The 57,671-nt window shown below is 38.1% G+C and carries 48 protein-coding genes (1 of these 48 running past the window's edge); 24 read left to right on the top strand and 24 right to left on the bottom strand.

Annotated features, from left to right (window positions below; translation table 11 throughout):
* From LEP1GSC195_RS19300 to LEP1GSC195_RS19290, 3 genes are all read right to left on the bottom strand, one after another.
* Positions 1 to 1,057: the beginning of a UvrD-helicase domain-containing protein gene (locus LEP1GSC195_RS19300; RefSeq protein ID WP_015683137.1), read on the bottom strand. It extends 2,555 nt beyond the left edge of the window; only the first 1,057 of its 3,612 coding nucleotides appear in the window; the start codon lies at positions 1,055 to 1,057; the stop codon falls past the left edge of the window.
* Entirely contained in the window at positions 1,058 to 4,363 is a 3,306-nt protein-coding gene (locus tag LEP1GSC195_RS19295; RefSeq protein WP_015683172.1) for an exodeoxyribonuclease V subunit gamma, read from the bottom strand.
* Between the two features lie 335 nt (positions 4,364 to 4,698).
* Positions 4,699 to 6,417 (bottom strand): CocE/NonD family hydrolase, encoded by a 1,719-nt coding sequence (locus LEP1GSC195_RS19290; RefSeq protein ID WP_015683174.1) that lies wholly within the window; start codon positions 6,415 to 6,417, stop codon positions 4,699 to 4,701.
* 169 nt (positions 6,418 to 6,586) lie between these two features.
* Between LEP1GSC195_RS19290 and LEP1GSC195_RS19285 the strand changes: the two genes are divergently transcribed.
* Positions 6,587 to 7,681: a helix-turn-helix domain-containing protein gene (locus tag LEP1GSC195_RS19285; protein WP_015683163.1), complete on the top strand. Its 1,095-nt coding sequence runs from the start codon at positions 6,587 to 6,589 to the stop codon at positions 7,679 to 7,681.
* A 54-nt stretch (positions 7,682 to 7,735) separates the two neighbouring features.
* On the opposite strand, the gene LEP1GSC195_RS19280 is transcribed toward LEP1GSC195_RS19285, so the two are convergent.
* The 6 genes from LEP1GSC195_RS19280 to LEP1GSC195_RS19255 form a co-directional block, all read right to left on the bottom strand.
* Positions 7,736 to 11,110: a hypothetical protein gene (locus LEP1GSC195_RS19280; protein ID WP_015683129.1), complete on the bottom strand. Its 3,375-nt coding sequence runs from the start codon at positions 11,108 to 11,110 to the stop codon at positions 7,736 to 7,738.
* A complete protein-coding gene (locus tag LEP1GSC195_RS19275; protein ID WP_015683147.1) occupies positions 11,107 to 12,075 on the bottom strand; it encodes a hypothetical protein in 969 nt (322 codons plus the stop codon). Before LEP1GSC195_RS19275 ends, LEP1GSC195_RS19280 begins: the two co-directional genes overlap by 4 nt.
* Positions 12,076 to 12,499: 424 nt before the next feature.
* A complete protein-coding gene (locus tag LEP1GSC195_RS19270; protein WP_015683145.1) occupies positions 12,500 to 13,825 on the bottom strand; it encodes a type II toxin-antitoxin system HipA family toxin in 1,326 nt (441 codons plus the stop codon).
* The gene (locus LEP1GSC195_RS19265) at positions 13,818 to 14,177 is read right to left on the bottom strand and encodes a helix-turn-helix domain-containing protein (protein WP_269571422.1); all 360 of its coding nucleotides are present in this window, start codon (positions 14,175 to 14,177) and stop codon (positions 13,818 to 13,820) included. Before LEP1GSC195_RS19265 ends, LEP1GSC195_RS19270 begins: the two co-directional genes overlap by 8 nt.
* A 177-nt stretch (positions 14,178 to 14,354) precedes the next feature.
* The gene (gene amt / locus LEP1GSC195_RS19260; protein WP_015683168.1) at positions 14,355 to 16,445 is read right to left on the bottom strand and encodes an ammonium transporter; all 2,091 of its coding nucleotides are present in this window, start codon (positions 16,443 to 16,445) and stop codon (positions 14,355 to 14,357) included.
* A 328-nt stretch (positions 16,446 to 16,773) separates the two neighbouring features.
* A complete protein-coding gene (locus tag LEP1GSC195_RS19255; RefSeq protein WP_015683156.1) occupies positions 16,774 to 17,442 on the bottom strand; it encodes a hypothetical protein in 669 nt (222 codons plus the stop codon).
* A 49-nt stretch (positions 17,443 to 17,491) separates the two neighbouring features.
* Between LEP1GSC195_RS19255 and LEP1GSC195_RS19250 the strand changes: the two genes are divergently transcribed.
* From LEP1GSC195_RS19250 to LEP1GSC195_RS19235, 4 genes are all read left to right on the top strand, one after another.
* On the top strand, positions 17,492 to 17,719 hold the full coding sequence (locus tag LEP1GSC195_RS19250) for a DUF167 domain-containing protein (protein WP_015683142.1): 228 nt from the start codon (positions 17,492 to 17,494) through the stop codon (positions 17,717 to 17,719).
* Between the two features lie 113 nt (positions 17,720 to 17,832).
* Positions 17,833 to 18,546, top strand: coding sequence for an ABC transporter ATP-binding protein (locus LEP1GSC195_RS19245; protein ID WP_015683167.1), 714 nt, complete (start codon positions 17,833 to 17,835; stop codon positions 18,544 to 18,546).
* 44 nt (positions 18,547 to 18,590) lie between these two features.
* A complete protein-coding gene (locus tag LEP1GSC195_RS19240) occupies positions 18,591 to 20,891 on the top strand; it encodes an ABC transporter permease (RefSeq protein WP_198012821.1) in 2,301 nt (766 codons plus the stop codon).
* 1 nt (position 20,892) lies between these two features.
* Positions 20,893 to 21,768, top strand: a complete 876-nt coding sequence (locus LEP1GSC195_RS19235; RefSeq protein WP_015683166.1) for an efflux RND transporter periplasmic adaptor subunit — start codon at positions 20,893 to 20,895, stop codon at positions 21,766 to 21,768.
* On the opposite strand, the gene LEP1GSC195_RS19230 is transcribed toward LEP1GSC195_RS19235, so the two are convergent.
* Positions 21,755 to 23,497 (bottom strand): PAS domain-containing sensor histidine kinase, encoded by a 1,743-nt coding sequence (locus LEP1GSC195_RS19230; RefSeq protein WP_015683154.1) that lies wholly within the window; start codon positions 23,495 to 23,497, stop codon positions 21,755 to 21,757. The two genes, LEP1GSC195_RS19235 and LEP1GSC195_RS19230, sit on opposite strands and share 14 nt — an antisense overlap.
* A 258-nt stretch (positions 23,498 to 23,755) precedes the next feature.
* On the bottom strand, positions 23,756 to 24,292 hold the full coding sequence (locus LEP1GSC195_RS19225; RefSeq protein WP_015683162.1) for a TetR/AcrR family transcriptional regulator: 537 nt from the start codon (positions 24,290 to 24,292) through the stop codon (positions 23,756 to 23,758).
* Between the two features lie 63 nt (positions 24,293 to 24,355).
* On the opposite strand from LEP1GSC195_RS19225, the gene LEP1GSC195_RS19220 reads away from it, so the two are divergent.
* Entirely contained in the window at positions 24,356 to 24,889 is a 534-nt protein-coding gene (locus LEP1GSC195_RS19220; RefSeq protein WP_015683134.1) for a dihydrofolate reductase family protein, read from the top strand.
* A 146-nt stretch (positions 24,890 to 25,035) separates the two neighbouring features.
* On the top strand, positions 25,036 to 25,824 hold the full coding sequence (locus LEP1GSC195_RS19215) for a TrmH family RNA methyltransferase (RefSeq protein ID WP_015683165.1): 789 nt from the start codon (positions 25,036 to 25,038) through the stop codon (positions 25,822 to 25,824).
* 5 nt (positions 25,825 to 25,829) lie between these two features.
* Here LEP1GSC195_RS19215 and LEP1GSC195_RS19210 read toward each other — a convergent pair whose 3' ends face one another.
* The 4 genes from LEP1GSC195_RS19210 to LEP1GSC195_RS19195 are packed head-to-tail and all read right to left on the bottom strand — an operon-like array spanning position 25,830 to position 31,066.
* Positions 25,830 to 26,876 (bottom strand): serine/threonine protein kinase, encoded by a 1,047-nt coding sequence (locus LEP1GSC195_RS19210; protein WP_040507284.1) that lies wholly within the window; start codon positions 26,874 to 26,876, stop codon positions 25,830 to 25,832.
* Between the two features lie 9 nt (positions 26,877 to 26,885).
* Complete coding sequence (gene dgcR / locus LEP1GSC195_RS19205) at positions 26,886 to 27,782, bottom strand: diguanylate cyclase DgcR (protein WP_015683139.1); 897 nt, start codon at positions 27,780 to 27,782, stop codon at positions 26,886 to 26,888.
* 12 nt (positions 27,783 to 27,794) lie between these two features.
* Positions 27,795 to 29,588, bottom strand: a complete 1,794-nt coding sequence (locus LEP1GSC195_RS19200; protein ID WP_040507283.1) for a hypothetical protein — start codon at positions 29,586 to 29,588, stop codon at positions 27,795 to 27,797.
* Positions 29,585 to 31,066 (bottom strand): hypothetical protein, encoded by a 1,482-nt coding sequence (locus tag LEP1GSC195_RS19195; protein ID WP_015683150.1) that lies wholly within the window; start codon positions 31,064 to 31,066, stop codon positions 29,585 to 29,587. Before LEP1GSC195_RS19195 ends, LEP1GSC195_RS19200 begins: the two co-directional genes overlap by 4 nt.
* Positions 31,067 to 31,208: 142 nt before the next feature.
* On the opposite strand from LEP1GSC195_RS19195, the gene LEP1GSC195_RS19190 reads away from it, so the two are divergent.
* Genes LEP1GSC195_RS19190 through mdoH form a run of 3 tightly spaced genes read left to right on the top strand, consistent with a single transcriptional unit; the run spans position 31,209 to position 35,234 of the window.
* Positions 31,209 to 32,783 (top strand): glucan biosynthesis protein, encoded by a 1,575-nt coding sequence (locus tag LEP1GSC195_RS19190; protein WP_015683158.1) that lies wholly within the window; start codon positions 31,209 to 31,211, stop codon positions 32,781 to 32,783.
* A complete protein-coding gene (locus LEP1GSC195_RS19185; protein ID WP_015683171.1) occupies positions 32,767 to 33,156 on the top strand; it encodes a hypothetical protein in 390 nt (129 codons plus the stop codon). The genes LEP1GSC195_RS19190 and LEP1GSC195_RS19185 overlap by 17 nt, the downstream gene beginning before the upstream one ends.
* The gene (gene mdoH, locus LEP1GSC195_RS19180; RefSeq protein WP_015683130.1) at positions 33,153 to 35,234 is read left to right on the top strand and encodes a glucans biosynthesis glucosyltransferase MdoH; all 2,082 of its coding nucleotides are present in this window, start codon (positions 33,153 to 33,155) and stop codon (positions 35,232 to 35,234) included. Before LEP1GSC195_RS19185 ends, mdoH begins: the two co-directional genes overlap by 4 nt.
* Here mdoH and LEP1GSC195_RS19175 read toward each other — a convergent pair.
* Positions 35,173 to 36,138 (bottom strand): YheT family hydrolase, encoded by a 966-nt coding sequence (locus tag LEP1GSC195_RS19175; protein WP_040507282.1) that lies wholly within the window; start codon positions 36,136 to 36,138, stop codon positions 35,173 to 35,175. The genes mdoH and LEP1GSC195_RS19175 overlap by 62 nt on opposite strands.
* Positions 36,139 to 36,251: 113 nt before the next feature.
* Between LEP1GSC195_RS19175 and LEP1GSC195_RS19170 the strand changes: the two genes are divergently transcribed.
* Positions 36,252 to 36,698 (top strand): hypothetical protein, encoded by a 447-nt coding sequence (locus LEP1GSC195_RS19170; RefSeq protein ID WP_015683140.1) that lies wholly within the window; start codon positions 36,252 to 36,254, stop codon positions 36,696 to 36,698.
* A gap of 61 nt (positions 36,699 to 36,759) precedes the next feature.
* Here the strand turns inward: LEP1GSC195_RS19170 and LEP1GSC195_RS19165 are convergent, their stop codons facing one another.
* Positions 36,760 to 37,341, bottom strand: a complete 582-nt coding sequence (locus tag LEP1GSC195_RS19165; protein ID WP_040507281.1) for a helix-turn-helix domain-containing protein — start codon at positions 37,339 to 37,341, stop codon at positions 36,760 to 36,762.
* 779 nt (positions 37,342 to 38,120) lie between these two features.
* On the opposite strand from LEP1GSC195_RS19165, the gene LEP1GSC195_RS19160 reads away from it, so the two are divergent.
* From LEP1GSC195_RS19160 to LEP1GSC195_RS19140, 5 genes are all read left to right on the top strand, one after another.
* Positions 38,121 to 38,852, top strand: coding sequence for a ParA family protein (locus LEP1GSC195_RS19160; RefSeq protein ID WP_040507288.1), 732 nt, complete (start codon positions 38,121 to 38,123; stop codon positions 38,850 to 38,852).
* Positions 38,853 to 38,879: 27 nt separating this feature from the next.
* The gene (locus LEP1GSC195_RS19155; RefSeq protein WP_015683151.1) at positions 38,880 to 39,758 is read left to right on the top strand and encodes a ParB/RepB/Spo0J family partition protein; all 879 of its coding nucleotides are present in this window, start codon (positions 38,880 to 38,882) and stop codon (positions 39,756 to 39,758) included.
* A 537-nt stretch (positions 39,759 to 40,295) separates the two neighbouring features.
* A complete protein-coding gene (locus LEP1GSC195_RS19150; RefSeq protein WP_040507287.1) occupies positions 40,296 to 40,922 on the top strand; it encodes a helix-turn-helix domain-containing protein in 627 nt (208 codons plus the stop codon).
* 31 nt (positions 40,923 to 40,953) lie between these two features.
* Entirely contained in the window at positions 40,954 to 41,139 is a 186-nt protein-coding gene (locus LEP1GSC195_RS19145) for a DUF1653 domain-containing protein (protein WP_040507280.1), read from the top strand.
* 43 nt (positions 41,140 to 41,182) lie between these two features.
* Positions 41,183 to 41,656: a PaaI family thioesterase gene (locus LEP1GSC195_RS19140; protein ID WP_015683136.1), complete on the top strand. Its 474-nt coding sequence runs from the start codon at positions 41,183 to 41,185 to the stop codon at positions 41,654 to 41,656.
* Between the two features lie 8 nt (positions 41,657 to 41,664).
* Here the strand turns inward: LEP1GSC195_RS19140 and LEP1GSC195_RS19135 are convergent, their stop codons facing one another.
* Entirely contained in the window at positions 41,665 to 42,270 is a 606-nt protein-coding gene (locus LEP1GSC195_RS19135; protein WP_015683143.1) for a TetR/AcrR family transcriptional regulator, read from the bottom strand.
* 115 nt (positions 42,271 to 42,385) lie between these two features.
* Between LEP1GSC195_RS19135 and ppnP the strand changes: the two genes are divergently transcribed.
* A complete protein-coding gene (gene ppnP, locus LEP1GSC195_RS19130) occupies positions 42,386 to 42,697 on the top strand; it encodes a pyrimidine/purine nucleoside phosphorylase (protein ID WP_015683175.1) in 312 nt (103 codons plus the stop codon).
* Here ppnP and LEP1GSC195_RS19125 read toward each other — a convergent pair.
* Positions 42,688 to 42,867, bottom strand: a complete 180-nt coding sequence (locus LEP1GSC195_RS19125) for a YegP family protein (protein ID WP_015683155.1) — start codon at positions 42,865 to 42,867, stop codon at positions 42,688 to 42,690. The genes ppnP and LEP1GSC195_RS19125 overlap by 10 nt on opposite strands.
* 134 nt (positions 42,868 to 43,001) lie before the next feature.
* On the opposite strand from LEP1GSC195_RS19125, the gene LEP1GSC195_RS19120 reads away from it, so the two are divergent.
* Positions 43,002 to 44,873 carry a 7TM diverse intracellular signaling domain-containing protein gene (locus LEP1GSC195_RS19120; RefSeq protein ID WP_040507279.1) on the top strand — a complete coding sequence of 624 codons (1,872 nt, stop codon included), beginning with the start codon at positions 43,002 to 43,004 and terminating at the stop codon, positions 44,871 to 44,873.
* A gap of 86 nt (positions 44,874 to 44,959) precedes the next feature.
* A complete protein-coding gene (locus tag LEP1GSC195_RS19115; protein WP_015683160.1) occupies positions 44,960 to 46,492 on the top strand; it encodes an MASE3 domain-containing protein in 1,533 nt (510 codons plus the stop codon).
* Here LEP1GSC195_RS19115 and LEP1GSC195_RS19110 read toward each other — a convergent pair.
* From LEP1GSC195_RS19110 to LEP1GSC195_RS19095, 4 genes are read right to left on the bottom strand one after another with little or no spacing between them, the layout of a single operon-like run.
* The gene (locus LEP1GSC195_RS19110) at positions 46,472 to 47,524 is read right to left on the bottom strand and encodes a hemin-degrading factor (protein WP_015683164.1); all 1,053 of its coding nucleotides are present in this window, start codon (positions 47,522 to 47,524) and stop codon (positions 46,472 to 46,474) included. The genes LEP1GSC195_RS19115 and LEP1GSC195_RS19110 overlap by 21 nt on opposite strands.
* Positions 47,521 to 48,300 carry a heme ABC transporter ATP-binding protein gene (locus LEP1GSC195_RS19105; RefSeq protein WP_015683169.1) on the bottom strand — a complete coding sequence of 260 codons (780 nt, stop codon included), beginning with the start codon at positions 48,298 to 48,300 and terminating at the stop codon, positions 47,521 to 47,523. The genes LEP1GSC195_RS19110 and LEP1GSC195_RS19105 overlap by 4 nt, the downstream gene beginning before the upstream one ends.
* On the bottom strand, positions 48,297 to 49,283 hold the full coding sequence (locus LEP1GSC195_RS19100) for a FecCD family ABC transporter permease (RefSeq protein ID WP_015683152.1): 987 nt from the start codon (positions 49,281 to 49,283) through the stop codon (positions 48,297 to 48,299). The genes LEP1GSC195_RS19105 and LEP1GSC195_RS19100 overlap by 4 nt, the downstream gene beginning before the upstream one ends.
* A complete protein-coding gene (locus LEP1GSC195_RS19095) occupies positions 49,280 to 50,128 on the bottom strand; it encodes a heme/hemin ABC transporter substrate-binding protein (protein WP_015683176.1) in 849 nt (282 codons plus the stop codon). Before LEP1GSC195_RS19095 ends, LEP1GSC195_RS19100 begins: the two co-directional genes overlap by 4 nt.
* Before the next feature lie 400 nt (positions 50,129 to 50,528).
* Between LEP1GSC195_RS19095 and LEP1GSC195_RS19085 the strand changes: the two genes are divergently transcribed.
* The 5 genes from LEP1GSC195_RS19085 (at position 50,529) to LEP1GSC195_RS19065 (ending at position 55,981) form a co-directional block, all read left to right on the top strand.
* Positions 50,529 to 51,359: a hypothetical protein gene (locus LEP1GSC195_RS19085; protein ID WP_015683159.1), complete on the top strand. Its 831-nt coding sequence runs from the start codon at positions 50,529 to 50,531 to the stop codon at positions 51,357 to 51,359.
* 105 nt (positions 51,360 to 51,464) lie between these two features.
* Positions 51,465 to 52,271: a hypothetical protein gene (locus tag LEP1GSC195_RS19080; protein WP_015683173.1), complete on the top strand. Its 807-nt coding sequence runs from the start codon at positions 51,465 to 51,467 to the stop codon at positions 52,269 to 52,271.
* A 13-nt stretch (positions 52,272 to 52,284) separates the two neighbouring features.
* Positions 52,285 to 52,908 carry an HmuY family protein gene (locus tag LEP1GSC195_RS19075; RefSeq protein ID WP_015683131.1) on the top strand — a complete coding sequence of 208 codons (624 nt, stop codon included), beginning with the start codon at positions 52,285 to 52,287 and terminating at the stop codon, positions 52,906 to 52,908.
* Positions 52,909 to 52,930: 22 nt separating this feature from the next.
* Complete coding sequence (locus LEP1GSC195_RS19070; RefSeq protein ID WP_015683157.1) at positions 52,931 to 55,417, top strand: TonB-dependent receptor plug domain-containing protein; 2,487 nt, start codon at positions 52,931 to 52,933, stop codon at positions 55,415 to 55,417.
* A gap of 42 nt (positions 55,418 to 55,459) precedes the next feature.
* Complete coding sequence (locus tag LEP1GSC195_RS19065) at positions 55,460 to 55,981, top strand: nucleoside 2-deoxyribosyltransferase (protein WP_015683153.1); 522 nt, start codon at positions 55,460 to 55,462, stop codon at positions 55,979 to 55,981.
* On the opposite strand, the gene recD is transcribed toward LEP1GSC195_RS19065, so the two are convergent.
* Positions 55,964 to 57,643 carry an exodeoxyribonuclease V subunit alpha gene (recD, locus tag LEP1GSC195_RS19060; protein WP_015683178.1) on the bottom strand — a complete coding sequence of 560 codons (1,680 nt, stop codon included), beginning with the start codon at positions 57,641 to 57,643 and terminating at the stop codon, positions 55,964 to 55,966. The two genes, LEP1GSC195_RS19065 and recD, sit on opposite strands and share 18 nt — an antisense overlap.
* Between the last annotated feature and the right edge of the window lie 28 nt (positions 57,644 to 57,671).

Below are 57,671 nucleotides of genomic sequence, written 5' to 3'. Positions count from 1 at the left end.
CTTCATGTATTTTGAGGATCATTTGATCGTAAGTTAATGAATCCCCGGTTTTCAATTGTAATTTTGTATCTTCTGCAAGTTTAAGTGCCGTTTCCTGTAAAAACCATTCCCCATCCAAGTCTATTCTATCTTTTGGAAATGTGTCTTCGAGTAAGGATACGAGTGCTTTTATAGATGATTGTACATCAATAGCTTCTTTAGTTAGATTTTTTGTGATTGTTTTTCCGGTTAACAGAAAGTATGTGAAGTATTGGTAAGAAACTTTGTCGGCTGTCCTTTGTAAATTCTCGATCCTTTGTAATTCAGTTCTGAGGGTATCTATGTCTTTCGCAAGAATGGCTGTCAAAAACGTATCCATGGACAACCAACTCTCCATCCATTTCTGAATGGTCCTTTTATCGCCTTGTTCAAAAATAGAGTCGCCAATTGGACCCTTAAGGAATTGGATCACTTGAGTTAGAGAAGAAACGATCTTCTCTATGTTAGGTGACAGGATTGCTTTTTCTAAAGTCAAGATCTCTGGGAAATGGTAGTTCTTGGTGTTGGATAGAAGTTTGGATACAGAAAAGGTAATAGAAGATTCTTTTTCTAAAGTTTTCGACTCAATTAAATCCTTTGCTAAATCATCAAAGTTTCTTCCTCCCCAATGGTTTCGTTTTAATAGATAGAAACTTTTTTTAATAATTTCATCTGTGCTTGTTAATCGAACGTTTGGGTTGTTTTGGGTTTCAATTGGATATTCTTTCAATACCATATTACAAAACCCGTGGATAGTAGATATCGTGACTTGGTCTAAATCGCGCAAATAACGATAAAAACCAGGTTTGGTTCCATTTTCCGAAAGCTCCAATATTTTTGTTTTAAGTCGTCCCTTTAGTTCCCCCGCAGCTTTTTCGGTAAAGGTGAGAATTAGCGTATTTAGAATTCTGTTTTCGGGAATATTATTTTGAACATCATTTTTCATGATATCGCCTAACATTTCCATGATGAGGTGGGTTTTTCCCGTACCTGCTGAGGCTTCGATGAACTTAGGTTTGTGGAGTAGGGGATGGTCCATCTATCGAAACCTTTTTTTTAGAAGTGGCAAAAATATCTCTAAAACAGAATTAATGGAAAAATTTTCTAATAAAACTTTTGTATAAGGTGAAAGTTTCATCAGTTTACTTTCAAATTGTAAAATGGTATCGGATTCTTCCAATAAAAACTCATTCCATAAGAGATCAACATTCTCTAAATTCCCTTCAATTTCTACTAGAGAATGTTTGGCAAAGAAAAGATTCAAACCTGCATTGGGAATGTATTTTGGATTTTTTTCTGTTACCAATTGAAATATGGAATTTAAATAGGATTGGCAATCCTCTACCAAGAGACTAGACATGTCTAGCCAACTTTCGTTTTTAAAATCCTTTGCGTTGGCAGGAATGATGATTAAACGATGTCCCGTGATTCGAAACAAACAGGCGCTAATCATTACATAAGCCATCTTCCCGAGATAATCCTTTAAATAGTCATTGGGTTTTGTTGGTTTATCATACAAACTACCTGCGTAAAACCAGTAGTATATCCCATCTTTTTCAATTAGGTTTTCCCATTCTCCTGTAAGTGCGTATGTATCTGTTATAAGGTAAGGTTCCATTTTTTTGCAATCTCGAAGCCCTGTATCTCCAATCGATACAGCTTTAAAAAAGGACAAACTACTTTCTGGATGGAAGAGCGATTCTTTTAAGATTCGAAATCGTTCAGATACGGTTTCTAATTCTTTCAATAAAACTTCAGAAGATACTATGTGAAAGGCGCCATAAGGGAACTCTGCATTTTGTTCTGCTTTGAGTGTTAATTCTTTTAGATGTGTTTGAATTCTATCTCGATTCCAATTCCATTCTTTGTCGACAACCAATGATTCTGTAAAAATAGGAATAAAAATGGATTTAATGGTATAGATTTCTAATCGGTTGAGTTGAAAGGGCTCTTCCGCTTCGCTTTCTTCATCCTCCCAAATCTTTCCCAGGTTTTCTGATAAAGGTCCTAACATGGGGTTTTTTAGTCCGTTAGTTAGTTGTTGAACGGTGATTTCATCGGTCCTTTTATCAAAAACATCTATTGATGCCAATTGATTCGGATCAGTAAAATTTGGATTTGGTAATAAAGTGTCTGTATTTAGAAACCTTTCTAAATTGCGAACATAATCAAAGGATGGGAATGAATTTTTATCAAAAAAACGACTATACGATGTTAGTGGTAATTCGACTGCTTCTCTTAAGCCCATTGTTGTCATTACTTCAAATAGAGTGGAACATGGTTCAAATTCTTTATCTTCTAATGTGTTTTTGCCAACATAAGAAAAAGTAATGCTATCTTCTGCAGAAAGAATGGACTCCCAAAATAATGACTCTTGAATCTCTCTTCGGTTGAGATCCCAAGGTTTAGAATCATGTCTTCGTAAATTAAATCTTGATCTATCTACAGAGCCTGGAAATTTTCCTTCGCCAAGTCCAGCAATGTAAACATGTAAAAAAGGAATGGGTCGCATAGGTTGTAAAAGAGAAACCGTTACACCTTCGGTTAAATAGTTACCTCGATGCATTGGTATGTCAGAGAAAACTTCTTCCGTGATCAAAGAAATCATTTCCAAAAAGTCTTTTGTTTTGTTCCAATCAGAGTCGCACCAAGATCTTACGGAGCGAAGCCATTGGTTAAAATATACTCGTTCTCTTTCCCATTCTCCTTCAAAAGAGAATAAATTTTGAAATAAATTTTCAAGAAGGGAATACCTTTCTTCCTTTGGAGTCTTTAGAATTTTTTCTTTTAATCCCTGTTGGATCTTTTTGATCCGATTCCAAATTTCTACAAATTGAATGATGGTTTTGTCAGAAGAAATTGGTTTTGTAACAATTTGTAATTCTTCCCATGCGGCTTCTTCTTCAACCACCATAGATACAACAGCTCGTTTGAGTCCGAAGGAAATAGTATAAGGGTTGTATTCTTTTTCTTCTTCATAAATGGAACCTAATGAATCAATTAAATCTAAAACTTGGAGTTGTGTTTCCTCATCGCCTTCATTTATATTTGCAATGAGAGGATTTTTGAACAAACTATGGATGTCTTCTTTTTCAAAGCGATCGTTTTTTATACAACGAAACAAAGTAGACAGTGCCAAATACAACTGTGATGTGTCTTTAGCCACTAAATCCGTGATAGAGTAGGGTATCCTTAGTAACTTGGGTAAGTTTTCTTTCGTTTGTGTTGAGTAAATTCCGCCATCAAACACCCATTCTATGGCAGAGCGATACTCATTCATGTTGGGCACTAAAATAGCGAAATCTAATAAATTGAGTTTCCCTTTGCTGACACTTATCTTATGTAATATATCGTGGGTTATCGACTCTACTTCGCGATAAACTGAAGGCGCGTTCCAAACACGCACAGTCTGATCCTCTAGATAATTTTCTGCTTTTGGAGACTCTTCTAATAAAAAAGCTTTTAACTTGGAAAGCATACCACCACTTACAAACTTCGACTTTTGTTTGTTATACTGATCTTTCGCAAACTCTTTTGCTAAATAGGATTGTGGTTTGGAAAACTTGGATAAGTAGTTTTTTGTTTTCTCTGAATTTTTACCAATGATTTTTCCGTTGTGAAACTGGTAGATATGCACAGTTAGTTTAGAATCTTCGGGAAGAGCTGTTTGTTTTAAAAAATCAATATAGGTTCCAGAAAGATTGGACAAACAAAACAAGTGCAGGTCGCCACTTAAAGGCAACTGTTTCCCTTCTTCCAAATAGCGGAATAGATTTTTCGGTTTTACTTTGTCTTTATAAATTTCGGTATAAATTTGTTTTTCTAATTCCCAATAAGGGTCTTTTTTAAGTTCGCTCGGGATGGTTTTTGCTTCCAAACCAAGCCAATCTTTAATCCAATCTTCTCGGTTAAGTTCATAGTCTTTGAAATATTTTGTAAGTACATCGGAGAGATAGTATAACTTTGGAATCTCTTCCAAATATTTTTCCATCTCAGGAAAATTTTTCAACAATGTATTTTGTTTTTGGTAAAGTAGAGCGAAACAATCTCGTTTTAATGTTTCGTATTGATACAGTGCCGTCTGTTCTTCGTAGTTTGGTATATTCAAAGATTGGAATATAATTTTTAAAATTGCTTTTTCTAAAAATGTAAACTCTATGTTTAAGGAAAGATGGGAAGAATCAAATTTTGGTAAGTTTAGTCGTAACCATGGGATAAGATTTTGATTGGGAACCACAACGATAGGTCGTTTAAGAGGACTCTCTCTTTGGTCTTCGGTGATTTGTTTTCCAAGTTCGGTGGTGATCTCACCTAGATGAAGGCCAGCGTAATAATGTATCGGCAACGGGGTTCCCTTTATTTATGAATCGTACAAAGTCTGACGCTTTAACTAACTAAGTCCATTCTAATCTGAATTCACATTAGGAAAAACAAGTAAGGTGGGGCGCCATTTCCGGCTATCCGCTTCAATCTTTCGCATCTGCGAAAGGATTTCCGCTACTATCCGGGGCGCTCGTATTTGGTTATTTTTTGGAAAATAAGGGGAGAGGGGAACCCTCTCCCGATGAGTAATCTAACTTGTTATAGGTGAGAATTGACCCAGTTGGATGTGGTCACTTAAGTGTAAACGTTTCATTCTCTGGTTCAATTCTTTATTCCTTTTATACTTCCTTGTTTCTCTTATTCGCTTTCAAAACGCAAAGTAGACGCCGTGGATGTGGTATGTTTAAAAGCAGTTGTATACAGTGAGATAGGTTTCGGTACTGCATACATGGGATCAATGTTATCGATGGCAAGAGCCAGGCGGCTTCCGACTGGGAAATCGTGTGCGACTGCTTGTAAATCGACATTTAGGTCCGTATCTTTTCCTTTCACACCGAAGAGTGTTGCCGTTCCATGAGAGATTAGTTTTCCTGTTCCCCAAACATCCACTTCGTACAAATACACCACAACATGAGGAGCATTGTCTGAACTGTTGATACGACCTTTATAGAAAGTTTTCCCTCTTAGTTTTAATGGGCTCGTCAATTTGTCTGAGATATAAACCATAGCGTTTGTACGATCAATCAAATTGACATTGGTTGTAACGGGTACAGATACAGCTCCATCTAAGATTTCGGAAAGAAGAGGAACGCCTGTAGTGGCACTCGTTCCACCAGAAAGGATAGTGTCGGTTCCGTTTGTTGTATTCGCTGTTGGTGTGATTTTTCCAGGACTGAGTAATCCCATTGGTCTTAAGTGGTAAGTGCGTTCCACTTTGTTTGGATTGGGCCAAGCAGAGTAGGTTACTCTCGCATCAGAAAATCTTCTTTGGATAGAAACTTTTGGTTTCGACATGATCCCATTTTGGACTCCTTTCAACCAATAATCAAACCAGTCATAAGCATTGGTCCAAACATAGTTATCAATTCCTAGGATCCCTCCGATTTCTGCCGTGGCATGAATTCCATTGTTTAAATCTAATTTTTTAGGAACTGTCAGTTGTTCAAAGTAAGGAAGAATTTGGTTTGGTTGGAAAAGATTGTCTTGGGAGTTGTTTGAAATATAAACAGGTTTGCCCGAAGCATTGAGAGCAGCAACAGCACTGTTAGGTGATCGTTCACTCGCCCAAGCCAAAACTGCAGCAACATCCCTTGTATCCAAAAGTTTTTGAAAGTTTTCGGCAATGATAGGATCCATTCTACCTGTTATATAACCCGCAGTGACAAGAAGTAGTCCCCATACGAGTCTTGGTGTTTGGTTTCCATAAAGTGAATCTGGTAAACTCCCCCATCCACTCATAGCCACAGCTGTTGTAATTCTTGGTTCTTTGCTGAGTCCAAGTAAAGCAATTCCGGCTCCATAAGAAATACCAGAGAGTGCAATTTTGGAGTTGATTGGTGCATTTGCTTGTAAGTAGTCTACAATCGCAGAAAGGTCTTGTATGTCTTTCGGACCTGCGACATTGATGAGTCCTTCTGATGCTCCGAAGCCTCTTGTGCTATAACTAAAAACAACGTATCCTTTTTTTGCTAACTTAGCGGCAGGAACAATGTATTCGTATTCGTTGAGTGCCCAACTATTGACGAAGATAACTGCAGGGAAGGGGCCTGTTCCCGATTTGGGAACAAATAAGTTTCCTGCAATTTTGGTCCCATCATTTGATGTCACAACAATGCTGTCATCAAAGCTGAAACTTCCATCGTTTTCTTTTGCAAACGCAGATTGGATGTCCCGGGATAGGTTTGCGTTAGTTTGTCGTAGTGCTTCCGGTGACGCGGATGCGTCGGAATTTGTTCCGCTTAACACACCGAGTACGGCTGCGCTGTTGTTTGAGTTTTGGTTTCCATTTTGTCCGCAAGCCACAATCAGGAAGACCCCAAGTGGCAAGAACAGACGGTAGATTTTTTGCATTTTCATAATTCGCCTCTGAATTGACTCAAATTTACCATGAATGCGTCCATCTGGCGTCTAAGATGGCGATTTTGGACGTATTTTTAGGTCTAATATCATGATTTTGTACTAATTCTTCTTACGAGTGGCCTCCAAAGGGTTGACGTAAACGTGCATTTCGTCCGAATTTTGAATCATGTTCGAATTCGTCGGCTCATGGCTCCAATTTGGGGCTTGGTTTCATTTTGTTTTAGGCATTGGAATTCTTGTCAAAGAGAGAGGTTCCAAAGGATTTCCCTTTGCTATGATTGCTGCCTTTTCTGGTGGGACCTTGGTTTTATACGCTTATCGTTTATATGCTGGTCTGGAATTTGAAACTTCTCTTTGGAACCAGGGGTATGTTCCTATTATCTATTTGATTCCCGGAAGTATGCAATACACAATCGAACAGTTTCTGAGTCTGGAACCTGTACCTATGGGAAAACTCTACCGATTGTATCCCACTTTCGCTGTGATTTTACTTATACTAATATTACAATGGATGGCACCAAATACACTTTCCCAAACTATGAATCAAAGTTTTACGGGAGCATCCATTTCTATTCCCGAACTTACTTCAATCTTGGGATGTCTCTATTGGATGGGTACTTTTGTTTGGATGATCTATCAGTATAGAAGTATACTTTATAACAACCCAAATAAAGAAGCAAAGTTAGGTGTTCAGGTACTCGGAATGATTTTAAAAGGGAACATTACCTTTGCTGGTTTCATTTTACTTAGCACAATTTTACGATGGCATTCGGGAATTTATTTTACCGCAGGGCTTGCGACGATGATGGCAGTGGTTGCTTTTATCAGCACACAAATTAAGGATGAACTTTTTAAAGACATCCTTCCGGGTCTCCGTCAATCCTACCGTACATCTCGAATCCTTAACTTAGATTTAGAAAAACTTCAAAAAGAACTCGACTACCTGATGAAAGTAGAATGTATCTATCGCGAAGAAGATTTGAGTTTGGCATCTCTTTCCGAACGACTAGGAATTAAAGACTACCAACTCAGTGAATACATTAACGCCTATCTGGGTATCAACTTCAATCGTTTGGTAAACGAATCTCGTATAGCTGAAGTTTGCCGATTGATAGAAAAAGAACCAAAGGCAAATTTATTGTCTCTTGCGTATCAAGTTGGGTTTAACTCCAAAGCAAACTTCAATTTAGCCTTTAAGTCATTAAAAAAAATGTCCCCCAGTGAGTATGCAAAGTCTGTTGGGAAGGGCCATTCGGCTTAACCAACCCGTTGCCCTTTCGAAAAAGTGTAACGAGTTGGCCAAACATACGAACTGTTACTTCTTTTCTTTCGGTTTTTTCTTCGAAACCGTATAACCCAAAATATGCGCTATCTTCCAAATAGTATCGAGATTCTCCTTAGTCGCAGGCATACTTGATTCCGTTTTGGAATCTGGTAACACAGATTGTGCATGGAATTCACTCGTTCCAAACCGAATGGTTCCCGGAGTCAAATGGATCCAAGTATGCCAACCGTATTCTCTTTGTTCGGGATAGAAGGTGAGTAAAATCCCCGGATCCTTGATTTCTGGCATATCCGGAATTTTGTCGTCTAACTTTCGTCTGGCTGCCATATCAAGCATCGTATAAGTTTCTGAATCCTTTTTTGCTTTTTTCCAATGGGACTGGATGGCAGCATCCCCTTTTTTACCAAACCATCTCCAAAGGAGTGGCAACCTTAATCCCAATGCCTCTTCATAAATACTGGAGTCATAAGCATCTTGGTTTGTGATCTCCAGTCGTCTCTCGATCACTTGGGAGATTAGATCAAAAGAAGAATCTCCTTCCAATAAATACAATCGAGATGCTATTAAATCAGTCCATACATACCAATCAGGAGTTGGATTTTGTAAAAGTGTTTTGATTTCGCTAACATCCATCGTAAGAACCTTCTTCCATTTTAAAGATTCGGGTTCCATCACTCGCATAAATTGTAACAGATATGCCTTCCAAGAAGGTGCTGCATAAGGGAGTTGGAAAATTTCCAAAAAGTATGGAAACACTCCTGATCCTTGGAAAAACAAGGCCTTGATGGCTTCCCACCGATCATAAGATCCTGAATATTTGTATTCATCCAAGGAATAGCGTAAGGATTCCACAAGCCAAGGCCCTCCATACCGAATCACATCTTCATGTTTGTATTTGGTTTCTCGAATTTTTTCAAATACATGTTGGATGCTATACTTTTCTGGATGGAGGATTGCCTCGGGTAACAAAGAATTGTTTTTAGAAAGAGAGGTTGCATACTTATCGGAAGAATCATATTCAGGAGCATCTTCTTTTGTCAGTGCGAACCAAGCTCTCCTTGCCTCTACTTCGATATAACTCCAAGAATAATCCACCATAGGATCCGGATCCGCATAGATATGATACCAAAGATAGTCTTTAAATTGTTGTAATTCTTGTTTTCCAATACAACGGATAATTCCATAAACGCGAACTTGGTCTCCACGATTTCCCAAAATTCGTTCCGCAAAATTTGTGTATTCTAGATTGTCAGGTTCTAATCGTAATAACCCTGCTACATAACAAGCTTTCAAATCAATGGCAATTCCCGGATAAGCAGAATTAGCAATTTTTGAAAAGAATTCATTTAACTCTAATTTGGCTTTTTCTGGCTCCAGTTTAGCCCATGCGAGTGATGCTTCCGATAAATTGATGATGGAACTTAGCTCCAGATAGGCGCCTCTGTCTCTTCCTTTGAATTGAAAGCTTTTCCTTACATAGTTTGCAATTGTCTCTGTATGTTCGTTTAAATCCAAATGAGCACAGACAGCAAAGGCATTTCCTACACTGATGCCAAAATATCCAAAGTGGTCTTTGTAACTTAAAAGTTTTTGAATCAGTTTTACAGATACTTCATCTAAGGTTAATATTCTTTCTTGTAAGGCTTCATTCAAGTGCGTATACACAGTGAACATATTGTTTAAGGTCGGGCCTTCTTTTTGCACTTTTTCTTTAGTCTCTTTGATGCTGTCGAGGGTCTCAAAAGTGCGCCAAGCGGCATCAGCCAAAATGGATCTGGATTCGGTATGGTCGCTATTGATTAATGCCTCCACCACATATTCCATCCTGGGGTCATCCTGTTTGAGTTTATGAACTGCTTCCCTAAGAGAAACCATCGCCCTATCATCATCTAACATCCCAACTGTTTTTGTTATTCCACAATAAGCTTTTTTGTTTTCAGAGTCATACTTCAAACCTTGTCGAAAAGCAGCATTGATGGCAACGGAGAGCCTTTTGTCTAACTTTTCTGGATTGTATGGCCAAGTATTGTAAGCGCTGTCAGTTCGCTCTCTGAAATAATCTTCAATGAGTTTTTTCAGGGCAGCATCTTTTTTGCTAATCTCTTTGAGAATCGTATCATGGGCATTTACATCATCCGGAAATTCTTCCATCAGTTGAAAAAGATTTTCTTCTTTTTTTAGCCTTGTTTCTAATTCTTTTTTGGAAATGGTGTTGAGATTGGAGAGTCCTAAACTATCATTATATAGTTTAATATTTTTTGGTTCAATCTGTTTTGGATCAGCATTGCTAAATGTTTGGGTTCGAATTTTCTCTACTTTCTCTGATGGCAGATGGAACAGTGACTTAGACTTCCCATCCAAATAAGCAAGTATATGTTCACTGATTGTAGATATAATTTTTCCTTTGGATTTGCTAGCGAGTTTGATTGTCTCTCTACAGGCGTCTTCATTTTTTAAATAGAAGTGGTGAAGGATCCAATAAGCTGCTAAGTTAGGATAATTTTTAATCTCTACTTTCTCATCTTCCCAGATGGTATAGGACGGAGCATCAGCAAGTTTTTCTGTAAATGCATAGGCAGGGTCGCCATAACTATGTCCAAGTAACCATGCAGATCTTTCAAACATATCTAATGAATTGTTATAAATAGGTTTTTTTTCGTAAAATTTAGTCGCTTCTTTTTCGAATGCCTTAATTGTACTTTCTTTGATTTGAGATGCTAGGATGGGCTCCTTCTCTTTTTTGTCTGGTTTTTCCTCTTCAAATTCTTCATCCTCTTCATCTTCATAACCTTCATTAGAGTCGTTGTTCCAATTGTCGGCGATGAAATGAGAGATAGAAAAGTACGGAAGATTTTCTAATTCTCCTATTTCATGGTTGTAGTGATTTACTTCGATGGATTCATTTTCATTAGGTAAAAGATTGATCCAACATGTATCACCACCTCCATCTGAGGCGAAGGCATAGGAACCATTAAACAAAAACATAAGTCCACTGTAAGTACCAACTAACCAGTCGAGTATCTCTTCCGGTTTTTTGATTTTTATGAGTCTTTCTGTGGAAGAAATGGCATAATCAAATCCACCATCTTCATCTTCTTCCATTTCCTCTTCTTCTGCGGAGTGATGATCAATCATATTCCAAATATCGGCTACTTCGTACATGATAGATTTATATGCCTTTTTTATGTTCTCCCATTCCAAGATTTCCTTTCCGGGTTTAAATCCATACATGGACTCAAATTCCTTTAGAAAACTTTGATCAAATTTTGTTTTATTTTTTGTCAGTGCATTTTGGAACTTATCTTTTTGCGATTGGAATACTAACATTCGATCAATGATGATTTCTTTTAGATTTCCATAATAAAAGTCTGACTTTTGTAAATTTAGTTTTGTTGTTTGTTTCATGTTGTTAGTTCTGTATTAAATGTTAGAAAAGATTCCGAGTAATGGTTGCCGTAAATTTTGAACCAATAATCCCCAGAATTATCTTTCTCGAATCGAAGTAAGTTCAAATCGGTCGTTAATTTATCGGACAAAGGGTGGGGAGTTAGAGTTAGTGTATCTAAATTGAAATTTAATAAATATTTTTTTGAAGGTTTTTTATTTCTCTCTTTCAAAAGCAAAACTAGATTGGATTCATCTTCAATTGCTAAATCGACGAATTCTAAATAAGAACCAAAGTAAGATTTCATTGTTTCCTCGTATAAATCGAGGAGGTTCTTTAACTCGCCATCTACGTTTCGTAATTCTAATTTTGAATCAGAATATAGGAACACCTTTTTCGAATTTACTTTAACCTTCATCGGTGCTCCACTTGTCGCAAATTCTGAGACAAACTTCCCATCCAGATCAAGGATATAAGCAATTTCTGAATTGTTCTCTGTAACTAAAATTCTATTCTTGTTTACCTGTCTTAAGTTACCAATGTTTTGAAATTCCAAATTGCAATTTAATGTCTCCCAGTTGGTTCCATCCCATCTATGAATTTGTTTTCGTCCGCTAGTGTTAGCAAAGACCACATAAGTGTATTGAGCAATATTTAGAATTTGGTATGGCGCAGGGTCTGCCAACTTGGGAGAAGGTACGCTGTAAAATTTATCATCTCTAAAGAACATTAAAGAATTCGAAGATCCAAATAAAACACTGTCTGGATTAGAATCGAATGGATTGTCGCTCGCAAGGTAATAACTTATTGGAAATTCATAACGTGTAATTTGATTCCCATCGTTTTTATAAAGGATAGGACTTCGACTCCAAGAACCAATCCAGATATTCCCGGTATGATCCCTTTCGAATAATATTCTTTCGAATCCTGTGATGATTGAGTCTTTTTTTATGTCGTAGGTTATATTGGTTTTTATTTCTTGCATTTTAATTTCTAAAAAACTTTGAATGCAAAATGAAAACTATCTTTGATTAGGCAATTTATTTTTTATTTTAGTGTTTTTGAATATGAATGCCATGAATATCACTACAAGCAAACATATTCGTCTTGAAATTCGTATCTTGGATACTATGTATATCGAAACTACCATGTATCATAGAATTCTTTGAGACAGATTATTGAATTTAAAATAGTATTTGGTGAGAAATTAAACAGCAGCAGTTGTTATGACCTTCGTTGTGAATTATTTGATTTGTAAAGTATGTACCAGGACAAAACTGTAAAGGATGTACGAGTACACTCAATCGCCTATCGCATGTTATGCGACATAATATACATTCTCGGAAGCTAGGAATTGAGCTAAAATACAAAATAACTTCTGTATTTCTTTGTGACTACTATCCTTTGAATTAAATTGGTATGTTTAAATTCTTTTGAATTTCTTTTCGCAATAAGGAAGGCACATTCGTTTGGTTTGCATAATTTCCCCATCGGGAGACTATATCTTTTATTTGTCCAACAATGGATTTGATTTGAATCGTTTTTAGATCCGCTTTTTTCCCGAGTTCTATAAAATCATCCATTCCCAATTTTTCTCGTTTCCCGTTGATACTCATCTGATGGCGATTGGTCCATTGCCCATTGGGATTAAAACTGTAAGTCATGTCAAAAGCAGGAGATAAACTCCATTTGCCATTTTGATCCATAAGAAAGGCAATGTTTTTAGTATGATCATCTTGGTTACGAGAAACTACATTGAATACAGCCCTGCGAAATTGTTGTTCTAGGGCAGGTTTAGTATTTTCTAAAATGATTTTGCGAATGACGTCTAGTGTTTGTTCATAACTATAAGCACCTGCCATATTAAAATCATAATGAGCTAGTGCACAAAGTGATTGCATGTGTTTTTTTTCACCGCCATTAGTTCGATCAAAACGTTTGGTCATAAAATGTTGCCTTCCATTTTCTTCGAGTAGTTTTGATTCCATCATCTGAATTCCACAATCTAAAGCCATACGGTAGTAAACATATTCGATACAACCAAATCCTTTCGGATCATTTAGTTCTTTGTCTTTATTATTTCGAATCCCATCTAATTTCAGAATCCAATAAGTAAAATCTTCCGTCGTTTTGACTTGTCCAGAACGAACTTCTCCTGTTTTTTCATTATAAGCAATGATACATTTTGCTCTAGCACCACCCGCCGAAGTACCGATCGTGAGTAAACTTGACAGTGATTCATTTAACTTCTTTTGATTTGTTAATTCTAATTTTGTTGAAAATTTTTTACGATTACTTAGAATTTCTGAGGCTAACTCTACCATCTCCGTAATTTCAATAGACACGTTTTTAGTTCTTAATCTGTAGGTTGCCGGTTTAAATTCCAAGGCACCCATCCCACGTTCGCCAATATAACATAATCTTTCTACTGGATTAAATGATTTGGGATCCCTTCCTATTTTTGAAAGCCAAACATCGATTAAGGCATTCCCAAATTTATCAGGTAGGGAATCGGCAAGCATTCCAGGAAGTCCTTTGAAGGTATCTACATTGAGATTGCGAAAAAAATAGAGTGTTCGACTTTTTGGCATCAAAAGAGGTGAAGGTTCAACAGGAGCATTTAAAAACTCGTTGTCATACTCAAAGGATGCAAACCTACCTTCTTCATTCCAAGAAACATAACCAACGAGGCTACCCCAAAGATATACTTTGGCCAATGTTATGGGATCACTCATTCTGTTTGCCCCAGATCCATTCCTTGTTTTCGTTAGGTGATATTTTTTTCTGTTTTCTTACTCTTTGTCTCGGCTTTTTTGTTTTTGATTTTGCAAGGAGTGCAAGAGAAAGATTGGGGTCTCGAAAGATGAGTTGTAATTCGTTGAGTAGATCCAATTCTTTTAAAAGAGAAAGTAAATTGAGTAGAGAAATATTTCCCTTTCCCGTTTCTAACCGAGCAATGGAAGAAGGCGACACACCACTCTTCACCGATAAGTCCTCTTGAGAAAGCCCCATTTGGACACGCCTTCCTTTTAAGGAGGTCCCTATTTTTTCGAGAATTGTATATAAATTTTCATCTGACCAATTCATCTTAAATAGTAGTATATGATAGATAAAATAATCTTCAAGAGTTATTTTGTCATATAAGATGTATTATTTAATATTAATTAACTGGTCATAAATGATTGTTTATTGCTATATTTTCAATAATTTGTATTATATGACTGTTTATTGCCACTAGTCCGACTTCCCTTCTTTCTATGTTTCTTATGTTGCAAACTGGAAGTATGGTAAACTATCTTCTGGTTCGCGTATTCTTTGTTTGACGAGGAAGGTTTTGATTTTTCCTTTCCCTTTGATTTCGATTTCGCCTCTTGACTCTAATTCAAAATCAGACTGAATCAACTTGGCTGTAGATTCTGTGATCTGAATTTCATTGGGTAATCCATGAGACTCCATCCGTGATGCAAGATTCACTGCATCTCCCCAAATATCGTAAATAAATTTTTTGGTTCCAATTACACCTGCTACCACTGGACCCGTGTTGATTCCAATGCGCATACTGAGTTTAGTTCCACTCTTTCCAAGTTTCAACCGAGAAAGCAAAGACTTCATATCCCAGGCCATATGAGTTGCAAGTAATGAATGATACTGGTCAGGCGCCGGTAATCCAGCCACAGCCATATAGGCATCCCCAATCGTTTTGATTTTTTCTAGTCTGTATTTTTCAGCTAACACATCGAAGTAAGAAAAAATTTCATTTAAGATCCGAACGACGGCTTCGGGTTTCATCCCAGAGGAAATTTGCGTAAACCCAACAATGTCTGCAAATAATACGGAAACTTCTGGGTAACTATTTGCAATTAACCCTTGTTTTTCTTTCAATTCCTCGGCAATCGCTTTAGGAAGAACATTTAACAATAGTTTTTCTGCCCTTTCTTGTTCATTTCTTACCTTTTCATACGCATTGGCAATTTCAACCCTAGAGTCTTCGTTTTCTTTTAATGTAGAGCGAACCTTACCTAATACTAAGTTGTATCTTTCTGCAATTTGCCCCACTTCCGTAAAGGGTTCCACTGGTACATCGAGAGTTAAGTCTCCCGTTTTGTGTTGGTAGTCCATAGATAAAAATAAATCAATGAGCTCTGTTGTAGCTTTGTGTTCAGATATATTGAGACCCATCCGTTCTTCTGTTTCATCAACTCGGAGATGGTAGATACGATTGATACCTTTAAAAATAATATAGGATACACCAAAGGCAAATAAACCGACAACGGCAGAACCTAAAAGTTGAATGAGGATAAAGTCCCATCTTCCGTTAGTTGCACCCAACCCTTCAATCTCTCCAAAAATTCCAACCGCAAGTGTCCCCCAGAGGCCACCTACTAAATGAACAGGGACTGCACCCACAGCATCGTCAATTTTCAATTTTTCTAGTAATTTTTCTGCCGGGATCGTAAGTCCTCCCGCAATCATACCAATAATGGCAGCTTGTGCCGGTTCGACACAATCAGCACTGGCAGTAATGGCAACAAGGCCCGCCAAAGATCCGTTCAGCGGAGAGATCGCCTCTGGATACCCCTTAACAAACCAAGTTAAAAACAGTGCGACCAACATGGAAAAACCCGAGGCAATAATAGTATTCAAAATGACGATAGGAACTGATCCATTAAATGCTAAAGTACTTCCGCCATTAAAACCCATCCAGCCAAACCAAAGGATTATACCACCTAACATTGCAAGTGGAAGGTTACTGCCTGTGACTGATTTGGAAGGTTCTCCTTCTTTGAATCTACCAAGTCTTGGGCCTACGACCAAAAGAAGTGCCAAAGAGACCCAACCACCAACACTATGTACTTGAGTGGATCCTGCAAAGTCATGAAATCCCAATTGTTCTAACCAACCGCGTGGGGATTCAATAAAAGTTCCTCCCCAAACCCAATGGCCTACAACGGGATAAATGATACCAGAGATAAGAGCTGTTGCTAAAAGATAAGATGGAAATTTTAAACGTTCTGCAACGGCACCAGATACAATGGTAGATGCAGTTCCACAAAACATCAATTGGAACAAAAAGAAAGTAGGAGGCCAGGCATTGTCTTTAGGAAAGGCAGGTAAAAATAAGTCCGTCCCAACAAGTCCATGAAAGGAAAATCCAAACATGATTCCAAATCCAAACAGATAAAATAAAAGTGTGGCCACTCCGAAATCTGCGATGTTTTTAATCGCTACATTGATCGAATTTTTTGCACGAGTCAAACCAGACTCTAATACCAAAAAACCTCCCTGCATCATTAACACAAGACCCGAACAAACAAGTACCCATAAAATATCTAACAGATTTTTTTGAACCGACATCCCCTACCCTCAAAATCGAATTCTATCTAGGTGGAATTACCTAAACGGCTTTGATCTTAAGTGATCATTTCAGTTTATTTTAGATCAGCAAGTCGAATTCTAAGCATTTTCACCTAACAATCATTTTAAAGAACAGACGACTTGTATCCAAGTCAGATGAATTGTTTATTATATAGGCAACTTGCTTGTTCTTTATCCCTGCGCCACCGGGCGCAGCGAAAATCCTTTCGCAACGCGAAAGATTGGAGCGTAGAACGGGATCGTTGATGCAATAAAATCCCGATCACCAAACAGATTCGAGGCGCCCAAGTGCAAAGAAAAAAGTCGATTACTTGCCTTTCATTTTTCTCCGCATTCGAATCCATTCTTTCCAAAGAATATAACTGAGTCCTAATGAGATCAGAGCAAATGCGAAGGCACCACTTAAGGCAGTCAGAACGTTAGCAGTTTCTTTTGCACAAAGATCTGAAGGAGAACCGGCATAAACGCCACTTGCTTGGATTCCATTTTTATCTGTTATGGATTGTGATTTATTATACACAACTGTTATTGTATCACCTTTTTTTGCTCCCAGTAATCGGAGTTGGGCTTCAGAGGGTTTATGATGTTTTTTGAATGTTCTTTCTTTGTTCTCAAAGTTATGATTGGCAAGTCCCGATTCATTATAAACTAACACTTCTGTTTTATTATCTAACTCTAAGAAAAAACTGCCAACGGACACTTGGTATAAATTCCAATGATTACGTTTGGTTTGGTATTCAACATTATAAACTACAAAACCAGACACTGGATCAGGTATACTACTTGGAGAGATAATGCCAGATATAAGCTGGGAGTCTTTTGCATTTCGATTGGATTCATCACAAAAGAAACGACGATATTCCCAATCTTCAGTAGAATTGATGACAAGAAGAGTAGACAAGGTTGTAGTAAATACAACCATTAGAAAAAGAAAAAAATAAGTAGCAAAAGATAGGGATGATTTAGAGGATTTCATCGATGTTATTTCCGTTTACATTAGTCAGGAAACTAAATACTAAAAATTTATGAAATTAACTGTAAAGGTAAAACCAAATAACAAACAACCTGGACTAGAATTTATATCAGAAACAGATTGTATCGCGCGTTTAAAATCGCCACCAATTGATGGGAAGGCGAATGAAGAGCTGATCTCACTACTTTCAAAACACTTCCACGTACCAAAAAACAATATTACGATCCTATCTGGACTTTCATCCAAATCCAAAATCGTTTCCGTTCTTCCAAGGACTTGAGAAACATCAGCTAAATCATCCAAGAATTCTTTGAATTTTCAGTTCACAGATTCTAACCAAAATAATACATTTGTAAAAATAAGAGTTCTTTTTGCACTCGCGGTATTTTTAAAATGAAGAAACCCAATACCCTTTTGGAAACAAAAAACCTTGGAAAAACCTACCAAGTCGGTGAAGTTCCCCTAGTTGCCCTTCATTCAGTAAACCTAAAATTCAAAGAGGGTGAATTAACGGTAATGTTAGGTGCTTCCGGCTCAGGTAAGTCCACTCTTCTCAACATCTTAGGCGGACTAGATACAGCAACAACAGGCGAAGTTTTATTCCACGAGAAAACATTGGCTTTAGAAAATGATGAGGGGCTCACAAGGTATCGAAGGAACCATGTAGGTTTTGTATTCCAATTTTATAATTTAATCCCAAGCCTTACAGCAGAGGAAAACGTACGTTTGGTGACTGATCTTTCTGATAAGTCCATGACACCTCTGGAAGCATTGGCATTAGTAAAGTTAGATGATAGAAAGAACCACTTCCCTGCCCAACTTTCTGGTGGAGAACAACAACGAGTTGCGATAGCAAGAGCCATAGCCAAAAGGCCCGAGTTACTTCTCTGCGATGAACCTACAGGAGCACTTGATTTTAAAACGGGAAGGATTGTTTTAGAAGCCATCACGGGGATCAACCAAGACTTAGGTACGACCACTGTGGTCATCACTCACAATGAGTCCATTGCACAAATTGCCGATCGAATTATTCTTGTTAAAGATGGCACCATCGTTTCAGACTCCGTGAATCATCATAAAAAACCTGTATCTGAGGTTAGTTGGTGATAGGAAGGACTCTCAATCTAAAACTAATCAGAGACTTAAAGTCTATGACCATGCAGGGATTGACCGTGGGGCTTGTGATTGCAGCGGGGATCAGTTATTTTTCTGCCTCTTGGGCTGCCTACTTTTCCTTAATGGATGCACAATCAAATTTTTACAGCAAACAAAACCTATGCGAAGGATTTGTTTATTTAAACCGTGCACCTTCTTTTCTCGAATCAAAAATAGCTGCCCTCCCCGGTATATCCGATTTTGAAACAAGGATCTCTAAAGAAATTGTTTTAGATTTTCCTGGCGAAGTATATCCGTCTGCTGCTCAGTTGATATCTTTACCAGAACATACGAACACTCTGTATTTAAAAAAAGGTTTTTTACCAAAACAAAACCAGGACGTAATCATCAGTGAAAATTTCGCCAACGCCAATCATCTAGAACCTGGATCTGTTCTATCATCCATTATAGGTGGGAAACGTGTGTTTCTTCATGTAACAGGCATTGGACTATCCCCTGAATTTGTATATGTTTTCCGACCTGGGAATCCAATGCCAGATGATAAACATTATGGCATCATTTGGATGAAACGAGAGGCGATGGAAGCAAACTTCAACTTTGAAGGTGCATTCAACCAAGTCATTTTTCATTTCGCTTCGGAAGGGGAAGATAGATTACGTACAATGCGTGATCTGGATGCATTACTTGATGAGTTTGGAGGTTTAGGTGCAAAAGAAAGAAAACTATTGCCTTCTGATTCTTTTTTGAGTGATGAATTTAGACAACTCAGAACTACGGCTGTTTTTTTACCTGGAATTTTTTTGGCAATCGCCGCTTTCCTTTTGCACATTATCTCCAATCGACTCATTTCGAAGGAACGAGAACAAATTGCAACCTTACGAGCGCTTGGTTATACTTCTAGAGATGTAGTTGTTCATTATTTAAAGCTAATTACTTTTATCACTGCCATAAGCAGCATACTTGGCGTAACTGTTGGATATTTTTTAGGCAATGGAATGACGGGTTTGTACGGGCGATTTTATAAATTCCCACAACTGATTCCTATCTTTCCACCTCTACTTGCTTTATTTAGTGTAAGCTTTGGAATTTTAATCGGCGGACTTGGAACTATCATTTCTTTGCGAAGCATCATTCAGTTAGATCCGGCACAAGCTATGCGCCCTGCTCCACCCGGAACATATACAATTTCTTTTTGGGAAGCTTGGATCACAAACCTTAGAACTATACAAAGAATGGTTTTGAGAAATCTTTTCAAACGTCCCACAAGAACCATACTCACCATCTTGGGTTTGTCTACATCCATTATGATTATGATCATTGGAAACTTTATACAGGATACAGTTGGAACCTTGTTAGATTTACAATTCAATACGATCCAAAAGGAAACACTTACATTGGTATTCAGAATTCCAGTAGAAGATTCCATATTGTTTGAACTTAAAGAGAGAAAAGGAGTTTTTTTGGCAGAAGGACAACGTTCTATCCCCATTAAAATAACTAAGAACAGGAAATCAAAAGATACCGTTTTAACAGGAATATCGGAAGGTTCCGACTTACGAAGAATTCTAAACCATAATTTACAGCCGATTGATATCCCGGTTTATGGAATCATGATGAATACCGATCTTGCAAATAAAATGGGGATTCGGAAAGGAGAGACCATTGTCATTGAAACGCTTGATGGGGAAAAAAGAAAAATTACTGTTACCGTTTCCGCATTTGCCAATGAAATTTTAGGTCAAGGTGTTTTTATCAATAGAAACAATCTCAATCGAATGTTAGATGAGGGCAGTTTAATCAATCTCGCTCTCTTGAAAACTGATCCATTAGAAGATAAAAATTTAATCGAAGAATTTAAGGACAATCCGCTTGTAATTGGCCTATTTTCAAAGTCAGCAATCCTTACAGCTTTTAAAGCAGTGATGCAAAGATCTCTTCAATCAACCTCTATTGTAATTTTGATATTTACAATTATCATTTCTATCGGGGTTATATATAATACAGCGATGATTACTTTATCCGAACGTATTTACGAATTAGGAAGTTTGCGTATCTTAGGATTCAGTTTAAAAGAAGTATTCGAAATTATAGCCTGGGAGTTGACGTGGCAGATATTTGTAGCTATCCCCATCGGGTGTTTTTTCGGGAACAAGTTAGCAAATCTAATTTTAAATAGTAACGAAACGGAAGGATTTAAAATTCCTGTTGTCATATTTCCTTCCACTTATTACTATTCAATACTTCTAGCACTCACCACCGCTGGAATCAGTTTTATAATTGTATATAGAAAATTAAAAACCATGGACTTATTAAGTGTACTCAAGGTGAGAGAATGATATGACAAAAGAAAGTATCTTAGAATTGATGAGAACAAAAAATGCAAAAATTGCAGTTGGTGTAATTTTGTTTTTAGGTTTTACTTTTTTAATTTTAAAAAAGGATCCAAAACCAGTAGAAGTATCCGTCGTCACCCAAGGTGTTTACAGACAGATCCTATCTGTTCAAGGAAAAACAAAAATCAAAGAACTCTATACAGCATATTCTCCTGTAAATGGTGTTATGCGCCGAGTGGAGTTGCATGCCGGGGACAAAGTTTCGAAAGGTATGACTCTACTCTCAGTCGACTGGGATATGCTTAAAATAGTTAAGGCAAGTGCCAATGGCCAAATTCTTAAAGTATACCGTGAAAGTGCAGGGCCAGTGGCCATGGGTGAACGAATTTTGGACTATGGAGATATTTCAAAAATTGATGTATCCGCATTTATTTTATCAGAAGATATGCCTGACCTCGATCTCAAAGACAAAGTGCTTTTGACAGGATTCGGTGAGAACGTTTTGGAAGGATCTGTTTCTATTATCGAACCTTCAGCGGTTACAAAAATTTCATCCTTAGGTGTAGAAGAACAACGTGTTCCTATTTTCATTGAGTTCGATCCGCCACCTGGAATTGGTGATGGTTACGAATTAGAATGTAAAATCATTTTATTTGAAAAACCAAGTGCGATTGTTATACCTACATCTGCTTTATTCCGTGAGGATGAAAAATGGGCTGTATTTACCATTGAAAAGAAAAGAGCAAAATTACGTTTTGTTGAAGTAGAACATCAAAGTGAAGGTGTAAGTATGATTAAAAGTGGCCTTTCTGTGGGAGAATCTGTTATACTATATCCTGGTGATACAGTTGTAAATGGAACGAAAGTTATACCCGAATAAGTACGCTCGATTCTTTAGGTAAGGTGAAATAAAATTTAGATCCCTTACCTACTTCACTTTCAACTCGGATAGAGCCTCCATGTTTTTCCACAAATTCTTTACATAAGATCAAACCCAAAGCAGTACCTCTTTCTCCAATGGTACCTGGCATGCTAGTTTGTTTTGCGTCGATACGGAACAGCTTATTCTGAATTTCTGCTGTAATGCCAGTTCCAAAGTCTGAGATACAAATTTCAAAATCATCCCCTATAGATTCAGAAGAAATTTGGATGTCCCCGCCTGGATGAGAATACTTCACAGCATTCGATATTAAATTTCTAAGGATGGTCTCTATCATTTTCTCGTCTGCATAGACCATAGAATTAGGATCTACAGAATTCTTTACCACAATTGATTTATTTTGAATCGAAAACGAAACTGAAGCAATAGCGGATTCGATGGAACGAAACAATGATATTTCTTCTGGGAAAAAAGCAATCTCGCCTGTTTGAGACCGTGCCCAAGTTAAAAGATTTTCTAGTAAAACATATATTTCACCAGAAGACTGAAAAAGAATGCTCAAATCATTCTTTGTACGTTTTAATGGTCTCGTATCCAAATCCTCTAAAATCATCCCTGCAAAAGTATTCATCCCGCCAATTGGACCCTTCAAATCATGTGCGATGATAGAGAAAAATCTGTCCTTTGTATGATTTAACAGTTGCAATTCGGAATAAAACTTATCTTTTTCGACTTCTGCTCTTTTCCTTTTATCAATGTTCCTTGATACTCCCAATATATTGATAGAACCATTCGGGTTCCATTGGAATACAGTGTTTGCTTCAATCCAAATTGTAGATCCATCCTTACAATACTGCTCGACTTCATCACTAAATGGTTTTCTTTCACCGGTTTCTTTGAATTCTTGGATCCGTATTTGTAATGTATCTAATATTTTTTTTGTTGAGGTTGGAGTAAGAGTGTCTTCTAACGAATGTTTGATAGCTTCTTCCGATGTGTATCCAGTGATGTTAACAACCGATGGACTAACATAGAGATATTTTTTTTCATCGAAGTTTAAAACCCATATAACATCTGTAGTATTTTCTGCAAGTAATTTATATTTTTGTTCACTCTCTTCTTGGCTTTTGATGAATATATCAATACACATCATCAGGAAACCAAATGTCATCATTACCGAAGTTACATAAAAAAACAGATAAGTTATATCTTGAATGGGTCCCTTCCCGAATGCAATTTGCGAAACGGAAACATCAGCGAACGTATAATACAAAAAACGAAGGAATAAAAAAATACCACAAGCCAGGTAGAAAACTGCCGTAAACCAACTTGACAAGCGAGCCTTTTGGTTTGCACCTAAAATTGTTTTGCCTGAAATTAATAGTTGTAAACTGGCAGCAAATGAGATCAAAGAAATTCTATACTTAGGTGGAATGTCCGAAAAATGATGAAAAACTAATAATATAAAAACTAGAGCCACAGAAAAGATACCGGACTTCCACATTTGTCTCCGATTGAACATTAAAAGTATTATATTATTCGAATATACTAATGATAAAAGAATAAGGGAGTTCCCCGCACTAATGGAGACCCAATCGGGTATTACACCTCTTAGAGCACCCATGACAACCCATCCCAAGGCTTGTAACAAAGTAGCAACGGACCAATCCTTTACAAACCGAAGCTTTTGGAAATACCCCCTAGCGGCAAACCAAAGTCCACCCGACATTAACAAACATCCAATTATGTTAATAAAAACGACTGTGCGGGGATCAATATTCATTTTGGTTGGGGAAAATCCGAGATTTCAAATAAATAGTTTTTTCCTATGTAATTTTATCAACTACAAATGTTAATTTGTTAAGGAAATTCACTAAAATAAGAAGGAAAGAACCTCAAAACCAGAATTAGGTGGTGTTGGTCCGAAACTTACAATGACCCCAAACATTGCTTTATAATATGATAGCTATACTTTGAAGCCGATCTGTTAGATTTTTGAGAATTGATTTAGCAGATATACCAAAGCAGTTTCAAATTCCTTCCGATTCGCTAGTAATGTTACTTCTTTTATTTTCCCTTTGGAAAACGAGGTGAAGGCTAGGGCATTACCATGAATAAAATCGATCAGAATGTTTAAAATTTTCTCTGTCTCCGCCACTGGGTAGGATTTTTGGAGCAACTGTTTCAGCTTTTGATTGAGTGATAAAACAGAAGGGAAATCTTCATGAGAATTTTTGATTAAGTATAAAGACATTCCTGGGTAATCAATAAATAGATTCCAATAAGTTATAAGAATTTTCTTAATACTGCTATTAGAATTTTTTTCAAAAAATAGAGCCTCTTCTTGGAACCGATTGAATATCTGTTCTACCATTGCCTTCGTAAGTTCTTCCTTATTATCAAAATAATGGTAGATTGCCATTGGGTCCAATTCCAATTTTGTAGCCAATTTTCGCATACTAAAGGATTCATATCCCTCTTTTTCGCAAATTTTTAAAGCAGCTTGTATAATTTTTTGTTTCATTTTAATTTGATTAATTCTACGGTGTAGAAACAAAAGCTCTACGACGTAGAATTAATATTGAATATGGTAAATTATAAAGCATTTATTGCAAGCAGTTTAGACGGATTTATAGCAAGATCCGATGGTTCACTCGACTGGTTAACATCCAATGAATATACGTTAGAAGACAATGATTTAGGATATTCTTCTTTTATGCAGAGTATCGATTGTATTGTTATGGGTAGAATTACTTTTGAGACAGTATTGCACTTTGAGCCATATCCATTTGCAACTGTTCCGGTTTATGTATTAACTCGGAATCCTGGTTACAAGTTTGAATCTCACCACCCAGTTTCTATATTCAATGGAAAACTCGAAGAGTTGACTTCAATTTTAGAAAAAAAACAAGTTAAATCCGCCTATGTAGATGGAGGGCAATTGATTCAATCCTTTATCACTGAACAGATATTAGATGAAATTACCATCACAAGAATCCCTGTTTTACTAGGTTCAGGATTGCCCCTGTTTGGTTATTTGGATCAAGAGCAGAAACTAAAACACATCCAAACTCTGACTTATGCAAATGGCTTTGTTCAATCGAAGTACCATCTGATATAACATGAACTTTCTGAAAGAATATTGCCGAAAATGTATTCTTTAGTTGAAGGAAAGAGGGAACTGTGTTAGAGGTTTTAGGACAAACCCACAAGCCCACCTCCACCACCCTATTCAGGGCGGGGGCTTTCTAGGAGTAATGAGACATAATGCTGACCATTGACTCTCCACAAGACCCTAGGCTTGCCGCCTACCAACTCCTCAAAGCAAAGGAGGATCCTTCCGATCGGTTTATTGCAGACCATGAAAAAACAGCAATCCGCCTTCTCAATTCCACTCTCCGGGTAGAGTCGGTGTTCTGCACACCAAAGTATTGGGAAAAACATAAAGACCTCATCCAATCCAAATTGTCAGACACTAACCAGTGTTTTGTTGCCGATAAATCACTATTTGAAAAAACCATAGGATTTTCTGTCCACCAAGGATTTATGGCAGTAGGTTATCAAAGATGGAATTCCTTATCAGAAATTGAATCTCCCATACTATTAGTAAACTCCATCGTTGATAGCGAAAACATTGGATCTATTCTACGTACAGCAGCAGCATTTGGAATCCAATCTGTTCTTTTTGATTCGAAATCAGCCTCACCTTATTTGCGTCGAAGTGTCAGAGTTTCCATGGGGTCACTATTCCAAATCCGATTGGTTCGCATTCCCGACCCAAGAGAAACAATAATCTCTTTGAAAGCATCAGGAAATCTAATTTTATCTCTTAGTCTACCGAGAGAAGGAACGGATTTAACATCTAAAACAAAGTCTGTTTATGAAGTGGGTAAACAAAACAAATTTGTACTGGTCGTTGGTAATGAAGCGGAAGGGATAGAGTCGGAGGTTCTCAGTTTATCGGACCAATTAATTTACATACCGATGAAAAACCAAATTGACTCCTTAAATGTATCACACGCACTCGCAGTTGCTTTATCGCATCTGCTTGGTTAGTTACATTAGTTTTCCCAATCCCAAAAAAAATCTTTATTTGTCATTTCAGGCTCTGTATCTGCCGGGTTTGTGATTCCGTCAATTGACTGTTCTTCCAAGTCTTTTTTTGCAGACTCCAAATCTAAGGTTTCTTTCAGCCAATACTCTTCTGTACCGAAATGAGGAAACAATGATGGAAAAGAAGGATCTTCCCATCGCTTCGCAATCCATGCAGCATAATGAATGTATCTGACAATACGAAGAGGTTCTACCAATTGCAGCCAGTTTTCATCAAACTCAGCAAACATTGTATAACCTTGCAGGAACTGGAACAAATCATTTTTTCGGTCTGATTCACCTAACGGGAGTAACATCCAAAAATCTTGAACAATGGGCCCTGTTAAAAAATCATCAAAATCTAAAATACTATACCCTTCTGGCGAAACGAGCAAATTTCCTTTGTGGCAATCACCATGAATTCGTTGGAATGGAATTTGGTATTCTTTCACTAAAGACTCAAAAATTTCAAAAGATCTTAACGCCGTTGCCTTATACCTTTCCGCCAAAGCATTGTTTGGTATCAGATTTTTGTTTAGTATAAAGTTTAATGATTCCAAGCCGTATGTAGGAATATCTAAAGTAGGACGATGGATTGAACTTGATCGTTTTCCAACGGCATGAATCCTTCCGAGAAGTGCACCTACTCTTTCCAAATCTCCGCCGGCGATTTCTTCCACAATCCGACCATTCCGAAGTGGCCAAATTGCAAAATAAATTCCAGACCATTCAAATAGAGTTTTCTCCTCAATGGCAATCGGAGTTAGAACGGGAATTTCTTCCAAAGCGAGCTCTTGTAAAAAAGTATGTTCTTCCAAAATTTCATCGTAGGACCACTTTCCTGGTCTATAAAACTTTACAACGATTCTTCCCGCATTTGATGTTTCAATATCGTACACACGATTTTCAACACTATTTAAAGGATAGAACCGTCCCGTAGGTTCATAACCTAATGATTCTAGAGCGTTTAGTATGGTATCGGGTGTTAGCTGGTAGAACGAGTGATTGATATCCAATTTGATAATTTAACTTACGATCCGATTTCGACCAGAAGACTTTGCTTCATACAAAAGTTTATCGGCAGTCCTGAGTAGTTCCATTGGATTTTCTATAGGTGTGATGTCTCCGCCTGCCACCCCGCCACTAAAGGAAATTTTAAATTTTTGTCCAGTCTCCGATTGTAATTCAATATCAGAAACCATCTCGCGAATTTTATCCAATACTCTTGCAGCGTCGACAACCGCCGTTTCTGGAAAAACAATCACAAATTCTTCACCACCAAATCGAGAAATGATATCTGACTTCCGGAGAGATGATTTTAATTCTGAAGCAATTCGTTTTAACACAATGTCTCCCGTTTCATGACCATAGGTATCATTGACTTTTTTAAAAAAATCAATATCGATCATCGCTAAAGAAAGATTGTGTTTGTGTCTTTTACACCTTTGGAACTCTTGATCAATCCTCTCTTCCATATAACGACGGTTATATAGCCCAGTCATTACGTCACGGATCGCAGTTTCTCGCAACTGATCATGTAAAGATTTCATTCTTAAAGCGCTGAAGATTCTAGCTAAAAGTTCAATCTCTTTGGCAGGTTTAGTAATATAATCAGTAGCACCTGCCTCAATTGCTAGTTTAAGATTCTCAGGTTCCGTATGGCCAGTAACCATAATGATAGGAAGCCAACCCACTGGAGAGGAAGAGAATATTTCTGAGATAAGTTCAATCCCAGATCCATCAGGTAATTCCCAATCGAGGAGGACCACATCAATTTGGTCTTTGATAATGATCGCCCTGGCATCAGAAAGAGACACTGCTTCAATGGGAACGTATCCATGATTCGAAATCCATCGGTTGAGAAGTTTTCTTTGTAATTCAGAATCTTCTATGATGAGAATTTTTTTTCCTTCTTTCTCCATTCACCAAGGATTTCATTTTTTCTTTTTTTTACCTAGTATTTTTTCAACTTCTCCCTCTTCTAAAGGAACTTTTACTACAGTTCCTCCTTCTTTACGGATCTGGTCCATATCAACTACAGCTCCCGTCAAGAGACGAGATGCTCTTTTCGAACCATCTTTTACACCATAAACGACCCACTTACCCCCTTCAAGGGATAACACTAAGTATGTACAATCGGCGACTGCAAGTACCGAATGCGCTGATATATGGGATACAAATTCATAACTGAGTACAATCCCTGATCCAATCATTACGCCTGAAGGGACACCAACTGCTTTTGTTAATTGATACACGCCGTAGGTAGTTCCTGTCCCAAAGGAGGCAGCCGTCCCCACTACTCCGACAGTTCCCGCAACTACTTTCGAGGAAGTATATGTGACTGTTTGTGCTGTTGCCGAAGCTCCTGCAAACGTTGCTCCAGTCACCGTTCCAGATACAGCAAGGCCTCCACCGAGAACCGTTTGTCCAGTAGTAACACCCACAAGGCTCATCGGAGCCAAAATATATTTACCGGAAGATTCAGTAACAACAGCAGCAGTTTTTACGGAATAAGCAGTTGTTTTTCTAGCAACAGCAGAAGTTACCTTCGCACCTTTTTCCATAGACTGAACAGATTCGTTTAATACAACTTCCGTACTATTCAATAATGCACCTAACGCAAGTTCTATACTTGGAGCCGTAATGTATACCACTCCCTTTCCTGCTAATGCAAAAGTTTCCACTAAACAATAAAGACCTGTACCCGCAGAATTAGTAACAACAGCAGCAGGATAAATGATTCCATTCCAAGTAATATACCCAACAGACAATAATGTCATTTTCCCAATAGGTTTGATTATACTATCGTAAAACAATGCCTTGGTGGTTCTTGAAAATGCTTTGAGTAAAGCCAAGGGAACTCCCTCCCCATCAGCAATGGATTCCAAATCAGCTTTGGCCCGACCCAACTCTTGCGAAGTATCTTGTCCAAAAGTAAAGATGGTTTCTTTCCAACTCCCAAATATTTTCTCAGAAACAGAAGAACGAAGATCTTCAATCTCCGAAAATCTTCGTTTCCAACTCCCAGACTTCAAATCATCATAAGTATCATTATAAGTAGATTTAAGTACCTCGTCTAAATCAACATATCCATAGACGGTTGACTCATATACCTTTTGGAATTCTTCCTTATACTCATTGAATCTTTTTTTCGCCGAGGGCGAACGGTCCACTGCTTCTTTATGGTTTAGTTGCATATCCGCCCATTCATTCCAATCTTTTCGAATGGCTTCTGAGTTTGTGACAACCGCTTTATGAGTGTCCATCCCTCGTTCCAAGGAAGATCCAACCATCCCGTAAGATTCTGCTACCGAGGCGTACATAATAAATAACCCTGGTTTGGTGGCGTTTTCATTGAGATATTGAACAGCGGCATCACCCTTTTCGCTTACCTTTCCTGCAGCAGACCAACTCATTTTGGTTCCATCTTTGACAATGACAACCGACTCTCTTGCCTTTAAAACAGAACGGGAAAATTCGTCGCTAGCAAACCCGATTCTTTGACCCATCACAAATACGGTAGATTCATGAAAGGGAGGGACAAATTTGATGCTTGTCCCTTTTACCGGAAGGGCTCCTTGGTAATAAAGAGACGAGTGACCTTCGATTGCTAATTTTTTGGTATTCTTGAGTGGATCTTCTGTTTTTTTATCAGAGCCCGAACAATTTTGGAAGAATACAGAAAGTAAAATAGAAACTAAAATTATTTGATACATGTTTGATTTCATTTTTTTTCAGAGGCCTTTATTGCATTTGCACGTTTCGATTGTTCTGCTATTTCTGCATCCAATACTTTTTTTATTATTTTTGGATCGTCAGTAAGGATCTTTACTTTTCCTGCTTTTTTTGCTTCTTCTAAATTGATGACTGTTCCTGTCGGTGCATCGTCAAATCCTGCGTAGTTACCTTTCACAACGGCAATCACTACACGGGGGCCATCATAAGTAATGAATATTGGTCCATCCACTGCTGCTAACACTAATTGTGAAGGAAGAACTGTGAGGGCAGTGTATCCTAAAATCATACCAGAACTCATCGCATAAAATCCAGCCTCTGCGCTTCCTTTCGACAAATCATATACCATCCCCGTGGCGTATGCTCCAGTATCATAGGTGGCTCCACCAACAGCCCCGATCGTTCCCCCAGCAGTGGTGGCTGCAACAGATGTCACTTGGTTGAAGGCAGCAAGTGTAGTTCCACCTGTATAGGTTGGAATAGTGGATGATGCAGAAAGTATCCCAATGGAACTAAAAAGACCCGCTTCCAAAGTTGGCGAAATGACCCGATAACCCGACTTAGTCGAATAATAAAAGACAACACCTGTCGAAATCAATGCATTCGCTGAAAAGTTCATTGTTTGCGAAAGGGGAACATAAACCCCATTTACCACCAATATCTCTCCCGTATTTTTACCCGTTTTGACAATGGGAGAGACCATCACTTCTTTGAGTGCAACGGAATATCCTTGGAATATATCAACGAGTGCAAGGAGTGAATTCCCACGATCTCCTGATTCTTCATAATTTTTTGTAAACTCATCGGAGGCTTTCGAAAAGGAATCACCCCATGCAGAAACTATATTTTTCGAATTCTTGTTTAATGTTGTAACAAATAAATCATTCAACGTATCAGTAGTTTTGCTACGTTCTCCAGAGATTTCGCCCAAAGTGGAGCGCATAAGTTTTATGTCTGAATCCATTTTCGGAACCATATAAATATAACCTAACACAAACCTGGAACCTGCTTCTTCAAAACTTTCTTTTGAAACCTTCCACTCAGCTTTGCTCAATTGCCAACCAGCATCATAGATATCTTCTGTTCTTCTCGAAGAATCTGCGATCCCACTGCCAGTCCAGGAAAGAACGGAAGTCATAGTTTCGCCCAATTTACCAGGATAGTCGACACTACGTTTTTTTAAATGCACAAGTATCATTGCCTTGGCAACTCGTGCGCTGATTCCACCATTTTCATAGGCCAAATCCATACTCTTTTTCCCTGAAGGAATGACTGCCCATCCATTCGCCAAAAGGTTCTTTCTCGAACCAAGGGAGTTGGCAGTAAGCGGAGCAATTTTTTTGAATGATTGCGGCTTGTTGGAAGTAAACACGGATTCACCAAGTATCTTATCAGTTTTTTGTGAACCAGAACATTGCAGAAATAAGGTGACGGCTAACAGGGAAAAGGATTTTACAGAAACAAGTTTCATAAGATGAGGGAACGGTATAGAAACGTTTGAAATATGCAATATAAAAAAAGAACCATCCTGCTTAATCCATGTTTAGTGAGGCAAAAACGCCACATTAGATTATTTACGTGACCCTATAGATTCAATAATAATCATTACACCTATGAAGAAACTGAACATATATCTTGCACTCATTGCCTTGGTATTGTGTGTCATCATCATCATCCGAAAAAACGATCTAACCTTAAACAAAATAGCCACTTTGATGGCTATATCCACTCCCACTGAAGTTTTCGACTTTCATAGCGCAGACTTAATCGCAAAACAAAAACTGAAGTCTAAATTTTCTCCCACTCCTGAATTCAAAATTCCTGGGCTAGATGGAATCAGCTATGATGAGTATAGACAAATCGAATACAAACCCGATGTAGCAATTTGGAAAAATCTGGCCCTCCCCTACCAACTCCACTTCTTTCATCCAGGACATATCTATAGCAACGGAATTCAAATTTACGAAGTGATTAATGAAAAACCTGTAGAAATCCCTTATGATGCTTCACGTTTTAATTTTGGTGATTTGCCACTCACAGACTCTTTCACAGAACTAACCAAAAACCTACATTATACTGGCTTTCGCATTCATTATCCTATCAATCAAAAGGAATCATTAGAAGAATTTTTAGTCTTTCAGGGATCCTCTTATTTCAGAGCCATTTCCAAAGGTCAGGTCTATGGATTATCTGGAAGAGGACTTGCTATCAACACTGGCCCAAAAGACAAAGAAGAATTTCCTGTCTTTGAAAGTTTCTATATCAAACGACCACAAAAAACCGACACTGCCATTACTATCTATGCCATCATGAATAGCGAATCCGTAGTTGGTTCGTATGAATTCATCGTAAAACCTGGTGAGGTCACAACCATTGATGTACGGACCAAAATCTATCTACGTAAAAAAATCAAACGCCTGGGTTTTGCTCCCGTCACTTCCATGTATTTATATGGAGAATCCGACAATCCCATTTTAGGAAACATCCATCCCGAAGTTCATGACTCAGATGGTCTACTCACACAAAACAAATCGGGAGACTGGGAGTGGAGGCCACTCATCAATCCCAAGAAAACCCAACTAACAAGAATTTCATTAGATTCTCCATTAGGATATGGACTTATCCAAAGAGATCGTAAGTTCAAAAGTTACCAAGATGAAAAACTCAAATACCACTTAAGACCAAGTGTATGGGTAGAACCAAAAGGTGATTGGGGAAAAGGAAATTTGTATTTACTCGAGTTCACAACCAATTTAGATTCCGATGACAATGTTACTACTTTTTGGGAACCCGCCGTCCCACCAAATCTAAACGAAGGTTATGAATTCCAATATACACTCCATTATACGGAAAAATCTCCCAAACAACATACACTCGGAAAAGCATCTGCTTTTTACAGAGGAGTCGACCCCTTATTTCCAAAAGAAAAAGTCTTCACACTTTACTTTACAGGCGACTATCTAAAATCTTTGGATCGGAGAACTACTCTCAAAGCAATCATCAAAAACAATATAATCCCTACCGAACAAATTCGTTATAAAATTGAAAAAATTTCAGAATTAGACCAGTGGCGTTTACAAATCTGGTATCCCGCATCTATAAATGAATCAGATTGGTCTATTTTCCTTGAAAACCAAAATCAAAGAATAACTGAAACATGGATTTATCGCGATGGCTTATCCAAATAACATGGAATATTTGAACGAGTTTAGCGAGAGGATCCGTTCCTACTTAATTTTAAGTGGGATCCATAACGAATATAAAATCGCGGAAATTTTAAACGATTTTTTCAAATCCACACATTTAGATATAAACTTCCCATCCGATTGGAAACTTTGGCAGAGTTATTTACAAAACAAAAAAATAGAACCAACTCATCTATTACCAATCGCTGGTAGGTCTTGGCAATTCGGATCCATGATTCCGCAGTCTGCTGAATGGAAACGAGACACTAAACAAAAGAAACAATCTATTATCGGTTCTTTAAAACCACTGTTTATCATTGCTTCTATTTTCCTTTGGAGCCTTCTCTACTACTTAATTATATTTAGGCTGTTATGATCAATATCCAACGCACAGTATTCTTTTTAACTTTTATCACACCTGTCATCTGGGGTTTTAGTTTATTTATTGAAATCATTTCTTTTCGAGGAATTGAAATCACTGAATACTATCAATTCATAACTCTGATTTTTCTTTTGCCAATGTTGTCCTATGGAGCAAACACAGCCCTTTTCGGATTTTTACTATCTTTCAAAAAAAATGGAGACCCACTTCTTAGGGCAAAACAAATCCCAGAAAACAATTTAGATTTTCCATTACTAGAATCTATCCATGTCGCCGTAGTGATGCCAGTGTACGAAGAAAACGAAATTTCAATTTTTTCTAGAATCAAAGTTATTTTCGAATCAGTAGAAAAAAAACATAAACTGCCAAAACTAGACTTTTTTATTCTGAGTGACACAAGGACTCCAGAAAAATGGATCAAGGAAGAAGCCGCCTATATTGAGTTATGTGAATCGACAAAAAATTTCCATACCTTCCACTACCGCAGGAGAAAAAGCAACCTAAACGGAAAGAGTGGGAACATCGCAGATTTTTGCAGAAGGTGGGGGAAAAAATATAAATATATGGTCATTCTCGATGCCGATAGCCTTGTCTCAGGAGAACTGATCATCCAACTCATTGCAAATATGGAAAAAAATCCATCGGCAGGCATCATCCAATCCAGCACCAAAATTTTTCGCACCACTACCTTATTCCAAAAATTAACAGAATTTTCTTCGTATCTCTTCAGTCCTTTTTTCTTAAAAGGAGCCGGTTTTTGGCAAATCAACTCTTCGGGATACTGGGGACACAATGCCATCTTACGAGTGAAACCATTTATGGAACATTGTGCACTCCCCCACCTTCCCGAATACGGAGGCCTTGGTGGAAAGATTTTAAGCCACGACACCGTCGAAGCCGCTTTGATGCGAAAAGCTGGGTTTGATGTTTTATGTGCTTATGAGTTAGAGGGAAGTTACGAAGAAAATCCACCTAACATTATCGATGTTCTCAAACGAGACCAACGATGGTGCCAAGGAAACCTGCAACATTTTTGGTTTTTATTCGGCAAAAAAATTCCCTTTATTAACCGAATCCATATTCTTAACGGTATTTTATCCTATCTCAATTCACCGATCTGGATGTGTTATATCATCTTAAGTTTGTGGAACTACCTAGAAGACAGCAAATATTTGAATTATTCGATGTTACCCGAAGAATATGAATTCTTTAAATCGCAAATTTATGATCCACTCTATATTAAACTTTTATACTTATCTTTATTGTTGTTATTTCTTCCCAGAGTGCTTAGCTTTATAAGTCTTCCTATTTTACAAATCCTAAAAAAATTCCCAGCCTTTCTACTGGAAACCGCTTTTTCGATACTCATCGCTCCCATCTACATGATCTACCATAGTATCTTTGTTTTTTCCATCCTACTAAACAAACGAATCACTTGGGGCCCACAAAATCGCGATGCCGACTCAGGATACAGTATCCCCTACATACTCTCTTCCTTTTTTGGAGTTACCATTCTCGGTTTCGCATGTGCTTACATAAGTTACACCCACTCCCCAATGTTATTTGTTCTAACAATGCCTATTTGGATCGGCTGGATTTTATCCATTCCTCTGGTAATCCTCACTGGGAAAGAGCAAAAACCATTAAACGAAATACTAAACCCTTCTTTTTGGAAACCAAATAAAAACTTAATTGATCGCTTAGAAGAGGAGTTAACATCACACAAAAATAGTTATCTCGAAGGTCGCGAATTATTTTTTGCCTTAGTGCATCCTATATTTCACAATAGGCACAAACAACTCCAAGGGAATAAACTTTACCAATCTAAACTTCCTAAATCCATCGAAGAAGATCTTGATGTTCTATTAAAACAAGGACCCGAACATTTAGAAAAAAAGTCTCTTCTGAAAATATTATCCAACAGAGAGTTACTCGATTCCTTCTATTCGAAATTTTGGACTTCTAAAAAAACAGATTGGGCAAAGTATTGGACAACCATTTGGGAAGAAATCAACCCATCTTTTTTTCCATCAATTTCCAATAATAAGAAGACCGATTCAAATCCTCAATAAATCCGCAGTGCCCACCTTTCGACTCAATCACAACTTCTAAATACGAGGAGGGAGGGATCTCTGCAAATTCCTTCCACGGAATGACTGGATCATCCATAGAAGTTAGAATGGTTGTTGGAATCCGAACAGATTTAAAAAATAAATCATTCAAAGTATAAGAATCAAAATACTCATCCACCGATGAAAAATGAGAGAACTCTCTCACCATTTTTTCCGTTAAATGCATCACCGATTGGTAATCGTCCAAATCATCAAAGGAATACAAATGAGGAAATAAATTTGCTTTTTTTACGAGAGATGTTTTCCATGAATTCAAAAAATACTTTCGCAGAAAAGGATGTTCATCCATTTTTATAGTGGCTCTTTTTGGATCCAAAGCAGGGCTAAATGCAAAACAATGTTTTAACCCGGGAATTTGATCTGCCACTTTTGAAAGCGAATGACGAGCTGCCATCCGCAAGACAAAGTTCCCTCCCAATGAAAATCCCGCCAAATAAACAGGCCCCTTAGAACCAAAAGTTTTAACAAGTTCTCGCACGGCTTCATAAGTTTCAGGAAGCAAACTGCCGTTAAATATTTCTTCGTTCAGATGATGAGTATCACCATGGTCTCTCAAATTCAGCCTATAAACAGAAAAACCTTTTTTTAAAAAAAATCTCGTGGTTCGAACAATATAACTGGAATGAATGCTACCTTCCCATCCATGAACCAATACAACGAGCCCTTTAGGATGAGGCACTTCATGGACACGCGCAAGAAGTGTTGTGCCGTCTTTTGCCTTCACCGACTTCCACTCACCTGCAATGGAATGCCCATATCGTTTGTCTGATTTAGATTTAAAGGAAGCCATAAATGACTGAACCATGGCGCCAGAAAGAATGGGTAAAGGTTTAAAAAGGCTCATAGGTTATCCCCAACTTTGAGTGAATTGGGATAATTTTCAATAAATTATCCTAGACGATTCAAATCAATTGCAACATCAATTGACAAAGCTAAAAAAGAACTTAGGATTCAATTATGAAATATCTATTTCCTTTTCTTCTCATATTTCTCATCACCTGCCAAAGTTATATGCCATGGAAGTCTGAATGGAGAACAAAGGATGGCACGGAAGTTTTTTATGCTGCCGTTTCTGCAAAAGCAAGTGCACAAGCCATTGAATCTGGCAGTTTAGCAATGCGAAGGAGCACTTGCATCAATGCAACAAATCTCCTCTCCACTTCTCCAAAACTGACCTCCATCCTTCTCGAACAAGAATCCATCCAACTAGACGAAGTAGAGACCAAGGATTTAGGTCGACTCATTTCAGCTCACAAAATCAAACCAAAACAAGATTCCTGCCAGCCGGAAGATGATGGCTATTTTTTCGCAAGCCCCGCTTGGGAAACCTGCCAATGCCTCTATATCATCGAATATCCAGGTGGCAGAAACCAATTCCGCCAAGACTTAACCCAAGTTAAATGAAGCCACAAAAATCCGAGGGGCTTTTTACAATACAGAGAATTTTTGACCCTACGACGGAACCCTACTTAGGAATCGCTTTAAAATGTTCCCAATAAGAAAGCTGTAAGCCGCTCAAAACCTCTGGACCTCGGATCTGCGAAAGAGCAAAACTTGTCGAAAAAGAGAGTCGCCTTTCACTCCACGCCAAAAACTCTTTCCAATCCGCGTCTTTATCTTTTCTTAAAAAATTCTTTTGTATATTTGTATGTACTTCGTATTTAAGAGAAGGCTTCGGATTCGAACAAGACTCAGGTTTGGACGTAATTCCAATTCGGGGTGTCACCTGCACTACAGGAGTTAACTCCTTTTTTGGACTGAAATCCAAACCAGACTCAACCGTCGGTACCACCGGTTTCAAAAATCGCTTCCTACCATCAAATCCAGTTTGTTCCAGAAGCCCTTTCTTTTTTAATTGTGAAACCAAACGCGACACTGTATCTCGTTTCAATCGCAACACCGCACCCAAATATTCATTCGAGGCAAAACATCCGCCCTTGGCATGCAAAGAAACTATCTCTGCATACAACCTAGTCTGGTTCGGCGTAAGGCCCAAATCTTCCATCCACTGGGCGACCCAAACACCGGTTCTCTTTGATTCATTCATAACGACCCCTTATGCCCAACACAAGCCTTCGGCATCCAAAAAAAGTTTTCTTTTTTTAGATTCGCAACAACAGGAAGACAAACCTTCGGTGCTGTTACTAAAAACTGGGAAGTTCTTACGAACGTCCTATTTGGAATTCATTGGAATTCCAGGTGATGTATATAAGCGGAATAAATTGTGGAAGACCGCTTTTGGATATGGAGACACCTCCCCTATCCAATCTCTATTAGCACTAGATTCGATTTTCTGTCAAGTTTAATGTGACATAATTCTAGGACTCAAAAAGACTGAATCCTAGCCAAAACTGCATAAAGAAAATTTCTGATAGGGAGTAGGGGAACCTTAGAAGGAAAAACTGCCGAGAAAAAGAGGAGAGAAGTCTCTCTGAACTGCTTCCACACAATTCAGAGAGTTTACATCACCCGGTTAAAGGGGTTACGTACAATCTAACAATCTACAAATAAAGTACAAGAATTTTTTCTCAAAGACCAAAATAAAAAACTACGGAAAACTTGGGGCGCATCGAATCCATTCCTATTTCCAAATTGAAACCGAAACGACCAGGCTCTCCGCTACAATCTTTCCCTTCGAGAAAGGATTTCCGCTTCGATCCTTTGCGCGGAATTTTTTTTCTACGCAAAGACTGCAATTCCGAACTAACTATTCCTGACTCAAAGACCTTTCTAATTTCAAGGTACGCCGGCGTACTTTTTTAAAAAATATTCTTTATTTTGATTTTTAATTGCACCAAGATGCACCAATCACAAACTCATTTTGCAATGAAGATCATTACAGTTGCCAACATCAAAGGTGGAACTTCCAAATCCACTACCGCCATCCACTTAGCCTTAGCTCTTTCAAAAAAAGGATCCACTTTGGCCATAGACATGGACCCACAAGCGGATCTTTCCGACTTTTTTTTCCCAGAAGAACCCGTCGAATTTTTTGACTCAGGGAATACTCTCTCCGTTTTAAACGCGGAAACCACACTCACAGAATCAGTAAAACCATCAAACAATATTGATGTGTTACCATCAATCATCGAACTTTCTGACTTAAGTTATCTTGCGTCAAAAGATTTTTCGATGATTCCCCGCCTAAAAAATATTTTATTAAAAGCCAAATACGACTACGTAGTCATAGACACTCCCGGGTCCGGATCCTCTGAAAATATTGCCTCCTATCTTCCTGCTTCAGTAATTCTCGTTCCGGTGACACCATCCAAATGGGCAGTCAGAACCGTTGCCCAAGTTCTCAAAAAAGTAGATGAAGCAGAAAGATTCGACGAACAATCCAAAAAAAAATCAGTTATGATCCTCCCCTCTCAGTGGGGAACCTCGCAAAAACAAATGGATCTTCTCGAAAAACTAAATACCATCAAAACCTTAAAAATCCTAGAACCGATCCCTAAAAACGACAGCATTCGGGACCGTACAGAAACCGGAAAACCTCTACAAGAAGGAAGTGCTCCCTGGAAGGCTTTCGAAACTTTAGCGGAGAAACTAAAATAAAGTACGCCGGCGTACCTGATCAAAAAAATGAAGAACAAAGCAAACTACAACCCAGCAGATATCCTTTCTAGAGCCACAGCCAGAACCTCTTCCCTAAACCCATTTTTAAAAGAAGAGGGGACTTCTAATCACAATGCTACAGACATCCCCGTTGACCAAATCCTAACAGAAAATAATCCAAGAAAAACATTTAACGAATCCACCATCAGAGAACTTGCAGAATCCATCTCCCAATACGGGCTTTTACAACCAATTGTCGTAAGGAAAAAAGCAGGAAAGTACGAACTCATCAATGGAGAGAGACGGTTTCGGGCGCACAAACTTCTCAAAAGAAAAACCATTCTTGCGATCGTAAAAAACGTAGAACAAATTGATGTCTCCAAATTACCTGAAATCAAATTGGTTGAAAACCTTCAGCGCGAAGACCTCTCTGAATCTGACCTGGCCCTCTCTCTCCAGGAACTAAAAAACAGACACAAAGAAACCAACGAACAACTGGCGAAACGGATCAACAAATCTGGGCAATGGGTTAAAACGAAAATTGCTCATGCAGAGATTCTAAAAGAAACAAATATCAATACAGCTACCGACAAAAACCATCCCATCTTCCAAATTCCTACAAGTTTATTCACCGAAATTGCACCACTTGATGTACCTAATAGAAAAAAGGCCATCGACTATCTCATCAAAGGCCTGGAAAAAAAGGGGGACTTCCCTTCCCGAAACGACCTAAGGGATTTTGTACGCCCATTAAAGCCAAACAAACTCAAACAAACAAAACCAAAACTTAGCAACCTAGAACTAAAAGATCTAAAAAACAAACTTCTCAAAGTTAAAGAAAAGATATCTCAACTTCAAAATGAAAAATCAATCATTGAAGAGGCAATTCGTAAGTTCAAAAAATAACAAGCAGCAATCTTTCAAATTTAAGTTAGGTTTGTGAGCCCTACTTTTTTTAATAAAAGATAAGAAAAAAACTTGTACTCCATTCGAAAGCAGGCTAAATTGTTCTTAATCCTTAACCGGGTTGAACAATAAAAGCCCTGGGAAGTGTGGTAGCGACCCGGGGCCATTTTCCCTCTTTTCCCCCAAATCTCAAATCGAACATCTGACCCATCCCAATGAGACCTCCCCTGGATTATGTCTCATTTTTTTCTTGACGAAATTTTTGATTTTGTACATATAGGGAACGTTCGGGTCACACAACCGGACACGGCTCTATCACAATGCCGTAATTGTTCAAACCGGAATTCCTAAAAAAGTTCCGAAAGGACGTTCGAAAGAACTTCCAAATTTTCTTTTCTCTACTTTGGAAGGTTTGTTCTAAACAAAAAAACAAATCTTCCAAAGTAGAGTAGGGGAGATGCACCTTTTGGTGTATTGGCAAAAAACAACCAAACGCTCGTAGCCGGAGATGTGTTCGTTTGGAAGAAGGAACCTAAAATGAAAACAAATCGAACAGGAATTTGGATTCCCGTTTGGATCGAGAAATTGAATCTCTCTCATAGCCAAACTAAATTGTATGCAGAAATTGTATCCTTACATGACAAAGGCGGATGTTTTGCATCCAATCGTTATTTCGGTGAAGTCCTTAGCCTTAAGATGGACACAATCTCCCGGCTTATCACCTCTTTGAAAAAACTCGGTCTTTTGGAACAAACCGGATTCGATGGCAGAAGGAGATTCCTACGTCCACTTTTTTCAAATCCGATGACCAAAGAAATCATCTCCGAAAAAGTACCCTTGGAAAAAAATCCAACGCAAGACTTAAAGAAAAACGCAGAAAACCTCCAGGTCCGTCCTGCCCAAAAATCCAATGCAGGTTTGGAAAAAATTCAGTCTCCTTTTACTATTACATTAGAAGTACAAAAAAGAGTACAAAAGAAAAGTCCATGGGAAGAGTTTAAAAATTGGAGTGAAAAAACTTTATCGAAGTCCACCTATTGTCAGATATCCAATCTTTCTTCGCCAGAGTCTTTACAAGGAGCTTTAAGTTTGATTTGGGAAAATTGGAAGGAAACACAATATTACAGTGAATCATTAAGGTCAGCCATCAAATGCGCATATTAATTTTAAAATTCAATTTTCGATGAGGATGGATATGATAGTTTATCGACATAGAAAAACTGGCAATTTGTATCTTAAGTTAGATGAAGCCAAAAACTGTACCAATGCAAATGATGGCCAACTTATGGTGTATTATTGTGAATATGGAAAAGAAAATCCCATGAAATTTGTCAGAGAAAAAACTGAATTTTTGGAAAAATTTGAAGCTGTAAAACTTTAAAAAGTAGATACTTTATTTTGTAATGACATAGGGAGGTTGTTTTATGCAAACACTTACAACCGAAGAGACTCAGAAAATATTAGAAGAGATGACAATCAATTTCAATCACGGAGGAAGAAAGATTACCGTTCCACCGCAGATTTTCGTCGCAATGAAGGCTGAGATTTTATCTTACACCAAAGGGAAAAGTATCACTGTTGCCTTTCCTGTTTCAGAAGACCAAACAAATCCAATGGGGATGATGCAAGGTGGAGTGATTGCAGCGGCGTTTGACAATGCCTTCGGTCCTCTCAGTTACCTAGTGGCAAAACGTCCAACCACTACCATCGATATGAATATTCAATACATTCGTGGAGTGGCTGTAGGCCAACGAGTGATTGTTAAAGCATCAGTGGAAGCAAAAGGCTTCTCCACTATACACATGATAGGCGAGATGCGAACCGAAAAAGATAAACTTTTGGCAACTGCCACAACTAATCTTCTGATTTTAAAAATTCCAGGTGGGGGAGGGGAGTAGAAGAGGATTTAGTTTTTGTAATCGTATCTTTCTAAGACCATTTCAATGATCGTCGGGGTACAGGTTGTTGTATCATTAAAATGTTGGCTCATGATCACACCATGAAGAAAGGTTTTGATGAGAATCATCTCTTTGTCAGGGTCTTTGATTCCGTAAGATCGGAATCTTTCTTTCATTGCTTCTTTGAAAGGGGCAAAACGTTTTTCCACATTTTCTAACATCTTTTTTGAAAGTGAGACGGAACCGGGTTGGAAAAGACATACAGAAATCAAAACCATGGTTTTTCTTTCTTCTTTTGCGAATTGTATCGAACGAATAAAAAATTCCCTAACATATTCTTTAGCGGAAAGATTGGGTGGGATGTTGCTGTAAAACTTCTCTTGTTTTGCTAGGTGATTGTCTATGATTTGTTCAAAAATCTGGTTTTTGCTCTTAAAATAATTATAAGCAAGTCCCTTAGAAATTTTTGCATGGTTTGCAATCATTTCCATGGTAGTTTGTGAGAACCCATGTTTTGCGAATAAAACAATGGCGGAGGTGAGAATCCTTTCAATGGATTTCTCCCTAGCTTGCTGTTTTTTGTTCTCTGATTTCTGTAGGGACTTTATGGGCACTGACTTCACCGTTCTGGTACTTTCGAATTTCGCAAACACTTTTTAATGCCAAATCAAAGAGATGGGGGATGGGAATTCACTTGGAAGCCTGGAACCGATCTAGTTTTTGGTCTGTATGAGTTCATTTGAATCCGTAACAGTACTAAAATCAGCCAATATCTACTTCAATGGGAACGTTACCAGCCGTACGGTCCTCTTTCCGAATGGAGAAAAGAAAACTTTGGGAATTATGATGCCCGGAGAGTATGAATTCGGAGCCGATCAAAAAGAGATCATGGAAATCCAGTCAGGAAAACTTTCCGTTCTTTTGCCTGGATCCGAAACATGGCTCCAAATCGACGGTCAGTCAGTATTTGAAGTCCCTGCTGGATCCAAGTTTAAATTAAAAATTCAAACTGTAACAGACTATTGTTGCTCTTACGTTTGATCAACGATTTCCGCTGTTCCGGCATTATTCTTAACTGAAGTAATCCCGCTTTCACAAGCTTGTTTGGAAGAATACCCTTCGCTTGATGCGATGATTTCTCCATTAGCTGCTTTGAGGCGGAAGCGGAATTCCCCTGCTTTGTCTTTGTAGATTTCGAATTTTGCTGACATGAACCTATCTCCTTGATTTGCCAAGAGTATCTATTGTTTAGGGTTTTTGGCAATACGTTTTCTACTCAATTTTGAATTTGAATTCCAGGGGAGATTATACTTTCCAACAGTGGTATTAGACCCGTTACTTGCCGATGATCCCATTTAGCAGAATTAATTTATTTCTATTCTTTCTGGTTTTTGTGTCTTGTGGCAACAAGTTGCCAGAACGCCCCCTCATTCAATACACCTTTGAAACTAAAACCTTAGAACAAATCCTTTCCGGTGCCGTGGTTTGGTCGAAAGCTCATGAAATGAAATACCATTTTGGTTATTGGAAACCTTCTGTTTGGGTGAAATTTGACTTGGTCAATCCCAATTATGAAACAAATGATTATATTCTCGAATTGGAATCTCCTTGGGTCGATACAGTTTTGTTAGGTTGGCAATCTAACGGAATTGTCATTAGAAAAACATTTGATGGTTCTGGAGCTTTTTCTGAAAGAGAAGTGCAACATAGAAATCCAACTTATAAACTAACATTAAATCCTTTAGAAACCAGAACTATTTATGCTCAAATAAAAAACTCAGGTATATTGAATGCTCCCTTCCGAATTTGGAAGATAAATTCTTTTTTTGATCGGATCGAAAGGGACTATGTAGCTAACGGTATATATTTTGGGATCATCTTTGCTCTTTTGTTATATAACCTATTGATTTACGTTAGTGTTCGGGAAAAGGCATACGTTTACTATTGTTTGTATTTGGCTACTCTCGGAATTAACTATTCTTTGCTCGGTGGTTTTTTAAAACAATTGTTACTTCCAAATGTTGCAATGTCCGTCAAACCTTATCTTTATATTACCGTGAATGCGTCTCTGATCTTTGTTGGACTATTTTCGTTATCCTTTTTGGATTTAAAGAAAATAAACCCACGTTTGGATCGTTTGATATCGTTTAGTGTTGTTGGTTTCGGATTTATGGCAATTTTCTCTCTGATTCTACCTTATAATTGGATGGAAGTTTCTTTTATTTATACATTCCCATATATGTTCCTAGTGCTTATGTCAGCTGGTGCTTACTCCTATATAAAAGGAATAAGATCGTCTTTGTTTTTTTTACTCGCATGGTTCACATTGTTTGTCGGGGTAATTGTTGATTCATTAACAAAGGCATCTCTCATCCCTTTTTCTACCTTTGGTCGATATGGTGTACAGATAGGTACTGCCTTTGAAGTGATTTTGTTTTCTTTGGCTTTGGGTAGGCGGCTGCGTTTTTTGTTGGAAGAAAATTTGATCGCAAAGAACGAACTGATGACGATTAAAAAAGATTTGGAAACAGCACGAAAAATCCAAATGAGGATTTTGCCCGATAAGTTACCCATCAATCAAAAAATATCTATGGAAGTATCTTACCAGCCACTATATGATATAGGGGGCGATTTTTATGATTTTTTTGAATTTTCAGGTGGATTTGGTTTGGTCATTGCTGATGTAACTGGCCATGGAGTGAGTGCAGCACTAGATTCTTCGACAGTAAAAATTGCATTCCGAAATGCAAAAGAGTTTAAACAATCACCGAAAGAGCTGATCGCAGCGATGAATCGTTTTCTCTGCACAAGTCTTCATGCACGTTTTGTAACGGCTGCTTACTTCTATGTTGATTTTGAACAAATGAAGTTACATTTCAGTTCCGCAGGAAGCCCTCCATTTATCTTGATTCGTAACAGAGAAATAGAATCATTCGAATGCCCTGGACTTTTGCTCGGGGTTCGGTCCAATTTTGAATATGAACAGCGAGTGATCACATTGCAAGAAGGCGATCGATTACTTATATTTACGGACGGTTTGTATGAAAATTTAAAACCAGATGAAGACCTGAATTCTATTCTGTTTCCCGAGATATCTCCGATTGCGAACCTTCCTCAAATCTCGTTTCATAAGAATTTTTTAGACCGATTGTCAAGGATGAGGCAGATTTCCAAAGATGATATTACCCTAATTTCTCTTGATATAACTCGAACCTAAACTTCAATAACTACTTTACTTTCTTCGCACCTATTAAATAAATTCTTGCTTAAATGGCTAAACTTTGTCCAATTGCCTGCTAACGAATGGTGAGCCTCAATTTCCTTTATAAAATATTAAGAATAAATCGTTTTTATTTTGGAGTTATTCTTTTTAGTTTACTCCCACTCGTACTGGTTGGTACATTTCCTGGTTATTTTTATCGTGAATATGAGATTGGATTTTTTTTAGTTTTTCATAATGTCACTGAAATCTTTAGTGTCATCGTATCTTTTTCCATTTTTGGTTTGGGATACTATTCTTATACTCAGAGCCGGAATGCACATACTTTGTTTTTAGGAATCGGTTTCCTTGCGGTTGGGATGATCGATTTTATGCATGCATTGGGATATACGGGAATGCCCGATTTTATTACTCCAAACTCTGGCAATAAATCGTCTCAGTTTTGGATTTTTTCCCGTATGATTACCGCCTTAGTGTTGTTTGTCGCGATCTACATTAAACCCGATGAACAATATAAGTGGATCAAAGCAAATTTATTGCTCTTTTTTTCATTTCTTTTGGTCGGTATCGTCTTTTTGCTCGTGATTTTTTATAATGACTGGATACCAAAAACATACGAACAAGGGAAAGGGTTAACACCCTTTAAGAAGAATGCCGAATATGCGATTATAGCATTGCTCTTTCTGTCTCTTTTTCTCTATAGAAGGGCAAATTTTTATACTTCAAAGAGGCAGCTTCAATACTATTTGTCAGCGTTCATTGTTTGTATATTTAGTGAATTAGTTTTTGCAGTGTATACCAGTGTATTTGATGTGTATAATGTAATAGGACATATATATAAAATTGGTGCCTTCTATTTAATTTATAAAGCAGTGTTCATTGCTGCCATTAATGATCCTTATGAAAAATTAATACAAACCAATCGACTTCTTTCCAAGGAGATTGAAGAAAACAAAACCTATGCTGAAATGATTAAGAAATCTTTGCGCGAAAAAGAGAATTTGGTTGCAGAGATTTTTCATCGAACAAAAAATTCGCTACAACTAGTTCGTTCCATTTTGATGATTCAGGCATCTGATTTCGCGGATGATAAAAATATACAGTCAATTGTTGAAGATACTTCTATCAAAATTCAAACGATGTCATTGGTTCATGATCATCTATATGCAAATAAAGATTTAAGTGAGATTAAGGTTTCAGATTATTTGCGTTCGCTCGCGGATATGATTCGCCAGGCGTATCCGCCGGTAGGTACCGAGATTGAGGTAAACTTTCAAGTAGGAGATGGTTCGCTACTTTTGGATACAGCTGTCCCACTTGGTCTTATTTTTACAGAGATACTTTCGAATAGTTTTAAGTATGCTTTTCCTGGTTTTACAGTTGGTAATGTGTCGGTTCGTTTTTCAATAAAAGGGAATATTTGTCATTTTGAATATAGCGACAATGGTATTGGATTGCCAACTAAGTTTGATTTGAAACAGCAGAAGAAATTGGGTTTAAGTTTAGCGAAGATCATCGCTGAAAAACAGATGGGTGGGACCTTGAGTATTGATGGTACTCAAGGGTTTCAAATGAAACTTGATTTTCCCGACAATTTATACAAGAGAAGGGTTTAGTTTCTCGGGTTTTTCTACGTAATCACGTGTCAGTTGGTACCAAAGATCGGATTGTGGGATACCTGGTTTTCGTTTTCCAAACATTTGCAAAATCAAATTCCCTGCGTTGTCAAATACTTCCACTGAGGTGACGAGACCGTCTTTTGTCGGTTTGTCGACAATCCAAACTGATTCAATTTGATCCGTTCTTAGATGCAAATTGAACTCTGGGTCGAGAACATTAAACCAAGGACCCATTGGCTCGAGTCTCTGAATTTTTCCTGTGTGGATTTGAATCATGCCTGGATTGCCAACAAAAATCATAATATCCATTTCGAGTTTGCTAACTTGTTCCATTAGGTTCAGTAAATTTTCCTTTGAAATTTTAAAGGAAAACCTTCCATTTGCTGCTACCAAAGAAAATTCGCGAGAGTAATTGAATTTTCTAAGCAATGAAAAAAAGTCATGAGTGTCCTCGAGTTTACTCCAAGCATCTAAAAATTTCGGAATTTCATTTGTGTCGTTTGTTTCAGTCTTTGGTTTTGTTTCCGATGATGGTTTTATGAATGTTAGTGTTTCATCAACAAATTGCGTTTTTGCAATCTCCCAACCATCAATGGCGGACTTTTCTGTTTGATAAATTTTATGAACAGCCTCACCTTTGGAATCAAAAAACTGAAAACTACGCATGATTCCGTTTTCTTTTGGTTCCTCTACATAAAAGCCATACTTCCAATCTTGAAGAAAAATCCGAAGGTCTATATCTTCGCCTACGGCAAGTGCAGTTTGCCCGTTGACAGATAGGTTTTTGTAGACTCCCTTCCTTTCGTGTACACAAGATTCGTTTCTTGTAAGGGCCATCACATAGCCAAGGTTTGTTGTATTTAACAAAAAACTTGCCCAATCCGGATTTAGTAGTTTGACCGTTGGACCAATTTTTGTGGAAAGAAGTTCCGCTTCGCTAACATTTAGATGTTTGGCAGCGTCGCGGATTCTGAGTTTGGGCATTTCTTTTATTAGATTTTCCCATTGTTGTTTTAAGTTTTCATTCATATTGATTCTCCTATGATTTCTGGAATGATAAAATTTCCTTCAGGTGCATTTAAAATTCGGGCTTTTATTCCAAATGCAGTTTCAAGATTTTCCAAAGTTAATACTTCATTTGGGTTTCCTGATTTGATAATTTTTCCTTTGTGAAGCAAGGTGATTGTATCCGCATATAAAGCTGCGAGATTTAAGTCGTGCAAAATCATAAAAACCGCGTAACCCTGGCCTGCCATGTGTTTGCATATATTGAGAGTTTTGTATTGGTTGGGAATATCCAAAGCGGATACAGGTTCGTCCAGAAAGATATATCTTGGCGGTGTTTCCCAGGCTTGCGCCAATATTCTGCCGAAGTTAATTTTTTGCCTCTCTCCACCAGAAAGAGTAGAATAGTTTTGTTCTTTTTGTTCAATTGAATCTGTGATCTTCAAACAAGTCTGAACAATACTTTTGTCTTTAACGACATCGGTTACATGTGGATGGCGACCAAGTCCTATCACTTCTTCGGAGTTTATGGGAAAGGTGATGGTTGTTTCTTGTGTGAGGACTGCTCTTATTTTTGCCAATTGACTTTTGGAATAAGTCCTTAACTCAACTCCATTCAAATATATATTTCCCTGCTGTGGTATTATATCACCACATAACATGTGGAAGAGGGATGATTTTCCTGCTCCATTTCTTCCTATTAAAACGTGAAGTTTTCCCGGATGGATTTCTAAGTTTATTTTGGAAAGTATCGCTTTGCTTCCGATGAAGTAGTCCAAATCAATTGCTTCGATGGTCATATATGGTTCATCCTTTTGCGAATCAGACTGAGAAAGAAGGGGGAGCCGAGTAGGGCTGTAGCTATCCCGACGGGTATTTCGGAAGGTGCAATAATGATTCTGCAAATTCCATCCGCAAAACACAGTAGACCTCCCCCTAAGAGGTAGGAAGTGATGAGTAGATACTTGTAATCTTGGCCAATCGCCAAGCGAACAATATGCGGAACGGCAAGCCCAACAAATCCAATATTACCTACAAGCGAAACGCAGGCGCCAACGCTCACTCCGATCAAAAGTATGATTATTGTTTTTAAAAATTCTGTGGAGACTCCGAGATGACTTGCCTCTCGTTCTCCTAGTATAAATACATTCAGCTGTTTTGCTATGAATGGGCTAATCAATAGAGGGAGAATGAAGAATATGGAAAATGATTTTAAGTTAGCCCAAGAGGCTCCACCTAAACTTCCCATATTCCAAAGAGAAAGGTTTCTGAGTTGCGCTTCGTTTGCTATATAACTCAGAATTCCAATGGCAGAAAAACATATAGCATTTACGGCAATACCAGATAGTAACAATGAAAAGATATCTGTCCTTCCTTTTGATTTTGCAAAAAAGAAGATGATAAAAGAGGAAGAGATCCCGCCTAAAAAAGAGAATAGGACAATACTCCAGATCGAATGTAAGAACGGAATGGATGTGCCAAGAACAATAGCTATTGAGGCAAATAAAGAACATCCAGCGGTGATACCGATAAGGCCTGGATCGACAATGGGATTTCGAAATAAACCTTGCGCTAACGCACCAGACCAAGCTAACGAACCACCGACCATAAGACCGAGAAGGATCCTCGGTATTCTCAATTCAAAGAATACCCGAGATTCCATACTATCACTTTGAAGTAAATCTTCCCAACGTATACTCATTGCACCAAGTAAAGATGAGGTGACTGCGGAAAGTATGGTAAAGATAATACAAGAAAGTATGAAAATGGCCTTCTTCTTCATTCAATGAGTTTCCATTTATCATTTAAAGTTTTTAGAGCGAGTGGAAGTCTTGGGCCAAAACCTAAAAGAAGAAGGTCATCTAATAGGATTAAGTTCTTTTCCTTTCCGGCTCGAGTGAACTCCATTCCATTAATTTCCCAAATTGCTTTTTCTCCACCAAATCCTAATGCAGATTTTTCTGGCATAAGGATGATGTCTGGATTCGCTTTTACTAATGCTTCGCTTGTTAGGGGTTTGTATTCGGAAAATTCATTTACGGCATTTTTGGCACCAGAAAGTTCAATCATTGCGTGTGCTGCAGTTCCAGTTCCAGAAATAAATACGGAACTTGGATTCCTGGAATAAATGAAGAGAACTTTGATATTGGTTTTATTTATTTTTAGTTTTTGAATTTGTTCTTTTATGTTTTTGGCTAAGATATCGGCTTCTTTTTCTTTTCCAAAAAGTTTTCCGATCTCTAACACTCGATAGGTTGGCGTTTCTAATTTAAATTCATCAGGGAATAATTTTAGAGGAATGCCTGCATCTTTCAGGTTTTGGATTGTTGCGGGTGGACCTGCTGATTCTAATCCAATGATTTGTGTTGGTTTAAAATTTAGAATTCCTTCGGTTGTCAATGTTCTTTGATAACCTACATTTGGAAGGGAGGTTGCCTGTTTGGGATAGTATGAGGTTGAATCTACTGCAACTAATTGGTTTTCCAACTTCAAGGTGTAAATGATTTCAGTCACTGTCCCATTGACAGAAATGATGCGGTGGTTTGGTTCCGCAGAAGCCGGAGAGAAGAGTAGGGCAAGGGATAAAATGAAAATCCCCATTTCTTTTGAAGTATTGAATCGAATCATGTGGCAAGAATTAGAGCAAACCAATGCTTGTCAATTCTAAAGGAGAATGAGTCTCAATGTAGGAAAAGGGTTTTCTTGCGTAAAACAGAAGCGTCTGTGAAAAACAGGTAACCCATTGGCAGAATTTTTTTTGTTTCATCAAGACTCTCATAAATGGCACATAACCAGAATTAGATGCGGCTTGTGGTCCTATGGATTTTGCGATTAACGCAGGGTATATGACTGGGAATCAAAGGTTTTTTTGGGCAGAGAGAGCTTGGATCGATCACAATTTGAGGGTAGAGAAGGGGGGAATCCAGAGTCGTCTAGATTTTGTATTGAGACTAATTCTCATTATTGGGTTGACAGGAATTCCCTTTACTCGAATTTGAGAATCAGAATCAATTATATAGGAGAGTCTATGAACAAGCTCTACAAATTCTCAGCTCTAGCCCTGGCATCCTGCCTTAGCTTAACACTCATTTCCTGCGAACAGGAAGACAATAAAGATAACAATAGTTCGGTATTATTAGGTCTGTTTTCTCTTGTTGAGGGAGCAAAGTCATGTGAGACTCCCGGTAGTACTTTGGTTTTGTCAACTCCGGTGGAAATTTGTAGTCCAGCAGGCGGGTCAGGTGTTCATTTTGTGATTCATGATCTTTCTAATGCATTCAGTCACAGCGTGATCTTCTCTGGTGGATACAAATCGAAAGATTATGCTTTAAATGGTCCGACTGCCGGAAATGTTTTAGTTAATAATTTTAACGCGTTTCAATTTTGGATGTATGATGGGCGCTCTACATCAGGATCTCCAGCTTCTGCCATTCGTTACGAACCTAATTATGCAGCTTCCGCCGCCGTAAGAGTTAACACAGGTTTAACTGCTGCTGATTTGCCAATTGCGGTTGTAACAGATGCTCAGTGTGATACATTCGGTGCAGCTGCAACAAACTGTAAGGTTAACAAAGCCGGTGGAGAGAAAAAAACTTTTTGTTTGGATGTGACACAAACTACATCGGGTGCGTCGCGAATCACACTTTGGTTAGATGGAAAGAATGGAGCTAATTGTAACGTAAAATCTTCTTTAACAGCGGAAAATGCAGTTCTTAATAAACTCCCCAGTGATTTTGCAAACAACCTCTCTCCGCTGGATACTCGCACATTTTATTTGGCGGCAGGTCCGGCAGGAACTAACTCTGGTTCTGTGAGTTTTGGTAAAATTACTGTTTCTACAGAAACTGCTATAAAATAGAGAAACCATTTTCTGATCCTGATTAGGAGTTGCAATCTTAAACTAAAGTTTGGGCTGCAACTCTTTGTTTTTAATATACCACACCAAAACCAGGGGGTGATTCTTATGGAAAAAAAATACAATCGTTTGTTTCGAAATATTTCACGTAGGTTTGTTCTTCTTTTAGTCTCGGCGATTTTTTTTACCTTTTGCCAAGAAAAAGAAAAGTCAGACGAAGCCAATCTTTTGCTCCTAGGTGCAATTGTTAGCGCTAATTCAGGTCCCTCAACTGTTTGTCAAACGAATGCAGATGGTACAGTCGACACAACAATGCCAGTTATAAAAAAAGGAACCTTCTCACTTTGCCGACCGGCAAGTGGTGCGGTTCGTCATTATAGAATTGAAGGTTTGAAAATTATAGGAGGGCATACGGCGGTTTCTCTTTATGTTGGTTTACCTGAAAATTATTCTGCTGAAGTTAATCGGAATAGTTCATTAGCTGCCGGTCAATTTGGAATGAATTTTTATTCGGGAAGCGGAACGGGCGGATTTGTTCCGGGTTATGCCTACGCAAATTTTGGCCCAAGTGAATCGAATATTAAAAACCTAACATCCAACGGAAATAGCACGGCACCTCCAGCGCCAACTGTAGCCGGAACTTCTCTAATCAATTTTATTGAACAAGAAATAGATCTTTGTTTTGATCTTACTGCCACTTCACCCCCTCGCCTGACTGTTTGGGTGACAGGGAAAAATACCGCAAATTGTAAAACCAGAACAAATCTTACGACCGGTAATGCGTTGTTAAACGAAGTTACTTGGACGGGAGGAGATCCTGCACTGGCCACGGGATTTTCGTTCATCGGGCTCAGTGCAAATTCGGGCATTTCATTTTCAAAAGTTGTAACCTCAACTCAATTGGCTGTTCCATAAGGTGGTAGTAATAGTGAAATCTTTAAAAGTAATACTCATCGGCTCATTTCTTTCTACAATTTTGAACTGTATTCCAGAGAAGACGTCTGACGACGGTTCTGCGGCTGCGATGTTGCTTTTGGTGACAGAGGCAGTTTCAGCTTCCGAAGGAACAACAATCAATGCCTCTTCCACTACAACTTGGGTGTATGTGAATCTAAAAGCAAATGCGGCAATTGTTGGTGCAGGGGATGTTTGGGATTTACGATTCAAAAGATACAATATCGGTACAAACAGTGGAACTAGTGGGACCGGGAATGGGGGAGCATGTAATACTGGTTCAACAGATTTTTCTGCAACATATACGGGTTCAGAGTGTACGAAAGTGGTGGATATGCAATTGTCTTCAAGTGGCGGTGGGCCAATCTCTGGCTCAACAGAAAGTATTAATCCTGTAATATCTGCCCCTTTGGATTTGGATCCAATGCCAGCAGGGTATGGTACTTGGTATAGTTATTCAAATACGATCCTTACCGCAAAAGCCACCGTTTATATCATCACTGGAGAAAACGGAGCCAAATACGTTTTGCAAATGTTAGATTATTATAATGCTGCTGGAACTTCTGGGTATCCAAGATTCCGATGGCGAAAGTTGTAGTCGGTATGTTGCGGTTTGATTGATGAATTTATTAAATTATAAATTTACCGGGAGAATCCCATTTTTAACTTTCTGGTTTGGGCTTTTTTTTGTCACAATATTTGTGTTTGGTGACGTTTTGGCCCAAACGGCTACTCCTAAAAAAGAAGAGGATTCTGTTCAGGGTTCTACTGCGCAGGAGACCGTTAAACAAACAAAACATGGGGACTCTGGTGTGCAGCCCAATGAAGTGAATGGTGATAGGTCAAACATAATCACTGTTACTGGAACAAGAAGAAGGAATCTTTTAAAGGACTCTACGATCACCACGGAAGTGATTACAAGAAAAGATATTGATGCCATGGGCGCAAGAGATCTTTCGCAAACACTGGGGAACGTTCCTGGAATCGAAGTGAGGCCTGCGCAAACGGGAGAACGAGGACAAACAGTTCGTTTGCAAGGACTTTCCGCACAGAATGTTCTTATCCTCGTGGATGGACAAAGAACTACTGGTCGGTTCAGTGGCTCTATTGACTTAACTCGGTTTAAGGCAGAAGATATTGAACGTATCGAAATTGTCAAAGGAGCCTCTTCGGCGATTTACGGATCAGATGCCATTGCTGGTGTGATCAATATTATTACCAAAGAAGCCCAAGATCCGTTGTATGCTGAGTTTCGAACCCTTGGTGGATCAGGAAGTGAAAAATACTACGGACCTTATACTGAGTTCCGGAATTATGCAACTGTTGGGGCAAAAAGCGATAAGTTATCAACTCTATTTACTGTAGGTTGGCACAAAGGTGAAGGATATGATCTTACACCAGATGCAACGCCAGGCCCTAGAAATGGGAGGTATGCATCTTTAGCACCGTCTTATAACGCTTATCCTTCGAATCTCCCATTTGCAAATTCATATTTATATGCGACTAGGCTCCCAAATTATTCGCCACCATTAGAGTCTACTTCTGGAAGTGCATTTAACGATATGAATCTTTCCAACAAAACAGTATATCATGCTACAGATAATCTTGCACTTACTGGCCAGTTTTATTATAGGCACTTAGACCAAAGTGCGGTAGATGCTTCACCTCCAAGAACTATTTATGATAGGAGAAACAAAACACATGACTTTATGGGAGCATTCAATGTGGATTGGATTGCAACTCAGAAAGTGAATGTAAATCTAAATGCAAATTATTCTAGATTTCAGGATTTATATACAACGGATCAAAGGAAAGCTGATGATCTAGACTCTCAACAGAGAACAGACAATGCAGTTACGGAGTTTAGGTCGAGAGTTGACTACAAATTCTCAACCAACCATGTAACTTCTGTTGGTGCAGAAAACTTGCAGGATAAAATTTCTTCAGCACGTATTGCTCCAGATTGTCGAAGAACGTTCCCTAATGTTTGTTATGAGGACTTTAATCCTGAATTGACAAAAGGGCAAACGATTAACGGCAATGCAAGCCGCTTTCGAAATGCATTTTACGTTCAAGATGAGTGGAGAGTTTCCGATAAACCTAGGATACAAATTGTACCAGGAGTTCGATACGATCATGATTCCATATATGGTGGTGAATGGCTTCCAAAATTAGCGATTCGTTACGATGTAACAGATCAGTTCCGTTTTAGAGCAGCTAATGGGCTTGGGTATAGAGCTCCCAGTTTCCAAGATTTATATTTCAACTTTTTGAATCCAGGTGTTGGGTATCGAGTTGTAGGGAGTTCAAATCTTAAACCGGAACTATCAAGGAGTTATAATTTTGGTTGGGAGTGGGATATCACAAAAAGAATTTGGTATAGCACAAATTTATTCCACAACAACGTAGACAACCTAATTGGATTCAGAACTAATCCTGCTAGAGACTCATCGGGCCTAATGGTATACCAAACATCCAATTATCAGAAAGCAACAACTCAAGGTATTGAATCTTCAGTTAATGTCAGGCTTACTGATATTGTAACTACTAGTGTTGGTTATACTTATACTGACACAAGGGATGAACTTACAAGGCTTCCTCTAGAGGGGAGGGGTCCACATCGTTGGAATTTTAGTGTTCGGTTAGATGAAAAATCTAGTGGGGTTTCCTTGTCTGTTTTTGCTGTGGTTTTTGGAAAACAGCCGTATTATTGTGTTAAGAATCCTTTTTGGTGTAACCCAGATCTTCCGCCAAATTTTGATGGTTTAGAATCTCTCATTAGTGCTCAGGCACAAACTAACTTAACGAATGCGCTAGGCACTCTTCCTGCTGGGATCTCTGATTATTGTTCTGAGAATAATTTGTCTTATTGCACAACCAGTCCAACCTATGGGTATCGAATGGTGAATCCGCATACAAATCTAAATTTGCGTTTGTCTCAAAGATTTTTTGGTCATTTCCAATGGTTTGTGGGTGTGGATAACGTGTTGGATGCATGGGATTTACAATACAATCCACAAAGACCGCGTTTTTACTACTTTGGTTTGGATGGTAAATTCGCTTTCAGTGAAGTGAAACTTAGCCCAGTAGAACCTCGTGTAAATTAAAAAATCCTTTAAATCTTTTCCCGGTGCCAGTATGAATTCAGTATGCAAACAATCTATCTTGCGGGCCCGGAAGTTTTTTTACCAAATGCTACAGAAATTTTATCTAATGCTAAAAATCTTTGCGAAACATTTGGATACCGTGCTTTGAGTCCCTTTGATGGTGAAGTAACAGACCAATTATTCATGGAAAGGGCAAATCAAATATTCAAAGAGAATATTTTACTCATTCGTAAGTGTGATATTGTCATTGCAAATTGTAATCCATTTCGAGGGGCCTGCATTGATGATGGGACTGCCTTTGAAATTGGCTATGCTTACAGTCAGGGCAAACGTGTCTTTGGATATTTAAATGACAAACGAATTCTTCCCGAAATTGTCAAATCAAAGATACAAACAAAGCCACATGCATCTGGTTATGCGATAGATAATGATGGGTATTTGTTGAACGAAGATTTTGGAAATAGCATAAATTTAATGTTAGAGTTCTCGATTTTAGATTCCGGTGGGAGTTTGGTCTTGGGGAACCTAGAGGCGGTATTACAACTTTTAAAGAATCGAGGTTAATTGGAAGCCAGTGTTTCGTTTCCGGAATGTTGACAGACCTAAATTCCATGTATCGTAGTTCCCCATTAGGATAACTTTTTTTTTGGCTCGTGTTACCGCAGTGTATAAGATTCTTCGATTGAGGATGGGAATTTCTTTTGTATCAAGAGATTCGAAAGAGGTGATGGGAGGTAGAAAAAGCAAAATGGTTTTATATTCAGACCCTTGACTTTTATGGATAGTTAGAAAAAAAGCAGGTTCGTGTTCGGGCAAAGTATCCAAAGCAAAAGAATATAAACGATTTTCGATTGAAAATACGGCTCTCAGTTCTGAATCAATTTTTAAAACAAGGCCAATGTCTCCGTTGAATAGTTTTCTTATTTGATCATTTCTTTTAACAATGATGGGCATTCCTTCGAAGTAAAATGATTTTGCCAGATGCCGGTATTCTATGTTTTGAGGATTGGCATTAAAAGATGTGAGTTGTTTCTTTGCTAGTTCAAGAATTCGATTTTGTAAAGCTTCGATTCCATAATATCCATTCCGTAAAATTGTCAGACATCGATATTCCGAAATCATTCCTTCCAATGTTTCTTTGTTATTGTTCTTTGTTAGGTCTTCTTTTTCCCAGTTGAGTGTAGTGGACAGTGCAGCCGTCGGTAAAAAGAATTCTCTCCATAAAAATTGGATAAGATCTTCCCCCTTCCAATCTTTGAAGGGAGTGGTATCGGTAGGTTTGGATTTTTCCTTTTGAAGCCAAATAAAATCATCTCTTCCTTCGTTGTGTTTTACGGCTTCCAGAATCTTTGGATGGGGGAAGGGCGGACTTATATTCGGTGAGTCAAAAGAATCTTTTACAAGTTCGGCAAATTTACTAAACTCAGATGAAGCAGAGGATCTATGATTTGTTTTTAATTCTGAAATGAATTCGCCTTGTTTTTTAAATTCAGTGAGGAGATCTGCGAGAACCTCTCCTTGGCCAACGGAGGGCAACTGATTTTGATCGCCTAACAATATTAAATGGGTTTTTTCGCTAATAGAATCCAAAAATAAATTCATGAGTGCCATATCTACCATAGATGTCTCATCTATGATGATCAGATCAAAGGGTAGGTATCTTTTGTCCCCATAGTATGGTTTCTTTGCATCAGGAAAATATTTTAATAAATTGTGAATGGTTTGTCCACGTAAAGAGGAAACTAGTTCTTTTGTATCTGTGAAGTAACTTAAATTCTTTTGAATGGATTCGGTAAGCCTTTGTGCGGCACGACCGGTGGGAGCTACGAGGGCAATGCGATTGGCAGTCGGCAGTCTTTGTAATGCATCTAACACCTTCAAGATGAAAGAAACGACGGTTGTTTTGCCGGTTCCCGGGCCTCCGGCTACAATTCGTAAGGATGAAGTAATGGATTCTATTACTGCCTGTTTTTGTTCTTTTGCCAATGGGTTTCGGAACTGAGTTTCTAATTCTGAAATAATGGACTCGATTTTTTGGTTCTCTGGGTTTGTGTTTTTCTCGTGGCCTTTATGATTCGTGAGTAAAGTTTTAACTTTGTTTTCAAAGTGAACTTTTTCTTTATATGTCTTTTGAAAATAAAGTCTTATTTCGTTGCCTACTGCATCCAAATAAAAAGGAAATTGGTTTTTAAAAATATCTATGGAGTGCTCAGCTTTCACAGGCAAATATAGGTCTCCATTTTAGTCTACGCGT

It is taken from the genome of Leptospira wolbachii serovar Codice str. CDC (assembly GCF_000332515.2).
Lineage (GTDB): Bacteria > Spirochaetota > Leptospiria > Leptospirales > Leptospiraceae > Leptospira_A > Leptospira_A wolbachii.
This window is presented reverse-complemented; position numbering and strand designations above follow the sequence as displayed.

Excerpts from the sequence above, each read along its gene's own strand:
- LEP1GSC195_RS19290 (WP_015683174.1), bottom strand. The coding sequence starts at position 6,417 with ATGAAAATGCAAAAAATCTACCGTCTGTTCTTGCCACTTGGGGTCTTC.
- LEP1GSC195_RS19285 (WP_015683163.1), top strand. The coding sequence starts at position 6,587 with ATGTTCGAATTCGTCGGCTCATGGCTCCAATTTGGGGCTTGGTTTCAT.
- LEP1GSC195_RS19280 (WP_015683129.1), bottom strand. The coding sequence starts at position 11,110 with ATGAAACAAACAACAAAACTAAATTTACAAAAGTCAGACTTTTATTAT.
- LEP1GSC195_RS19275 (WP_015683147.1), bottom strand. The coding sequence starts at position 12,075 with ATGCAAGAAATAAAAACCAATATAACCTACGACATAAAAAAAGACTCA.
- LEP1GSC195_RS19270 (WP_015683145.1), bottom strand. The coding sequence starts at position 13,825 with ATGAGTGATCCCATAACATTGGCCAAAGTATATCTTTGGGGTAGCCTC.
- LEP1GSC195_RS19265 (WP_269571422.1), bottom strand. The coding sequence starts at position 14,177 with ATGAATTGGTCAGATGAAAATTTATATACAATTCTCGAAAAAATAGGG.
- amt (WP_015683168.1), bottom strand. The coding sequence starts at position 16,445 with ATGTCGGTTCAAAAAAATCTGTTAGATATTTTATGGGTACTTGTTTGT.
- LEP1GSC195_RS19255 (WP_015683156.1), bottom strand. The coding sequence starts at position 17,442 with ATGAAATCCTCTAAATCATCCCTATCTTTTGCTACTTATTTTTTTCTT.
- LEP1GSC195_RS19250 (WP_015683142.1), top strand. The coding sequence starts at position 17,492 with ATGAAATTAACTGTAAAGGTAAAACCAAATAACAAACAACCTGGACTA.
- LEP1GSC195_RS19245 (WP_015683167.1), top strand. The coding sequence starts at position 17,833 with ATGAAGAAACCCAATACCCTTTTGGAAACAAAAAACCTTGGAAAAACC.
- LEP1GSC195_RS19240 (WP_198012821.1), top strand. The coding sequence starts at position 18,591 with ATGACCATGCAGGGATTGACCGTGGGGCTTGTGATTGCAGCGGGGATC.
- LEP1GSC195_RS19235 (WP_015683166.1), top strand. The coding sequence starts at position 20,893 with ATGACAAAAGAAAGTATCTTAGAATTGATGAGAACAAAAAATGCAAAA.
- LEP1GSC195_RS19230 (WP_015683154.1), bottom strand. The coding sequence starts at position 23,497 with ATGTCGGGTGGACTTTGGTTTGCCGCTAGGGGGTATTTCCAAAAGCTT.
- LEP1GSC195_RS19225 (WP_015683162.1), bottom strand. The coding sequence starts at position 24,292 with ATGAAACAAAAAATTATACAAGCTGCTTTAAAAATTTGCGAAAAAGAG.
- LEP1GSC195_RS19220 (WP_015683134.1), top strand. The coding sequence starts at position 24,356 with ATGGTAAATTATAAAGCATTTATTGCAAGCAGTTTAGACGGATTTATA.
- LEP1GSC195_RS19215 (WP_015683165.1), top strand. The coding sequence starts at position 25,036 with ATGCTGACCATTGACTCTCCACAAGACCCTAGGCTTGCCGCCTACCAA.
- dgcR (WP_015683139.1), bottom strand. The coding sequence starts at position 27,782 with ATGGAGAAAGAAGGAAAAAAAATTCTCATCATAGAAGATTCTGAATTA.
- LEP1GSC195_RS19200 (WP_040507283.1), bottom strand. The coding sequence starts at position 29,588 with ATGAAATCAAACATGTATCAAATAATTTTAGTTTCTATTTTACTTTCT.
- LEP1GSC195_RS19195 (WP_015683150.1), bottom strand. The coding sequence starts at position 31,066 with ATGAAACTTGTTTCTGTAAAATCCTTTTCCCTGTTAGCCGTCACCTTA.
- LEP1GSC195_RS19190 (WP_015683158.1), top strand. The coding sequence starts at position 31,209 with ATGAAGAAACTGAACATATATCTTGCACTCATTGCCTTGGTATTGTGT.
- LEP1GSC195_RS19185 (WP_015683171.1), top strand. The coding sequence starts at position 32,767 with ATGGCTTATCCAAATAACATGGAATATTTGAACGAGTTTAGCGAGAGG.
- mdoH (WP_015683130.1), top strand. The coding sequence starts at position 33,153 with ATGATCAATATCCAACGCACAGTATTCTTTTTAACTTTTATCACACCT.
- LEP1GSC195_RS19175 (WP_040507282.1), bottom strand. The coding sequence starts at position 36,138 with ATGAGCCTTTTTAAACCTTTACCCATTCTTTCTGGCGCCATGGTTCAG.
- LEP1GSC195_RS19170 (WP_015683140.1), top strand. The coding sequence starts at position 36,252 with ATGAAATATCTATTTCCTTTTCTTCTCATATTTCTCATCACCTGCCAA.
- LEP1GSC195_RS19165 (WP_040507281.1), bottom strand. The coding sequence starts at position 37,341 with ATGAATGAATCAAAGAGAACCGGTGTTTGGGTCGCCCAGTGGATGGAA.
- LEP1GSC195_RS19160 (WP_040507288.1), top strand. The coding sequence starts at position 38,121 with ATGAAGATCATTACAGTTGCCAACATCAAAGGTGGAACTTCCAAATCC.
- LEP1GSC195_RS19155 (WP_015683151.1), top strand. The coding sequence starts at position 38,880 with ATGAAGAACAAAGCAAACTACAACCCAGCAGATATCCTTTCTAGAGCC.
- LEP1GSC195_RS19150 (WP_040507287.1), top strand. The coding sequence starts at position 40,296 with ATGAAAACAAATCGAACAGGAATTTGGATTCCCGTTTGGATCGAGAAA.
- LEP1GSC195_RS19145 (WP_040507280.1), top strand. The coding sequence starts at position 40,954 with ATGATAGTTTATCGACATAGAAAAACTGGCAATTTGTATCTTAAGTTA.
- LEP1GSC195_RS19140 (WP_015683136.1), top strand. The coding sequence starts at position 41,183 with ATGCAAACACTTACAACCGAAGAGACTCAGAAAATATTAGAAGAGATG.
- ppnP (WP_015683175.1), top strand. The coding sequence starts at position 42,386 with ATGAGTTCATTTGAATCCGTAACAGTACTAAAATCAGCCAATATCTAC.
- LEP1GSC195_RS19125 (WP_015683155.1), bottom strand. The coding sequence starts at position 42,867 with ATGTCAGCAAAATTCGAAATCTACAAAGACAAAGCAGGGGAATTCCGC.
- LEP1GSC195_RS19120 (WP_040507279.1), top strand. The coding sequence starts at position 43,002 with ATGATCCCATTTAGCAGAATTAATTTATTTCTATTCTTTCTGGTTTTT.
- LEP1GSC195_RS19115 (WP_015683160.1), top strand. The coding sequence starts at position 44,960 with ATGGTGAGCCTCAATTTCCTTTATAAAATATTAAGAATAAATCGTTTT.
- LEP1GSC195_RS19110 (WP_015683164.1), bottom strand. The coding sequence starts at position 47,524 with ATGAATGAAAACTTAAAACAACAATGGGAAAATCTAATAAAAGAAATG.
- LEP1GSC195_RS19105 (WP_015683169.1), bottom strand. The coding sequence starts at position 48,300 with ATGACCATCGAAGCAATTGATTTGGACTACTTCATCGGAAGCAAAGCG.
- LEP1GSC195_RS19100 (WP_015683152.1), bottom strand. The coding sequence starts at position 49,283 with ATGAAGAAGAAGGCCATTTTCATACTTTCTTGTATTATCTTTACCATA.
- LEP1GSC195_RS19095 (WP_015683176.1), bottom strand. The coding sequence starts at position 50,128 with ATGATTCGATTCAATACTTCAAAAGAAATGGGGATTTTCATTTTATCC.
- LEP1GSC195_RS19085 (WP_015683159.1), top strand. The coding sequence starts at position 50,529 with ATGAACAAGCTCTACAAATTCTCAGCTCTAGCCCTGGCATCCTGCCTT.
- LEP1GSC195_RS19080 (WP_015683173.1), top strand. The coding sequence starts at position 51,465 with ATGGAAAAAAAATACAATCGTTTGTTTCGAAATATTTCACGTAGGTTT.
- LEP1GSC195_RS19070 (WP_015683157.1), top strand. The coding sequence starts at position 52,931 with ATGAATTTATTAAATTATAAATTTACCGGGAGAATCCCATTTTTAACT.
- LEP1GSC195_RS19065 (WP_015683153.1), top strand. The coding sequence starts at position 55,460 with ATGCAAACAATCTATCTTGCGGGCCCGGAAGTTTTTTTACCAAATGCT.